The organism is Microvirga aerilata, from assembly GCF_016743775.1.
Taxonomy (GTDB): domain Bacteria; phylum Pseudomonadota; class Alphaproteobacteria; order Rhizobiales; family Beijerinckiaceae; genus Microvirga; species Microvirga aerilata.
Map to the genome: position 1 here is coordinate 1 of NZ_JAEQMY010000030.1, position 55701 is coordinate 55701.

The 55701-nt window shown below is 64.3% G+C and carries 53 protein-coding genes (1 of these 53 only partly in view); 21 read left to right on the forward strand and 32 right to left on the reverse strand.

What is annotated here, in order from left to right:
* Window positions 1-1231: DUF8370 family protein (locus JKG68_RS18175; protein WP_210346377.1), on the forward strand; the 1231-nt coding region annotated here is incomplete at its 5' end.
* A gap of 473 nt (window positions 1232-1704) precedes the next feature.
* Here JKG68_RS18175 and JKG68_RS18180 read toward each other — a convergent pair.
* From JKG68_RS18180 to JKG68_RS18190, 3 genes are all read right to left on the reverse strand, one after another.
* Complete coding sequence (locus tag JKG68_RS18180) at window positions 1705-2253, reverse strand: SRPBCC family protein (RefSeq protein ID WP_202062371.1); 549 nt, start codon at window positions 2251-2253, stop codon at window positions 1705-1707.
* On the reverse strand, window positions 2250-2615 hold the full coding sequence (locus tag JKG68_RS18185) for an ArsR/SmtB family transcription factor (protein ID WP_202062373.1): 366 nt from the start codon (window positions 2613-2615) through the stop codon (window positions 2250-2252). Before JKG68_RS18185 ends, JKG68_RS18180 begins: the two co-directional genes overlap by 4 nt.
* Window positions 2616-2681: 66 nt before the next feature.
* Window positions 2682-3611, reverse strand: a complete 930-nt coding sequence (locus JKG68_RS18190) for a DMT family transporter (protein WP_246515575.1) — start codon at window positions 3609-3611, stop codon at window positions 2682-2684.
* A gap of 264 nt (window positions 3612-3875) precedes the next feature.
* Between JKG68_RS18190 and JKG68_RS18195 the strand changes: the two genes are divergently transcribed.
* On the forward strand, window positions 3876-4640 hold the full coding sequence (locus JKG68_RS18195; RefSeq protein ID WP_202062375.1) for a ZIP family metal transporter: 765 nt from the start codon (window positions 3876-3878) through the stop codon (window positions 4638-4640).
* 30 nt (window positions 4641-4670) lie between these two features.
* Here JKG68_RS18195 and JKG68_RS18200 read toward each other — a convergent pair whose 3' ends face one another.
* The 3 genes from JKG68_RS18200 to JKG68_RS18210 all read right to left on the reverse strand — a co-directional run bounded on the left by JKG68_RS18200 (window position 4671) and on the right by JKG68_RS18210 (window position 9458).
* On the reverse strand, window positions 4671-5462 hold the full coding sequence (locus JKG68_RS18200) for a M10 family metallopeptidase C-terminal domain-containing protein (protein WP_202062377.1): 792 nt from the start codon (window positions 5460-5462) through the stop codon (window positions 4671-4673).
* Between the two features lie 182 nt (window positions 5463-5644).
* Window positions 5645-8353 carry an excinuclease ABC subunit UvrB gene (gene uvrB, locus JKG68_RS18205; RefSeq protein ID WP_202062379.1) on the reverse strand — a complete coding sequence of 903 codons (2709 nt, stop codon included), beginning with the start codon at window positions 8351-8353 and terminating at the stop codon, window positions 5645-5647.
* 49 nt (window positions 8354-8402) lie between these two features.
* A complete protein-coding gene (locus JKG68_RS18210; RefSeq protein WP_202062381.1) occupies window positions 8403-9458 on the reverse strand; it encodes a DUF808 domain-containing protein in 1056 nt (351 codons plus the stop codon).
* A 216-nt stretch (window positions 9459-9674) separates the two neighbouring features.
* Here JKG68_RS18210 and JKG68_RS18215 point away from each other — a divergent pair, with 216 nt between their 5' ends.
* Window positions 9675-11852, forward strand: coding sequence for an esterase-like activity of phytase family protein (locus tag JKG68_RS18215; RefSeq protein ID WP_202062383.1), 2178 nt, complete (start codon window positions 9675-9677; stop codon window positions 11850-11852).
* A 104-nt stretch (window positions 11853-11956) separates the two neighbouring features.
* On the opposite strand, the gene JKG68_RS18220 is transcribed toward JKG68_RS18215, so the two are convergent.
* The 5 genes from JKG68_RS18220 to JKG68_RS18240 form a co-directional block, all read right to left on the reverse strand.
* A complete protein-coding gene (locus JKG68_RS18220; protein ID WP_202062386.1) occupies window positions 11957-15643 on the reverse strand; it encodes a class I SAM-dependent DNA methyltransferase in 3687 nt (1228 codons plus the stop codon).
* Window positions 15644-15830: 187 nt separating this feature from the next.
* Complete coding sequence (locus JKG68_RS18225) at window positions 15831-16400, reverse strand: fasciclin domain-containing protein (RefSeq protein WP_202062387.1); 570 nt, start codon at window positions 16398-16400, stop codon at window positions 15831-15833.
* A 139-nt stretch (window positions 16401-16539) separates the two neighbouring features.
* Entirely contained in the window at window positions 16540-16770 is a 231-nt protein-coding gene (locus JKG68_RS18230) for a hypothetical protein (protein ID WP_202062389.1), read from the reverse strand.
* Between the two features lie 62 nt (window positions 16771-16832).
* Window positions 16833-17567, reverse strand: coding sequence for an anti-sigma factor (locus JKG68_RS18235; RefSeq protein ID WP_202062391.1), 735 nt, complete (start codon window positions 17565-17567; stop codon window positions 16833-16835).
* Window positions 17564-18130 carry a sigma-70 family RNA polymerase sigma factor gene (locus JKG68_RS18240; protein ID WP_312890860.1) on the reverse strand — a complete coding sequence of 189 codons (567 nt, stop codon included), beginning with the start codon at window positions 18128-18130 and terminating at the stop codon, window positions 17564-17566. The genes JKG68_RS18235 and JKG68_RS18240 overlap by 4 nt, the downstream gene beginning before the upstream one ends.
* A gap of 161 nt (window positions 18131-18291) precedes the next feature.
* Between JKG68_RS18240 and JKG68_RS18245 the strand changes: the two genes are divergently transcribed.
* Window positions 18292-19071: a DUF4394 domain-containing protein gene (locus tag JKG68_RS18245; protein WP_202062393.1), complete on the forward strand. Its 780-nt coding sequence runs from the start codon at window positions 18292-18294 to the stop codon at window positions 19069-19071.
* A 70-nt stretch (window positions 19072-19141) separates the two neighbouring features.
* On the opposite strand, the gene JKG68_RS18250 is transcribed toward JKG68_RS18245, so the two are convergent.
* Window positions 19142-19531 (reverse strand): DUF3775 domain-containing protein, encoded by a 390-nt coding sequence (locus JKG68_RS18250; protein ID WP_202062395.1) that lies wholly within the window; start codon window positions 19529-19531, stop codon window positions 19142-19144.
* 216 nt (window positions 19532-19747) lie between these two features.
* Here JKG68_RS18250 and JKG68_RS18255 point away from each other — a divergent pair, with 216 nt between their 5' ends.
* Together JKG68_RS18255 and JKG68_RS18260 are read left to right on the forward strand one after the other, a co-directional pair.
* Window positions 19748-20002 carry an SWEET family sugar transporter gene (locus JKG68_RS18255; protein ID WP_202062397.1) on the forward strand — a complete coding sequence of 85 codons (255 nt, stop codon included), beginning with the start codon at window positions 19748-19750 and terminating at the stop codon, window positions 20000-20002.
* A 12-nt stretch (window positions 20003-20014) separates the two neighbouring features.
* Window positions 20015-20800: a C13 family peptidase gene (locus tag JKG68_RS18260; protein ID WP_312890861.1), complete on the forward strand. Its 786-nt coding sequence runs from the start codon at window positions 20015-20017 to the stop codon at window positions 20798-20800.
* On the opposite strand, the gene JKG68_RS18265 is transcribed toward JKG68_RS18260, so the two are convergent.
* Complete coding sequence (locus JKG68_RS18265; protein ID WP_246515578.1) at window positions 20797-21342, reverse strand: DUF1499 domain-containing protein; 546 nt, start codon at window positions 21340-21342, stop codon at window positions 20797-20799. The two genes, JKG68_RS18260 and JKG68_RS18265, sit on opposite strands and share 4 nt — an antisense overlap.
* 365 nt (window positions 21343-21707) lie before the next feature.
* Between JKG68_RS18265 and JKG68_RS18270 the strand changes: the two genes are divergently transcribed.
* The 3 genes from JKG68_RS18270 to JKG68_RS18280 all read left to right on the forward strand — a co-directional run bounded on the left by JKG68_RS18270 (window position 21708) and on the right by JKG68_RS18280 (window position 23277).
* The gene (locus tag JKG68_RS18270) at window positions 21708-22049 is read left to right on the forward strand and encodes a DMT family protein (RefSeq protein WP_202062399.1); all 342 of its coding nucleotides are present in this window, start codon (window positions 21708-21710) and stop codon (window positions 22047-22049) included.
* 9 nt (window positions 22050-22058) lie between these two features.
* The gene (locus JKG68_RS18275) at window positions 22059-22379 is read left to right on the forward strand and encodes a YnfA family protein (protein WP_202062401.1); all 321 of its coding nucleotides are present in this window, start codon (window positions 22059-22061) and stop codon (window positions 22377-22379) included.
* 142 nt (window positions 22380-22521) lie between these two features.
* Window positions 22522-23277: an NYN domain-containing protein gene (locus tag JKG68_RS18280; protein ID WP_202062403.1), complete on the forward strand. Its 756-nt coding sequence runs from the start codon at window positions 22522-22524 to the stop codon at window positions 23275-23277.
* A 66-nt stretch (window positions 23278-23343) separates the two neighbouring features.
* Here the strand turns inward: JKG68_RS18280 and JKG68_RS18285 are convergent, their stop codons facing one another.
* The 3 genes from JKG68_RS18285 to JKG68_RS18295 all read right to left on the reverse strand — a co-directional run bounded on the left by JKG68_RS18285 (window position 23344) and on the right by JKG68_RS18295 (window position 26114).
* On the reverse strand, window positions 23344-24483 hold the full coding sequence (locus JKG68_RS18285) for a PQQ-dependent sugar dehydrogenase (RefSeq protein ID WP_202062405.1): 1140 nt from the start codon (window positions 24481-24483) through the stop codon (window positions 23344-23346).
* An 82-nt stretch (window positions 24484-24565) separates the two neighbouring features.
* Window positions 24566-24757 carry a hypothetical protein gene (locus JKG68_RS18290; protein WP_202062407.1) on the reverse strand — a complete coding sequence of 64 codons (192 nt, stop codon included), beginning with the start codon at window positions 24755-24757 and terminating at the stop codon, window positions 24566-24568.
* A 376-nt stretch (window positions 24758-25133) separates the two neighbouring features.
* A complete protein-coding gene (locus JKG68_RS18295) occupies window positions 25134-26114 on the reverse strand; it encodes a Bug family tripartite tricarboxylate transporter substrate binding protein (protein ID WP_202062409.1) in 981 nt (326 codons plus the stop codon).
* Between the two features lie 124 nt (window positions 26115-26238).
* On the opposite strand from JKG68_RS18295, the gene JKG68_RS18300 reads away from it, so the two are divergent.
* Both JKG68_RS18300 and JKG68_RS18305 read left to right on the forward strand, forming a co-directional pair.
* Window positions 26239-27441: a pyridoxal phosphate-dependent aminotransferase gene (locus JKG68_RS18300; protein ID WP_202062411.1), complete on the forward strand. Its 1203-nt coding sequence runs from the start codon at window positions 26239-26241 to the stop codon at window positions 27439-27441.
* A 75-nt stretch (window positions 27442-27516) separates the two neighbouring features.
* Complete coding sequence (locus JKG68_RS18305; protein WP_202062413.1) at window positions 27517-27717, forward strand: hypothetical protein; 201 nt, start codon at window positions 27517-27519, stop codon at window positions 27715-27717.
* A 97-nt stretch (window positions 27718-27814) separates the two neighbouring features.
* On the opposite strand, the gene JKG68_RS18310 is transcribed toward JKG68_RS18305, so the two are convergent.
* A complete protein-coding gene (locus JKG68_RS18310; RefSeq protein ID WP_202062415.1) occupies window positions 27815-29935 on the reverse strand; it encodes a calcium-binding protein in 2121 nt (706 codons plus the stop codon).
* Window positions 29854-30501: a hypothetical protein gene (locus tag JKG68_RS18315; protein ID WP_202062417.1), complete on the reverse strand. Its 648-nt coding sequence runs from the start codon at window positions 30499-30501 to the stop codon at window positions 29854-29856. Before JKG68_RS18315 ends, JKG68_RS18310 begins: the two co-directional genes overlap by 82 nt.
* A 208-nt stretch (window positions 30502-30709) precedes the next feature.
* Between JKG68_RS18315 and JKG68_RS18320 the strand changes: the two genes are divergently transcribed.
* Window positions 30710-32749 carry an elongation factor G gene (locus tag JKG68_RS18320; protein ID WP_202062419.1) on the forward strand — a complete coding sequence of 680 codons (2040 nt, stop codon included), beginning with the start codon at window positions 30710-30712 and terminating at the stop codon, window positions 32747-32749.
* A 144-nt stretch (window positions 32750-32893) separates the two neighbouring features.
* Window positions 32894-34624, forward strand: coding sequence for an AMP-binding protein (locus tag JKG68_RS18325; protein WP_202062421.1), 1731 nt, complete (start codon window positions 32894-32896; stop codon window positions 34622-34624).
* A gap of 281 nt (window positions 34625-34905) precedes the next feature.
* On the opposite strand, the gene JKG68_RS18330 is transcribed toward JKG68_RS18325, so the two are convergent.
* The 3 genes from JKG68_RS18330 to JKG68_RS18340 form a co-directional block, all read right to left on the reverse strand.
* A complete protein-coding gene (locus JKG68_RS18330) occupies window positions 34906-35796 on the reverse strand; it encodes a LysR family transcriptional regulator (RefSeq protein ID WP_202062423.1) in 891 nt (296 codons plus the stop codon).
* A gap of 220 nt (window positions 35797-36016) precedes the next feature.
* Complete coding sequence (trxB, locus tag JKG68_RS18335; RefSeq protein WP_202062426.1) at window positions 36017-36979, reverse strand: thioredoxin-disulfide reductase; 963 nt, start codon at window positions 36977-36979, stop codon at window positions 36017-36019.
* On the reverse strand, window positions 36979-37992 hold the full coding sequence (locus JKG68_RS18340) for a mitochondrial fission ELM1 family protein (RefSeq protein WP_202062428.1): 1014 nt from the start codon (window positions 37990-37992) through the stop codon (window positions 36979-36981). The genes trxB and JKG68_RS18340 overlap by 1 nt, the downstream gene beginning before the upstream one ends.
* A gap of 175 nt (window positions 37993-38167) precedes the next feature.
* Here JKG68_RS18340 and JKG68_RS18345 point away from each other — a divergent pair, with 175 nt between their 5' ends.
* Window positions 38168-38653 carry an Lrp/AsnC family transcriptional regulator gene (locus tag JKG68_RS18345; RefSeq protein ID WP_202062430.1) on the forward strand — a complete coding sequence of 162 codons (486 nt, stop codon included), beginning with the start codon at window positions 38168-38170 and terminating at the stop codon, window positions 38651-38653.
* 54 nt (window positions 38654-38707) lie between these two features.
* On the opposite strand, the gene JKG68_RS18350 is transcribed toward JKG68_RS18345, so the two are convergent.
* The 3 genes from JKG68_RS18350 to carB all read right to left on the reverse strand — a co-directional run bounded on the left by JKG68_RS18350 (window position 38708) and on the right by carB (window position 43875).
* Window positions 38708-39262 (reverse strand): twin-arginine translocation signal domain-containing protein, encoded by a 555-nt coding sequence (locus tag JKG68_RS18350; protein WP_202062432.1) that lies wholly within the window; start codon window positions 39260-39262, stop codon window positions 38708-38710.
* 566 nt (window positions 39263-39828) lie between these two features.
* Window positions 39829-40302, reverse strand: a complete 474-nt coding sequence (gene greA, locus JKG68_RS18355) for a transcription elongation factor GreA (protein WP_202062434.1) — start codon at window positions 40300-40302, stop codon at window positions 39829-39831.
* Between the two features lie 102 nt (window positions 40303-40404).
* Window positions 40405-43875 carry a carbamoyl-phosphate synthase large subunit gene (gene carB / locus JKG68_RS18360; RefSeq protein ID WP_202062436.1) on the reverse strand — a complete coding sequence of 1157 codons (3471 nt, stop codon included), beginning with the start codon at window positions 43873-43875 and terminating at the stop codon, window positions 40405-40407.
* Window positions 43876-44074: 199 nt separating this feature from the next.
* Here carB and JKG68_RS18365 point away from each other — a divergent pair, with 199 nt between their 5' ends.
* From JKG68_RS18365 to JKG68_RS18375, 3 genes are all read left to right on the forward strand, one after another.
* Window positions 44075-44866, forward strand: coding sequence for an SDR family NAD(P)-dependent oxidoreductase (locus JKG68_RS18365; RefSeq protein ID WP_202062438.1), 792 nt, complete (start codon window positions 44075-44077; stop codon window positions 44864-44866).
* Window positions 44867-44897: 31 nt separating this feature from the next.
* Window positions 44898-45293 carry a GtrA family protein gene (locus tag JKG68_RS18370; RefSeq protein ID WP_202062440.1) on the forward strand — a complete coding sequence of 132 codons (396 nt, stop codon included), beginning with the start codon at window positions 44898-44900 and terminating at the stop codon, window positions 45291-45293.
* Between the two features lie 184 nt (window positions 45294-45477).
* On the forward strand, window positions 45478-46716 hold the full coding sequence (locus JKG68_RS18375) for an MFS transporter (protein WP_376773170.1): 1239 nt from the start codon (window positions 45478-45480) through the stop codon (window positions 46714-46716).
* Here JKG68_RS18375 and JKG68_RS18380 read toward each other — a convergent pair.
* Both JKG68_RS18380 and JKG68_RS18385 read right to left on the reverse strand, forming a co-directional pair.
* On the reverse strand, window positions 46680-47402 hold the full coding sequence (locus JKG68_RS18380) for a class I SAM-dependent methyltransferase (RefSeq protein WP_202062444.1): 723 nt from the start codon (window positions 47400-47402) through the stop codon (window positions 46680-46682). The two genes, JKG68_RS18375 and JKG68_RS18380, sit on opposite strands and share 37 nt — an antisense overlap.
* 22 nt (window positions 47403-47424) lie before the next feature.
* Window positions 47425-47886 (reverse strand): MarR family winged helix-turn-helix transcriptional regulator, encoded by a 462-nt coding sequence (locus JKG68_RS18385; RefSeq protein WP_202062446.1) that lies wholly within the window; start codon window positions 47884-47886, stop codon window positions 47425-47427.
* 150 nt (window positions 47887-48036) lie between these two features.
* Here JKG68_RS18385 and JKG68_RS18390 point away from each other — a divergent pair, with 150 nt between their 5' ends.
* Window positions 48037-48456 (forward strand): organic hydroperoxide resistance protein, encoded by a 420-nt coding sequence (locus JKG68_RS18390; protein WP_202062448.1) that lies wholly within the window; start codon window positions 48037-48039, stop codon window positions 48454-48456.
* Window positions 48457-48520: 64 nt separating this feature from the next.
* Here JKG68_RS18390 and JKG68_RS18395 read toward each other — a convergent pair whose 3' ends face one another.
* The 3 genes from JKG68_RS18395 to carA all read right to left on the reverse strand — a co-directional run bounded on the left by JKG68_RS18395 (window position 48521) and on the right by carA (window position 50857).
* On the reverse strand, window positions 48521-49069 hold the full coding sequence (locus JKG68_RS18395) for a cupin domain-containing protein (protein WP_202062451.1): 549 nt from the start codon (window positions 49067-49069) through the stop codon (window positions 48521-48523).
* 81 nt (window positions 49070-49150) lie between these two features.
* Window positions 49151-49525, reverse strand: coding sequence for a hypothetical protein (locus JKG68_RS18400; protein ID WP_202062453.1), 375 nt, complete (start codon window positions 49523-49525; stop codon window positions 49151-49153).
* A 120-nt stretch (window positions 49526-49645) separates the two neighbouring features.
* Window positions 49646-50857 carry a glutamine-hydrolyzing carbamoyl-phosphate synthase small subunit gene (gene carA / locus JKG68_RS18405; protein ID WP_202062455.1) on the reverse strand — a complete coding sequence of 404 codons (1212 nt, stop codon included), beginning with the start codon at window positions 50855-50857 and terminating at the stop codon, window positions 49646-49648.
* Window positions 50858-50998: 141 nt separating this feature from the next.
* Between carA and JKG68_RS18410 the strand changes: the two genes are divergently transcribed.
* On the forward strand, window positions 50999-51457 hold the full coding sequence (locus JKG68_RS18410) for a GatB/YqeY domain-containing protein (RefSeq protein ID WP_202062457.1): 459 nt from the start codon (window positions 50999-51001) through the stop codon (window positions 51455-51457).
* Between the two features lie 279 nt (window positions 51458-51736).
* Here the strand turns inward: JKG68_RS18410 and JKG68_RS18415 are convergent, their stop codons facing one another.
* Entirely contained in the window at window positions 51737-52312 is a 576-nt protein-coding gene (locus JKG68_RS18415; protein ID WP_202062459.1) for a cysteine hydrolase family protein, read from the reverse strand.
* Window positions 52313-52443: 131 nt separating this feature from the next.
* Here JKG68_RS18415 and JKG68_RS18420 point away from each other — a divergent pair, with 131 nt between their 5' ends.
* Entirely contained in the window at window positions 52444-52878 is a 435-nt protein-coding gene (locus tag JKG68_RS18420; RefSeq protein WP_202062461.1) for an Lrp/AsnC family transcriptional regulator, read from the forward strand.
* Window positions 52879-53598: 720 nt separating this feature from the next.
* Here the strand turns inward: JKG68_RS18420 and pip are convergent.
* Both pip and JKG68_RS18430 read right to left on the reverse strand, forming a co-directional pair.
* A complete protein-coding gene (gene pip, locus JKG68_RS18425; protein WP_202062463.1) occupies window positions 53599-54552 on the reverse strand; it encodes a prolyl aminopeptidase in 954 nt (317 codons plus the stop codon).
* A complete protein-coding gene (locus JKG68_RS18430) occupies window positions 54545-54892 on the reverse strand; it encodes a winged helix-turn-helix transcriptional regulator (protein ID WP_202062465.1) in 348 nt (115 codons plus the stop codon). Before JKG68_RS18430 ends, pip begins: the two co-directional genes overlap by 8 nt.
* Window positions 54893-54988: 96 nt before the next feature.
* Here JKG68_RS18430 and JKG68_RS18435 point away from each other — a divergent pair, with 96 nt between their 5' ends.
* A protein-coding gene (locus JKG68_RS18435; protein ID WP_202062467.1) for an EamA family transporter crosses the window boundary here: on the forward strand, window positions 54989-55701 show its 5' portion. The gene runs 175 nt beyond the window's last position; 713 of the gene's 888 nt are visible here — the first part of the coding sequence; the start codon lies at window positions 54989-54991; its stop codon lies beyond the right edge, outside the window.

A 55701-nucleotide genomic window follows, 5' to 3' on the forward strand; every position in this document is an offset into this window, starting at 1 on the left:
GGGTTCCTTGCGGCGTGCCATGCGATGTCTCCTTCCAGATCATCGTAATGGCCCCACACGAAATTCCCGACAGTTCCGGTTTTCTGCCTTCTTCAAGCTTAAAAAGAAACAAGCAGAGTTGGATTTTATAGATATAGATACATCGCAGGATATGCGACTATTTATAGACCCTTACGCTATTGAGATGCGGGATGATGAGCTATCTGCAGAACTAGCGCATCACATCACAACGTTTTTCGAAGATGTTCTTACTTCTCTACGTAAGAAAGATCGTGTCCGCGCAAAATTTCTGACAAGTAATCTCGGAGAGCCGCAGGAAACTTTCCTCGGAATGTCAAAGGGCAAACCTCAAGGTCGCGGTATGGGGCGCTTCGATGCGGATCAGCTACTGCGAGCACTAGAGGCGAGTAAAGCATTTAAAACTGGACTGATTACAGACCTTGCAGAGGCTGAACTTTTTATAGACGGTATTGGTCCTGACAAGATTTCGGATCTCACAACTAACCTTATTCGCGCTCCGTTGATTAAATATACCCATGAACAGTGTGATCTTCACAATGTTCCACTCACCAAACACGTGCCAATTGCTCCAGTATGGGACCCTGATACCAGGGATTGGAGGTCGGAATACCAAGATTTGCCGGTCGTAGCCGGGATTCCAGTTATTCTCGTTCCGAAAGTTCTGGTTAGGCTAAAATTATCTTTGAACAGCCAGGAGTATTACAATGGAACTGTGTTGAACTTTCTAAAGTCTGAGCATCTAGCGTCAAACTCAGGTTTAGTTCGGTTATTGAAGAATAAAAGTCGGAAGGTGTTCAAGAAGGACCTCAAGCAGAAACATCCGTTCTCAAAAGAATTTCTAACTGAGGTGACTCAGAAAAACCCTCGTCTTCTGGAGTTCTACAAAGAGCTTAAAGGTGCCAGAGGGGCCCTTGAAAACGAAGATCTGGAAAGAGATTATAGTGAAACTGATTTTGCTAGTATGTTGTCCGAAAAACTCAAGGCGATAAAATCCGGCAGCAAGCATGCGACTGAGTATCACACTGCAATAGCAGGTATACTTACCTTCTTGTTTTACCCTGAATTGGTGTACCCAGTGCTTGAGGAAGGACTTCATGGCGGCAGAAAACGAATCGATCTTACATTTACTAACTGGTCGAACAATGGGTTCTTCGCAAATGCCAAAGTCTTCGCCTCAAACCCGAGCAAGATATATTATTGTAGAATGTAAAAACTACAGCGAGGATCTAGCGAACCCAGAATTTGATCAATTGACAGGACGGTTTAGTCCGGCACGAGGCCGTTTAGGTATAATTTGTTGCCGGACAAATACAAATAAGAAAGCTATATTAGAAAGAAGCAAAGATGCTGTACGAGACGATAGAGGATTTGTTTTAGTCTTGGACGACAATGATATATTAGATATGTTGGGTGCTGCAGGGTCAGGGAAGAGAAAAGATATCTTTGTTTTTCTTGAGAAAAGGTATCGAGAGATAGTCTTCTAGAAGCTATTCATCGACAATAGGTATCGTAAATTTGTGAAACAAGCTCAAAACCTACTACGTGCTCTCCCCACGTGGAGAGCCTTCTTATGCTTCGCGTTATCTACTATTCAGGCTCGCTCTGTGGCCTAGTCAGCGCATTAGCTCGTGGGCGAGGCCCCACCCAGCCGAAACCAGGCGGAGCCCCCTCGCTAAAATCCCATCACACCGGAATCCGCCCGTCATACACCGCCTTCAACCGGCCGATCCCGTCCCAGAAGGGCTCCGGCTCGTCGCCTTCCATGCGGGCGGCCAGGACGTCGAGGTGCATGTGCCAGCCGGCGCTGACGCTGAGCAGGGTCGAGCGGTCGGGGACGCGGCGGTGGACCAGGGTGAGCAGCACCTTGGTGCCGATGGGCTCGAGCGTAAAGGTGACGCCGCCGGTGGAGCCCCAGGTGATGGCGAGTTTTTTCGGCGGGTCGAGCTCGGTGATGCGGCACTCCAGCCGGTGCTCCTCGGGGGAGCCGGCCGGGCGGGTGCCGGACGGGGCGGTCAGCTCGTCGTTGCGCCAGACGAACTCGAAGGGCGCGCCCACGGCAAGCGCCATCTCGCCGGCCGCCAGCCACTGGCGGCGCAGCTCGCTTTGCGTGAGATAATCCCACACCCGCTCCACGGGGCCGGGCAGCAGGCGCCGGATCTCCAGGGTGTCGGGCTCGGTCAGCACGCCGAAGCCGTCCGGGGCGGTGGGGCTCGGGTTCGCTAGGCTGGTCATGGGGTGTCTCCTTCGGGGTTGAGGCTGTTGCGGGCATCCTCCTCGCGAAGGAGCCGTTCGAGAGCGTCCAGGCGGCCGGTCCAGAAGCGTTCGTAGTGGCTGAGCCATTCGTGGGCGCCGGCGAGCGGGCCGGGGTCGAGGCGGCACAGATGAGTGCGGCCGCGAACCTCGCGCCGGATCATCCCGGCATTCTCCAGCACCTTGATGTGCTTCGAGGCGGCAGCCAACGAGATCGCGAAGGGTTCGGCGAGCTGGCTCACCGTGCGTTCGCCCATGCTGAGGTCGCGCAGCATCCGGCGGCGGGTGGCATCGCCGAGGGCGTGGAAGACGGTGTCGAGCTGGGGTGCATGTAATTCAACCATGTGGTTGAATATAGACGCGGGCTTTCCGATAGTCAACCGATTGGTTGAATGACAGGACGGTTGGCTTCAGCCGGCCGCGTCCGCGGCCTTCCGCATCCGGCCTTCCGTGAGCGCCAGCGCCGTGGCGCTGAACATCACCACCATGCCGAGCGCCTCGGGCCAGCCGAAAGGCTCGTCGGCGAGCGCCACGCCCACCGCCACCGCCACCACGGGGCTGATGAAGGCATAAAGCCCGGCCCGGAAGGCGCCCCAGTCCCGCACCAGCCAGAGATAGATCGTGAAGCCCGCAAGCGACCCGCCGAGCACGAGGATGCCGAGGCTCAACACCACGCGCCCGTCCGCGAGGTTTGCGAGGGCGGCGGGGTCGTAGCCCTCCACCAGAAGGGACACGAGCACGAGGCCCGCCGCTCCCAGGCTCGTTTCCCAGAAGGCGAGCGAGAGGGGGTGCATGGCCTGCATGAGCGGGCGGCTCACCACGGTGCCCCAGGCGTAGCTCAAGGTCGCGGCCGCAACGGCCGTGAGGCCCAGCACCGCCTGCGTGCCCTCCTGCGGCGACGCCGTGCGCCCGGAGAAGAGCAGCACGAGGCCGCCGATGCCGAGCGCGATGGCCCCCATGCGGCGGCGCGTGATGCGCTCCTGCCCGTAGAGGGCGCCCACGAGGATGATGCAGATCGGCATGAGCGCCAGGTTCACGATGGCCGAGAGGCCGCTCGGAGCGCGGGCGACGCCCCAGAACAGCAGGCTGTAGCAGCCCGTGTTGATGAGGAGCGAGGCCACGAGCACGCGCCCCGGCTGCGCCATGCCCAGGGGCACCCTTTGGACGAGCGCGATGGCCCCATAGGCGAGGCCTGCGAGCACGAAGCGCGCGGCGGCGAGGAAGATCGGCGGCACCACCTCGGAGCCGAGCTTCGTCGGCAGCCAGGTGAGGCCCCAGATCAGCGCCATGAGGGCAAAGGCCGCGATCTGTCCCGTGCCGGCCCTGTGCCGCTGCCCCATCCCGCTTCCTCCCGCCGCCCCGATGCGCCGCCATCCTAGAGAGGCGCGGCACGGGTGGCTACTCGGGTTGGGCGGCCGCGCCGTGCAGGGCCGCGCCGTGCATGGCGGGCCGGTGCGCCGGGTGCCCTCGCGCGGCCGGGACCCGGGCAGGCTTGAGGCCCGCATGCCCACGCAAGCTGGCGATGCGAGGCGCGATCAGCCCTCCGCTGGGGCCTTGAACCTGCCGCCCTGCGCCACGTTCCCCCTCCGCGCGGAGAACCGTTCATGCCTCTCGTCATCCAGGCCGGCCTGTGGGGCCTGCTCAGCGGGTCGGCCCTCGTGGTGGGGGCGGCCATCGGGTATTTCGCCAACCTGCCGCAGCGGGTGATCGCCGCCGTGATGGCGTTCGGGGGCGGGGTGCTGATCTCCGCGCTGTCCTTCGACCTCATGGACGAGGCCTACCGCACGGGCGGCCTCGCCGCCACCTCCCTTGGGTTTCTCGCCGGCGCGGTGGTCTATACGGGCGCGAACATCGCCGTGTCGCGCCGGGGCGCGCAGCACCGCAAGCGTTCGGGGCTGGCGGACGATGCCCGGCAGCCCACGAGCCAGGAGGGGAGCGGGCTCGCCATCGCCCTCGGCGCGCTCCTCGACGGCATTCCCGAATCCATGGTGATCGGCGTGAGCCTCCTGGACGGCGAGGGCGTCGGCCTCGTGACGGTGGCGGCGGTGTTTCTCTCCAACCTGCCCGAAGGGCTCTCCAGCGCCGCCGGCATGCGCCGGGCCGGGCGCTCGAAGGCCTACATCTTCGGCATCTGGGGCGGCATCGCGGCGGCCTCCGGGGTCGCGGCGCTGGTGGGCAACAGCGCCTTCGCGGGGGCGAGCCCCGCCACGGTGGCCTTCGTCACGGCGGTCGCGGCCGGCGCGATCCTCGCCATGCTGGCCGACACCATGGTGCCCGAAGCCTTCGAGACGGCGCATGAATATGCGGGTCTCATCACCGTCGCGGGGTTCCTCGCGGCCTTCGCGCTCTCGCGGGCGGTGGGGGCTTGAGAAGATCCTGCCGGTGGACCGGCCAGGGTGTCAGAGGATGTAGAAATCCTTCGTCGCGAGAGCGAGGCCTTTGTCCACGGCCGCAAAGGCGACCTGCCCAAGGGCGCCGTTGCCGTCCGGGTCGAACGAGAGAACGCCGGTCTTCTTGTTGTAGAGGATGCGGTCCGTGCTGTCCTGGGCCGCGGTGGCCGACCGGAAGATGCCCTTCTCCAGCGCGCCCTTCAGGCCGATGTCCTTGAACACCGACCGGGAAAGATAGAACCGGTCTTCGCCTCGGGTGAAGTCGGTCACGCGATCGAGGCTCGACAGCATCGGCTCCGTGTCGAAAACGAACTTGTCGCGGCCGCTGCCGCCTGTAAGAGTATCGCGCCCGGCTTCGCCGCTCAGGGTGTCGTTCCCGGCGTTGCCGATCAGCCGGTCGGATCCGGCGTCGCCCCGGATCGTGTCGTTGCCCCTGAACCCGTCGAGCACGTCGGCCTTCAGGCTGCCCGAGATCGAGTCGCTTCCGGCCAGGAGATCTTCCCCGATCTCCCGGTTGCTCTTGGTTTTCCAGGTAAAGTAATCGGGTGCCGAGAACGATACCCCTGAGAGCGAGCAGAAGAAGTTGTCGTTCTTGTACATCGAGATGCCGGTGATCTTGCCGGCCGTGATGGGCTGCCAGGGCTCGCCCTTGATGCCTTTTCCGTGCAGCACGGCATAGTTCTTGCCGAGCGTCGTGATGGACCACGGATTGTACAGGAACGTGGTTTCGTTCACCGACACATGAAACGGCAGGTTCGAGGTGTCCAAGCGGTAGGAGTAGGATGCGCGAAGGTCAGCCAAGGCAATGTCCGATCGAGTGGCAAGGTCAGGGAAAGTGGCGGGTGTTTAGCGCAGGCCCTTTCCCTAAGGTACTCCCTAAATCAAGGGAGCTTGGCCAGACCGGTCCGTGAAGAGCCGGAAACGAAAGATGCCCGGCACCGGGCCGGGCATGATCTGGACGGTGAGCGGCGTAAAAAGGCGGCCTACCGCCCCTTTCGCCCGCCCTTGTATTTCGGCTTCTGCCCGGCAAACCCTTGCGTCGAGCGCCCGGCCGGCCTTTCGCGGAAGTTCAGGGGAACCTCGCGGTCCGTGCCGGGGCCCATCTCGTCGAGGCCGGGCTTGCGCACCCGGGTGCCCTCGTCCGAGCGGCCCTTGCCGAGAGGTCCGTAGGAGTCGGAATCCTCGTCGCCCGCCGTGGCGCCTTCGCCGGAGGGCGGGAGGCCCTTCGGGGGCAGGTTGGCGCTGCGGCCGTATTTGCGCGCGCCGCCGTACTTGCCCGCATCGCGCTCTACGTCGGATTGCCGCGCCATCGGGTCGTCGCTGATGGCAAGCTCCGTGGCCTGCAGGCGCTTGAGCTCGTCGCGCAGGCGGGCCGCCTCCTCGAACTCCAGGTTCGCGGCGGCCTCGCGCATGCGCTTTTCCATGTCGGCGATGACGGCCTTGAGGTTGTGGCCCACGGTGCGGTCGGCCATTCCCGTATCGACGGAGACGTGGTCGCGCTCGTAGACGCTGTCCAGAATGTCGGCGATGTTCCTCTTCACCGATTGCGGCGTGATGCCGTGCTCGGCGTTGTAGGCGAGCTGCTTCTCGCGGCGGCGGTTGGTCTCGGCGATTGCGCGCTCCATGGAGCCGGTGATCTTGTCGGCGTAGAGGATCGCCTTGCCTTCCACGTTACGGGCCGCGCGACCGATGGTCTGCACCAGCGATGTTTCGGAGCGCAGGAAGCCCTCCTTGTCCGCATCGAGAATGGCGACGAGCGCGCATTCGGGAATGTCGAGACCCTCGCGCAAAAGGTTGATGCCGATCAGCACGTCGAAGGCGCCGAGCCTGAGGTCCCGGATGATCTCGATGCGCTCCAGCGTGTCGATGTCCGAGTGCATGTAGCGCACGCGGATGCCGTTCTCGTGCATGTATTCGGTCAGGTCCTCGGCCATGCGCTTGGTGAGCGTGGTCACCAGCGTGCGGTAGCCGTTCGCCGCCAGCTCCTTCACCTCGTGCACGAGGTCATCGACCTGCGAACGTGCGGGCCGGATCTCCACCACCGGATCGACAAGGCCCGTGGGGCGGATCACCTGCTCGACGAACACGCCGCCGGTCTGCTCCATCTCCCACTTGGCGGGCGTTGCCGACACGTGCACCGATTGCGGCCGCATGGCGTCCCATTCCTCGAAGCGAAGCGGGCGGTTGTCGAGGCAGGAGGGGAGGCGGAAGCCGTATTCGGCGAGCGTCGCCTTGCGCCGGAAGTCGCCGCGATACATGCCGCCGATCTGCGGCACCGTCACGTGGCTCTCGTCGGTGAAGACCAGCGCGTTGTCGGGCAGGTACTCGAACAGGGTCGGTGGCGGCTCGCCGGGCTTGCGGCCCGTGAGATAGCGCGAATAGTTCTCGATGCCGTTGCACACGCCGGTGGCCTCGATCATCTCGAGGTCGAACTGGGTGCGCTGCTCGAGCCGCTGGGCTTCCAGCAGGCGGCCCATGCGGGCGAGTTCCTGCAGGCGCTGCTGCAACTCGTCCTGAATGCCTTTCACGGCCTGCTGCAGGGTCGGGCGCGGCGTCACGTAGTGCGAGTTGGCGTAGACCTTCACGAATTGCAGGTCGTTGGTCTTCTTGCCCGTGAGCGGATCGAACTCGACGATGCTCTCGATCTCGTCGCCGAAGAGGCCGATGCGCCAGGCGCGGTCCTCCAAGTGGGCCGGAAACAGCTCGATCACGTCGCCGCGCACGCGAAAGGTGCCGCGGGCGAAATCGCTCTGGATGCGCTTGTACTGCAGGGCCACGAGATCCGCGATGAGCTGGCGCTGCTCGATGCGCTCGCCCACCTTCACGGAGAAGGTCATGGCCGTATAGGTTTCGACCGAGCCGATACCGTAGATGCACGACACGGAGGCCACGATGATCACGTCGTGGCGCTCCAAGAGCGCGCGCGTCGCCGAGTGGCGCATGCGGTCGATCTGCTCGTTGATGGACGATTCCTTCTCGATGAAGGTGTCCGAGCGCGGCACATAGGCCTCGGGCTGGTAGTAGTCGTAGTAGGAGACGAAATATTCCACCGCGTTGTCGGGGAAGAACGACTTGAACTCCCCGTAGAGCTGGGCGGCGAGCGTCTTGTTCGGCGCCAGAATGAGGGCGGGGCGCTGCGTCTCCTCGATCACCTTGGCCATGGTGAAGGTTTTGCCCGAGCCCGTGACGCCCAGCAGCACCTGGTCGCGCTCCTGCCGGCGCACGCCGTCCACCAGCTCGCGGATCGCGTTCGGCTGGTCGCCGGCGGGCTGGAAGTCGGACTTGATCTTGAACGGAATGCCGCCTTCCGACTTCTCGGGCCGGGGCGGGCGGTGCGGCACCCAGAGCGTGCCGTTCTTGAATCGCGGGTCGCCCTCGGTAAGAAGGCGCGAGAGCGCATCGACAGTGGCGGAAAAGCCCGAACCGGAGGAGAGATCGCCCAGCTCCTCGGCCACGTCCGGACCGTCGTCGGGTCCCTTCAGGCCAAGCTTCTTCGCCAGCGCCGGGTCCACGTCCGTGATGTCGCCGTGGATGAAGGTTTCCTGCGCCCGCTCGGCAAAGCCCTCCGCCGCCTCACGCTCCCGGTTGACGGCGGGACTGAGGAGATCGGCCAGGTGAGGGGCCAGGGGCTTCAGCTCAGGCTTGGTGGCTTTCCCGGTGGAAAGCTTGGGCTTTTTGGGTGATTTGGCCATAGAACGAATATGGTACGAACGGCCGGGGAATGGAAGAGCGGAACCTGACTCAGGCCGTGTGCTTTTCCGCCCTCTTGCCGCCGCGCAGGGCCTTCAGCAGGGGCACGGCGCCATAGTGGATGAGCGGGATCAGCACGGCTCCCAGCACGAGCCCGAAGACGCCCGCGGCGGCAGCCGAGACCAGCCATTCCAGGGTGCCTGCAAGCGCCGGAACCGCCTGCGCGACCGCCACCGCCGCCTCGTGAATCACGTGCTCCACGCCGGCCCAGCCGTAGCCTGCCAGCCCGTGGATGATGATGCCGCCGCCGACCCAGATCATGGCGGCGGTGCCGACCACGCTGAGGAGCTTGAGCAGGATCGGCATGCCCTTCACGAGGCCGCGGCCAAAGGTCCTTGTGACCGGGGCCAGAGCCCTGTCGGCGCCCGAGGGAGGAGCACCGGGCAGTGCCCGCCGGAGCAGGCGGGAGACCGGCCGGTTGCTGGTGGCCATCGCCACGCCGGCATCGTCCGCCTTCACGATCAGGGCCACGGCGCCATAGACCAGGGCCGTGATGGCGATGCCCACCACGGCAAGCACGAGCGCCTGGGTCCAGAACGAGGCGGTCGGCACCGTAGCGAGCGTAATGGCCATGATCTCGGCCGAAAGGATGAAGTCGGTCTTGATCGCGCCGCTGACCTTCTCGTTCTCGAAGCTCTCGGCGGTCTGCGTCGCAGCAGCGACAGCGGCCTCATGCTCGTGGGCGTGATGCGGGAAGAGGGCCTCGAACACCTTCTCCGAGCCCTCGTAGCAGAGATAGGCGCCGCCGATCATGAGAAGCGGGGTGATGGCCCAGGGCGCCACGAGGCTCAGGATCAGCGCCGCCGGCAGCAGGTACAGGAGCTTGTTCTTGAGCGAGCCCCAGGCGATCCTGCCGACGATCGGCAGCTCGCGGGCCGCGGCAAAGCCCACCACGTAGCGGGGCGTCACGGCGGCATCGTCGATGACCACGCCGGCGGCCTTGGCGCCCGCCTTCATGGCCTGGGCGGTCACATCGTCGAGCGAGGCCGCAGCGACCTTGGCGAGGCCTGCGATATCGTCCAGCAATGCGATCAAGCCGATGCTCATGGGGGCTCCTGTTGGAATCGTTCAAGCGTATCTGTGGGCTCTAAGAGGCAGCCGCAAGGCTTCCCCAGCTTCGACAACGCCTGAGCTGTGGATTGGGTGCAGGACGGTCCGGCTCGGATGCGCTAGCCCCGAGGGGCCGATCCGCCGCCGTCATCCAGCCGTCATGAGACTGACGCATGACGATCCCGCTCACCTTGACAGTTTCGCGGGGATACCATGCACCGTTCCTTCATCGCCGGCTCTCTAGCCGCAGCCCTCCTGTCCGGCACTGCTCTCACGGCGTCCGCGGCGGAATACTTCGACCGTATCGCAAGCTTCCCCATCACGGCAAACCTCTCGTCCGGGGCGGACCAGAAAGGCGAGACGGTGGCCGAGATCATCTCCGCCAGCCAGGACGGCAAGCTGCTGGTCTACACGGACAGTCCGCGCAAGGCGCTGGGCTTCATCGACATCGCGGATCCGGCGCAGCCCAAGGCCGCAGGAATGCTGCCCATCGGCGGCGAGCCCACCTCCGTGAAGGTCGCGGGCCAGAAGGCCTATGTGGCCGTCAACACCTCCGAGAGCTTCACCAAGCCGAGCGGCAAGCTTGTCACGGTCGATCTCGCCAGCCGAACCATCGTTGCCGAATGCGCCTTGCCGGGCCAGCCCGACTCCGTGGCGGCGAATGCCGGAGTTCTGGCTCTCGCCATCGAGAACGAGCGCGACGAGGACGTGAACGACGGCGCGCTCCCGCAGCTGCCGGCCGGTTCGCTGATGGTTGCGCCCCTCGGCGACGGGCTGGACTGCGCCAGCCTCAAGACCGTGAGCCTCACCGGCCTGGCGGCCGTGGCCGGCGACGATCCGGAGCCGGAATATGTCGACATCTCGAACGACGGCAAGGTGGTCGTCACGCTGCAGGAGAACAACCACATCGCCATCGTGGACGGACGGACCGGCGCCGTCGAGGCGCATTTCTCCGCCGGAAGCGCGGACCTGACGGGCATCGACACGAAAAAGGACGGCAGGATCGACCTGTCCGGCGCGATGGAGAAGGTCGTGCGCGAGCCGGATGCGGTGCACTGGATCGACGGAAACCGGTTCGTCACCGCTAACGAGGGCGACTGGAAAGGCGGCTCCCGCGGCTTCACCATCTTCAACCGGGACGGCAGCGTGGCGTACGAATCCGGTGCGAGCCTGGAGCACGAAATCGTCGCTCTCGGCCACTACCCGGACAAGCGCAACAAGAAGGGTGCCGAGATCGAGGGTGTGGAGACGGGCCGCTTCGGTGGCGACAACCTGATCTTCGTCGGCTCCGAACGGGCGTCCGTGGTGGCCGTGTATCGCGACACGGGGGCTGCGCCCGAACTCGTGCAGGTGCTGCCTGCGGGCATCGGGCCCGAGGGGCTTTTGGCCCTGCCGGAGCGCAACCTGTTCGTGGCCACCAGCGAGACCGATCTTCACGGCGATGGCGGCGCTGCCCCGCATGTGACGATCTACCAGCGTGCCGAGCGCGCCGCTCCGGCCTATCCGACGATCCGCTCGGCGAAGAACGCCGACGGCCGGCCCATCGCCTGGGGCGCGCTCTCCGGCCTTGCCGCCGACAAAGCGCAGGCCGGCAGGCTTCATGCGGTCACGGACAGCGTCTATGCCGGCGCACCCCGCATCCTCACCATCGACGCGTCGAAGAAGCCCGCGACGATCACAGGCGAAACCCTGGTGACGCGCAACGGCGCCGCGGCAGAAAAGCTCGACCTCGAAGGCATCGCGGTTGCCGGCGACGGGTTCTGGCTCGCCTCCGAGGGCAACCCGGAGAAAGGCCTCAGGAACCTGCTCGTTCGCGTCGATGCCAAAGGCGCGATCCAGGAGGAGATCGCGGTGCCGGCGGATCTTGAAAAAGGTGCGAAGAACTATGGCTTCGAGGGCGTGACCGTGACGGGCTCCGGCGCCGACGAGATCGTGTGGCTCGCCGTTCAGCGCGAATGGGCCGATGACGGCAAGAACGCCGTGAAGCTCCTTGCCTACAAGCCGTCGGACAAGAGCTGGAGCGCCGTGAGCTATCCGCTCGACAGCGCGGAGGCCGGCTGGATCGGTCTCTCCGAGATCACGGCTGTGGGCGATCGCGTCATCATCATCGAGCGCGACAACCAGATCGCCGAGAAGGCGAAGATCAAGAAGCTTTATGCGGTTTCCATGGCCGACATGAAGCCCATCAAGCTCGGTGGCGAGCTGCCCCTCGTGCAGAAGACGCTCGTGCGTGATCTCCCGCCCGACCTGAAGGCCCCCAAGGGCTACGTGCTCGACAAGGTCGAGGGCTTTGCGGTCGACGCCGCGGGCGATGCCTACATCGTCACCGACAACGACGGCGTCGACGACTCCTCCGGCGAGACGCAGTTCCTGAAGCTCGGAAAGCTCTAGCCTTCGGCGCGAAAAAGGGCGGAGCCCAGGCTCCGCCCTTTCCTATCAAGATCAGCCCGGCAGCAGCACGGTGTCGACCACGTGGATGACGCCGGGCTTTCGCGTCACGCCGCGAGGCGGGCCGCAAAGCGCCCGTCGCCGAGATCCGTGATGCGGCCGTAGCGCACGAGGCTGGTCAGCGCCTGCACGACGCGGGGCTCGATCCGCTTGCCGCCGCGCTTGAAGCCCCGCGCCAGGGCGGCAGCATCCATGGGCCGGCCGGCGACGAGGAGGGCATGCTCCACGGCAAGTGAGTCCTCGAGCCGGTCCTTCGGAAAATCGGGCAGGGACCTGTCGATGGCAACCACGTTCTCAGCCAGATTCAGCTCCCCGGTCCTGGCCGCAGCCCCGCCCTTCGCAAAGCGCGGGATCTGGTAGTCGGGTCTGAGCCAGCGCACGAGGCCCGCCGCCTCCTCCTTCGCCCGCTCGGCGTTGAGCGCCACAAGCCGCTCCAGGATCTGCTCGTCGGTGAGATCGTCCGGCCAGCCATAGGCCTGGAACACGAGCCGGTCGAGCCGCTCATGCAGCTCCTTCATAATGAGGATCAGGCCCTCGTCCTTGATGCGCTCCTCGTCGGGGGTGAGGGAGAGGCCTGCCCCAGGTGTCATCCCTGGCGGCCCGTGGGGCCGGGAAGGGGATCCGTCCCCACCCATGGTGCCATCGATCCTCTTCCTGTCCGCGGCCCGTCGCTCCGGGAATGACCCAGAGGGGAGGACCACCCTGTCATCCCCGGCGCGCAAAGCGCGGGAAGGGGATCCACGATCAGGCTCCGCGCCATGGATTCCCTTCCCCTCCGCTGCGCTCCGGCCGGGAATGACATCGGAGGGTCGATAAGCCGCCTCCATCGCCTTCAGCTTCTCCAGCACGTTGTACATCTGCGTCAGGGTGAGCTTGGGGTGCTCGGCTTGACGGGCCTTGCGGAAGGCATCGAGATCCTCCGCCACGGCGCGGATTTCGGCTTTCAGGGACTCAGGGGGATTGGGGAAGGGAAAGGGGTCGAAGCAGCGGGATTTGGAGTAGCGGGGATCGTTGCCGACACCCAGCCATCCACCCGCGCGTGTTGCCCAAACGATATGTTGACGCGATGAAAGTACTCCGAGCATGAATGCATCGTCTGAAGCGATAGCAATGATCATATGGTCCGGAACACATGAGGCGTCTATAAATTGGAATATGCGATGCTTAGAAGTTTCTGTCGTACCAATATATTGACGTAAGTCGTTGAGAGCAGGACGAAACGTTCTTCTTGGCTCGCCAAATATCCACCAGCGCTCCCGAAAAGCCTTCCTGCGGTTAGTGTCCCGCTCAGGTTTTACGCTAGTCAAAAGATGGTGGTAAATACGAGGATAATCGCGCATTAGCTCATCTTGTGTGAGACCAAAAGCATCAATAACATAGCGCTCTCTATTATGGCGTACGAGTTCCCCGCCATTGAGAAAAGGTTTGACGATTCTGTGCGCACTTCGGCTGCCAAGGCACAAATATTCGGCTGCGTTCCTGTCTATCACGAAGCCTTGGCCAGCTAGCATCATGCCATTGCAAGCAACACCTTCGTTGGACATTAGCGAGTTCGCTGCTGAGACATTCGCTCCGATCGTAACATCAGCGTGTATGCTCCCTACTAGATTTGTGAACGAGATTTTTGGCTCATCGGTTTCAACACCAATCTCTGATCTGACTGTTTGCAATTTGCCGTCGTGGGAGCCGATCTCTGCTACAGTCATCGCAATGCGCACGGAAGCGGAGTCTGCACTGGCTTTCGTCCAAGGATGATCTGGAACTGCATAAACAATGCTGATCGGACTTTGAGCTTTTAGATAGCGATCTATGGTTCGCCGGTTGAATACTCCTGTGATTGAGTTGGTAGTCACTAGTCCAAACCTGCGAAGGTTGCTTTCTTTAGCAATTAGCAACTGAGCCGCTTTATCCCACCAGTACATGACAAAGTCAGTGCTCTGATCGACCCAACCGTGTGCCTTCCAAAGAGCCTCGACATAGCCATCGCCTAACGGCCCGCGCATCGCCGCACCTTTCCCAAGAAAAGGCGGATTGCCGACGATGAACTCCGCTTCCGGCCAATCCGGCCTGCGTGCGTTCGGATAGGTCTCGATGCGCCTGCCGTCCTTCTCCACCACTTGCGGCACCGGATAGCCGTCCCAGGTGAGCACGGCATCGTAGCCCTGTCGTTTGCCGAAGTTGATGTTCTGGAAAGCACGCAGGATCGGCTCGGAGGGATGGCCCGTGCGGTTGCGGTAGTGCTGCTGCAGGTATCCGATCCACACCACGAGTTCGGCGATAGCCGCAGCGCGCGGGTTGAGCTCCAGGCCGAGGAATCCGTGCGGGTCGACGGTTTCGCGGTCGAGGCCCATGCTCTCGGGCTCGCCCAGCTGCGCCAGCGTTTCCAGCACCTCGCCCTCTAGCTTCTTCATCAGCTCCAGCGACACGTAGAGGAAGTTGCCGGTGCCGCAGGCGGGGTCGAGCACGCGGGTGGCGCAGAGCTGGCGATGGAACGCGCGCACGGTAGCGATCGCCGCTTTCTCGTCGCCGGTCTCCTTGGCGTGCTCGGCCTTGCGCAGGGCGTTCTGCCAGTCCTCGCGCAAGGGCTCCATGACGGTCGCCTCCACGAGGCGCTGCACATAGGCGCGGGGCGTGTAATGGGCGCCAAGTTTTCGGCGTTCCGCCTTGTCGAGCGCCTGTTCCAACAGCGTGCCGAAGATGGCGGGATCGACCTCGGTCCAGGTGTGCTTTGCCGCCGCCAACAACTCGCCGATCTCCTCGCGCCCGAGATCGAACACGGTGGTGTCCTTGAACAGCCCGCCGTTGAAGTGGCGCACGCGCGTTTCGACCACATGGCTGAACTCGTCGCCCTTCTCCATCTGCTGCCAGAGCGCCTTCAGCCGGTGCGGAAAATGCGCCGGATCGTCCACGCTCTTCTGCAGCAGCGCCTTGAAGCTATCGGGCGGCAGAAGCTCCACATCCTCCGCGAACATGGTGAACAGGCAGCGCATGAGGAAATGCGCCACGTCCTCCGCATTGCATCCGCGCTCCTCCAGCGCCTTGCTCACCTGCGCAAGGCGCTTGGCGATGTCCCGCGTGACGCGGGCGGCCTCCTTGGACGGGTCGAGCGCGTGCGGCTCTTTCCATACACACTCCAGGAGCGTGCGCGTTTCATCCTTCCGCAGATCCTCCATGTAGATGCGAAAGCCGTTGCGGTCCGGAAAATGGCTGTAGGCGCGGCCCGTGCCGGTGAAGTCCGCATAGAGTTCGAGGCAGTGGCCCACATCGCACACGATGATGAAGGGCGGCGCGGGATGATCCGCATCGAGCAGGAACACGTAAGACTCCGCCTGCTGGCGCGCATTCTTCATCATCACGTCCCAGCCGCGCGCAATGTTGCGCCGGCCCAGATCGGCGGGCTCGTCGGCCAGCATCGGGAGCTGGCCCGGAATGGCTTTCGTCTTGCCCGGCAGGCGGGACTGCTTGGCCTCCAGGATGAAGGCGTTCTTCTTGTAGAGATCGATGCGCTTGGGCGCTGTCGCGGCATCGCTGTCCCGTGGGCGCACGGCGCGCTCGAACACGTAGTCGTTCAGCTCGCGCTCCTGGCCGGAGGGTTCAGGACGCGGCACCCCGATGACATCGCAGAGCTCCGACAGGAACATCTGGTAATTGGCGCGCTCCGCGCCGCCCTCGCGGGCTGTCCAGCGGGCGATGAACGAGGCGATAGTGGCATCCGAGTGGGTAGCAGGGTGCATGACGCAACGCAAGGTTGTTTGTTTGCGTCAACCCTATGTTGCGAAGGTGTATAAACTTATAATAGAATTTTATAGAAATATTACTTATGCGTGTAGAGATGATCGTAGCTAGGCCTCTCATGCGCCCGCTGAGTGGATATGTCTGAGAAACGGGCGGAGCTTTCGCCCCGCCCTGCAGAATAACCGATCAGCCCGGAAGCAGCACGGTGTCGACCACGTGGATGACGCCGTTCGACTGCATCACGTCGGCGATGGAGACGGTGGACTTGCCGCCCTTCTGGTCGGTGATGGTGAGCGTGTTGCCCGAGGGCATGACGGTGAGGGTTGCGCCCTGCACGGTCTTCAGGGTGGCCTTGCCGCCGCCTTCCTTCACCTTCGCCACGAGATCCTGCGCGGTCATCTTGCCGGCCACTACGTGATAGGTGAGCACGCCGGTGAGCTGGGACTTGTTCTCGGGCTTCAGCAGGGTATCGACCGTGCCGGCGGGCAGCTTGGTGAAGGCTGCGTTGGTGGGGGCGAACACGGTGAACGGCCCGTTGCCCTGCAGGGTCTCGACGAGGCCTGCGGCCTTCACGGCGGCAACCAGTGTCGTGTGATCCTTCGAGTTGACGGCATTCTCAACGATGTTCTTGGACGGATACATCGGCGCGCCGCCAACGGTCGTGGTCTTCTCCTGGGCCGTGACAGGCAGAGACATCACGAGAGCCGGTGCTGCCAGGGCGAGAGCGGCGGTCATGCAGGCAATGCGGATTTTCATGGATCTGGTCCCTGAATTGGTTTGCATGGGATCCCGGCTTATTGCCGGAGACCGAAGGCTCAACCTTCAGGGCGGGTACCCTGCATAAAAGCGTTTGGATGCAGGGCAGGGAGCACAAAAGAGATTTTTTTGAAAAGCGTCAGGCCGTGAAAGCCGTCGGGCCCCGCAGATAGGCTTCGATCCGATCGACTTCCACCTCGACGTCCTCCGCCTTCAGGGCATGAGGCGAGGCCTGCCGCGCAGCCGGGACGGGCTGGTCCTCGGCCGGCTCGTTCAGGGGAGTCATGTCGTTGAGCGCATCGTGAACGGCCTGCAGGATTTCGCTCTGTATGTCGTTGTCGGGGTTCTCGAGGGGCTTGCGCGGAGCCATGGCGACCTCCTTTGGGAGTAGTGAGCACTATTGGAGTAATCCGTGTCGCAAATAGGGCAACGTCACAGTGCCGTCGATGCCGTTCCCTTCATGACGACCGGCCCCGTGGGCTGTCCCGTCGGCGAGCCGGTGAGCGGCTCGACCGATATCGCAAAGAGTTGATCGGAGTGCGGCTGCGGCAGGTTCTGGAGGTTCAGGAGAACCGTCCTGGCCGTCTGGACCACGCCGACCGAGACGGGCGCGCCTGCCGGGTCCGGGAAGGTCCAGACCTGGATGGAATGGTTGTGCGGGATCTGCATGTCGCCGAGCGGCGTGAGCTCGGCGCGGCCGTCGGCGAATGTGCGCAGCACAGCGCCGGGCTGGTTGGCCTCGCTCATGAGCACCGCCACCAGCACCGGCTGGCGGGATGCCTTCATGGCGAAGAAGCCCAAGCCCGCCGCCAGCAGCAGCGCCGCAACGGCGCCCGCCATGCCGACCGTGCGCCAGAATGACAGGCTGTCCCAGAGCCCCTGGAGCAGGCCGGGCGATGCACCCTGCCGGGCCGGCGTCGCAGGGCGAACCTCGGCTCGCGCGGGCTGGGCCTCGAGACCGGATTCGATGCGCTGCCACAGGGCATCCCCCGCAGGCGCGTCGTCTGCCGTGTTGTCCCACTCGGAAAAGCGGCTGCGCCATTGCTCGACCAGGGCCTGGAAAGCCCCGTCCGATGCCAGCAGGCGTTCCGCCTGCCCGCGTTCCTCGCCTTCGAGCAGGCCGAGAACATGCTCGGCGGCCAGACGATCCTGATCGTCGCGGGTCATGCCATGCACTCCCGCAAGGAGATCAGGGAGCGGCGAATCCACGACTTGATCGTGCCGAGCGGCACGCCGAGGCGTCCGGCGAGCTCGCCGTGGCTGAGGCCGTGGATGTAAGCGAGGGTGATGGCCTGGCGCCGGGCCGGCTCCAGGCGCTCGAGACAGCGCTTGAGGCTGCCCGTATCCGACAGGCGCATCATCACGGCCTCGGCGTTCTCTTCTTCGCTCACGAGCCCCATGGGCTCGAAATCCTCGACGAGGTCGGTTCGGGTCTCGCCGCGCAGGATGTTGAGGGCGCGGTTGCGCAGGATGGCATAAAGCCAGGAGCGGGCATCGCCCCGGGCGGGGTCGAAGCTGTCGGCCTTTTTCCACAGCTGCAGGAAGGTGTCGTGCACGGCTTCCTCGGCGAGAGCCCGCCTGCGCAGGAGCCGCATGGCGACGCCGATCATCCGGGGCGCTTCGCTGTCATAGATGGCACGCAAGGCAAGACGATCGCCCCGCGCGCATCCGCGAAGGGCGTGGTTCAGGTCGAAGGCCGAGGGGATGACCTCCCCGGGCAATGCCTTCACGCGCGATCTCCGTCTCCAACGTGCAACAATACACCCGAAGCAGGCTCTTGGATGCAGAACCGAATAAAAACTTAAGGCTCCCCTGCATCCATAGAGGATTCCGGCGGGTAAGCGCAACAGCCGGTCACTCACGACCGGAGCTATCAGCCGGAGGACCCTTCATGAAATTCACCACATTGGCCGCAGCCCTCGTCGGATCGACCCTCTCGATGGCAGCCGCTCAGGCGCAGAGCGTCGCCGCCCTCGTCGGGGACGATACCATCGCCATCGTCGATGTGGCGGGCAAGAAGGCAGGCAAGGCCATGAAGGTGTCCGGTCTCTCCGGCGCGCTCGTCGGCATCGATGTCCGCCCGGCGGACGGGATGCTCTACGGCGTCGTGGCCGACGGCACGGTCGTCACCATCGATCCGGCCTCCGGCAAGGCCACCATGAAGTCGAAGCTCGACACGATGCTGGCGCCCGGCACCATGGCCACCGTCGATTTCAACCCGGTCGCGGACCGGCTGCGGATCATCGGGTCGGACGGCATGAATCTTCGGGCGAATGTGGACGACGGCAAGGTCACCAAGGACGGCAGCCTGAAGTTCGCCGATGCCGACATGCACAAGGGCAAGGCCCCCAAGATCGTGGCGGGCGCCTACACCAATTCCATGAAGGGCGCCAAGGAAACGACGCTCTACGACATCGACGCGAGCGGCGCGCTGGTCAAGCAGGCGCCGCCCAACGACGGCGTGCTGAACTCCGTCGGCATGATGGGCATGGAAGCCGGCAATGCGGCCTTCGACATCGTGACAAACGAGACGGCGAGCGAAGGTTGGCTGATGAGCGGCAAGACCCTCTACAAGGTCGATCTCACGACCGGGAAAGCCTCGGAAGTGGGCATGATCGCGGGCGTCGACGGAACGGTGCGCGACATCGCGGCGATGCCCAAAGCCATGTGATCGAGGGCCATGTGATCGAGGATCCTGTGGTCAAGCGGCGCGCCAGTCACCCTGGCTCGCCGTTGTCGCGTCAGACGCAGCTGCGTCCCATGGCGTTGAGGCCTTCGTCCAGCAGGTCGGCCAGGTTCGGGATGCCGATGAGCCAGTCGGCGGTGGAGATCGAGCTGGCATCCTCGCGCTCCCGGGCCAGGCGCACGGCGGCGCCCCATTCCTCGGGCTCCATGTCGCCGCGGCCGATATAGACCAGGGCGATCAGGTCGGCGCGCTCGTCGTCGTTCAGGCCCGCGATCACGTCCCGCACCTCTTCCTCGGTCGCGTCGTCCGGCGAGGCGGTCAGCGCGTCGATGCTGCCGTCGTCGGTGGGGTTCGAGCCCGAGGCCGGATCGGTGATGCCTTCCTTCACGTCGATGGCCCTGGCCCGGATAATGAGTTCGCAAACCTTGTCGAGCGCGATGTCCATAGAAACCCTCGTGAGAAGTCCGCTTGGGACGATGTCTTGTTCACTTGCTGACAGGGAAACCCGGAAGACGGCATTCGGTTCAGCCCCGGCAAAGCTTCGGCGACGGAGGCGGGCGACGGGCGCCAGGCCCGCGGCATCGAAGCGCCCCGGCAATTCCAACGGGCGAAGGGCCACGGGTGTGATAGAGATACGCCGGTCTCCAAGCGCGATTCGATCATGTCCGGCACAGAACTTCTCGGCTTCGCGGCCGCCATTCTCACCACCGTCTGCTGGCTGCCGCAGGCCTTCAAAACCATCCGCACCAAGGACACCAGGTCCCTTTCCCTGGTCACCCAGGGCGCTTTGACCCTCGGCGTCGGCCTGTGGCTCGTCTACGGCATCCTGGTCGACAGCCCGCCGATCATCTTCGCCAATGGCGCCAACTTCGTGCTGGTGGCGCTGATCCTGGCGTTGAAGGTGCGCTACGGCTAGGATTGTTTCGACGTGGGGGAATTCGCTATGCGCCGGTTGATCGCCTTTTGCCTGGTCGGGCTCTTCTTGGCCCTCGGCTCCTCCCCCGAGGCCTTCGGGCAGGCGGCCCGCAGGGCCGACCCGTTCAGGCTGGCGCCGCAGCGTCCGGGGCAGACGGACGTCTACATCCTGTCCTTCGGCCTCTGGGGCCCGCAAAGCGTGTTCGAGAGCGAGGCCAAGGGGGCGGCCCGCATTCTGGAGGCGCAGCTCGGCGCGAAGGGCCGCTCCATCGTGCGCTTCAACACCAAGCGCCGGGCCGGTGCAACGCCGCAAACCCTGCTGGCCGCCGCCGAGGCCGCGGGCCGGACCCTCGATCCGGCGGAGGACATCGTGGTGCTCGTCCTCACCTCCCATGGAGCGCCGGAGGGCATCGGCCTCGTGGCCGGGCGCGACACCCGCCTCGTCACGCCGGGGGATGTCGGAAGGCTGCTCGACCAAACCAGGGCCCAGCACCGGGTCGTGATCGTGTCCGCCTGCTATTCGGGCGTTTTCGCCCGTGAGCTTGCCGATCGGCGCACGCTCGTCATCACGGCCGCCGCTGCCGACAAGCCGTCCTTCGGCTGCCAGGACGGGGCAACCTGGACCTATTTCGGCGATGCCTTCTTCAACAAGGCCCTGCGCGGCGAGCGCCGTCTCGATGCGGCTTTCGAGAGGGCCAAAATTCTCGTGACGCAGCGGGAGCAGCGCGAGGGCTTCGATCCGTCCAATCCGCAGATCGCCGGCGGCGCGCAGGTGCTCGAGCGTCTCGGCGCCCGCTAGGACGGCTCCCTTGCCGCAAGCGCCTCGATCCCCTCGACCCAGCGGGTGAGCCGCCGCTTGTTCACCCCGAAATCCGAGCTCCCGATCTGGCTGCGGGAGTAAAGGGCCAGGGTCGAGCGGTTCCCGTCCCGCTCGATCACCTGCGCGACCACCGTATCGGGGTAGCGCATCAGCCGGGTGCGCACGAGAAACCGGTCCTGCTCCGGGCCCGTGTCGAGGAGGGTGGTGCCGGGCTCCGACAGGGCTACCTGGGACACGAGGGCGCGAAGCCGGGAAGCCGGCACGGGGAAGTCCGGCGGTTCGAGATCGGGCGATGCCCGCGGGCAGAACGCGCGCGGGCAGACCAGGGCGTCGTTCGGTGTGGTGCGGCGCTCGAGCGTGGTGAAGTCCACCGGCCCCAGATCCGGTGAGCCGAAGACGGTCTGCCATGTGCGTTCGAGGCCGATCTCCCAGCCGCGCCACAAGCCATATCCGAGCCCGACGCTCAAAAGCCCGATTGCAACAGCCCTGTTCCGCATATTCCGTTCGCTTTCATAGGTCATGACCCGGTTCGATGTTCACCGCCGTCCCCGGCGGTCCGCAGGACCGGGGTGGGGGTCCATGGCGGTCCCCGTGTGAGTGGGTTCCCTTCCCCTCCAGCGGCTCTGCCGCTTCCGGCCGGGAATGACACTGGAGGGGGCTGCTGTCATCCCCGGCGGCCGTAGGCCGGGAAGGGGATCCACGACCCGGCGCGGGCGCCCATGGCATCCCTCCGCTGATGCGTCCTCCCGCGAACGGCAACCATCCGGGCAGGGATCGTCCCGATCGCGTCATCGCCTCCATCCGACTGCTTGACACCACGCCGCAGAAGAATAGGGCAATGCGCGCCGATATCCCACCTCTCTTCCCCACCTCTCCCGGACCTTTCATGAGCCCCCACACCGCGCCCATCCTGCTGCTGATCGCCTCGAACGTCTTCATGACCTTCGCGTGGTACGGGCATCTGAAGTTCAAAGCCTCGCCCCTTTGGATCGCCGTCATGGCCAGCTGGGCCATCGCCTTCGTCGAGTACTGGTTCGCGGTGCCGGCCAACCGGATCGGCTCCGCGGTCTATTCGGCGGCCGAGCTCAAGACCATGCAGGAGGTCATCACTCTCGTGGTCTTCGCCGGCTTCTCGGTGCTCTACCTCAAGGAGCCCCTCGGCTGGAACCATCTCGTCGGCTTCGGGCTGATCGCTGCCGGCGCCGCCTTCATCTTCCAGGCGCGCTGACCGGCTGCCATGACGCTTCTGGTTTATGCCGGTGCGGCGCTGGCCGAGATCGCAGGCTGCTTTGCCTTCTGGGCCTGGCTGCGCCTCGACAAAACGCCGTGGTGGATCGTGCCCGGCATGGGCTCGCTCGCGCTGTTCGCCTCTCTGCTGACGCTCGTTCCCAGCGATGCCGCCGGGCGCGCCTATGCGGCCTACGGGGGCGTCTACATCGTCGCATCGATCCTGTGGCTCTGGATCGCGGAGGGCGCGCGGCCGGACCGGTGGGACATTGCGGGCGGCGCCGTCTGCCTTGCGGGCGCGGCCCTCATCCTGTTCGGGCCGAGAGCCTGAGAACATCTCAGGTGGCGGGCCTCATCGGCAGGACGAGCATGCCTAGAGTCCGTCAGAGGCGCTTTCCAGTCTCGGTAAGTGACATTCGCCTCTGATCAGCCTAGCTTCATTACCGATAAACTCTGACCCTTTCGGAAGCTTCATGGCATCGGATACTCATGTGGCCCGCCTTGCCGTCCTGATCGACGCTGACAATGCTTCAGCCAAGATCGCAAGAAAGCTCTTCGAGGAAATCGCGAAAATCGGGGAAGCAAGTGTGCGCCGTATATACGGCGACTTCTCAAGCCTTCGCCTGAAGCCCTGGGCCGATATTCTAGCCCAGCATGCAATCATCCCGCAGCAGCAGTTTGCCAACACCACGGGCAAAAACGCATCTGACATCGCCTTGGTGATCGATGCCATGGACCTCCTGCACACTGGGCGGTTCGATGGATTTTGCCTTGTTTCGTCAGACAGCGACTTCACCCGTCTCGCGTCGCGCATCCGAGAGCAGGGAACGGATGTGTATGGCTTTGGCGAGCAGAAGACCCCGGAGAGTTTCCGACAGGCATGCCGCCGTTTCATCTATACTGAGAACCTGCTTCTGCCAGAAGTTCCTTCCCTGGGGACTAAGGCTGCGGAGCCGCTGCAGCCGCCCAGTGCTGCAATCCCGCTTCTTCGGACGGCTCTGTCACAAGTGGAGAGCGAGGAGGGCTGGGTGAAGCTCGGAACTCTGGGCCAGCGACTGCTCAGTATTGCTACAGACTTTGACCCGCGTACTTATGGATACCCAAAGCTTAGTGAGTTGGTGCGGAAGACGGGGGCTTTCGATCTTATCCAACCCGATGCGGGTGGATTGCGAGTGCGCTTGAAACCTCAAGAACCCCACGGATCAAAGAAGAAGTCATCCAAGCGATAGTCCGCTCGGACGGCGTTTATCTCGTTATGTTCAAGAGCATTGGGTTAGAGGCTCGGAAGAACCAGATCAGGTCGCGGGCTTCATGCGCAGGATGCGGCCGTTGCGGGAGTCGGTGAGCAGGTAGACGAAGCCGTCCGGCCCCTGGCGCACGTCGCGGATGCGCTCGCCGAGCTGCTGCAGCATGCGCTCTTCGCCGGTCACCCGGTTGCCGTTGGTCTCGAGCCGCGAGACGAGCTTGCCGGCGAGCGCGCCGACCAGGATGCTGCCGCGCCAGGCCGGGAACTTGTCGCCCGTGTAGAAGGCCATGCCGGAGGGCGCGATGGAGGGGTCCCAGTAATAGACCGGCTGCTCCAGGCCCGCCTTCCTGGTGCCTTCGCCGATCTTCGCGCCGGAATAATCGACCCCGTAGGAGATGATGGGCCAGCCGTAGTTCTTGCCCTTCTGCGGGATGTTGACCTCGTCGCCGCCGCGGGCGCCGTGCTCCACGGTCCAGAGTTCGCCGGTCGCCGGATTGAGGGCGGCCGATTGCAGGTTGCGGTGACCGAGCGACCAGATCTCCGGGCGGGCATCCTCGCGGTTGAGGAACGGGTTGCCGGGGGCGGCGGAGCCGTCTGGCTTGATGTGGATGATCTTGCCGATGTGGTTGGCCGGGTTCTGGGCCTGGTTGCGCAGGTCGAAGCGGTCGCCCGTCGTCACGAAGAGATTGCCGTCGCGGTCGAAGACGAGGCGGGAGCCCCAATGGTTGGGGCCCGTATAGGCCGGTTCCTGCCGGAAGATGACCTGAAGGGCTTCCAGCGCCGTTCCGTTATCGCTGAGGCGCCCGCGCGCCACGCTGGTGCCGGCGCGGCCTTCGCCCCGGTCCTCGGCAAAGCTCAGGTAGACGAGCCGGTTCTGCGCAAAGCGCGGATCGAGGGCAACGTCCAGAAGCCCGCCCTGGCCGCGGGCCGCGATCCGGGGCAGGCCGCCGATCGGTGCGGAGAGGTTGCCCTCCGGGTCCACGATGCGCAGGCGGCCGGGTCGTTCCGTCACGAGCAGGCGGTTGTCGGGAAGAAAGGCGAGGCCCCAGGGGTTCTGAAGATCGCGGGCGACCGTCTCGACGATCACCTCCACCTTGTCGGTGCGAAAACGCTGCGTGTCCTGGGCCAGGGCGGAGGGGACGGCGCCGAGAGCAAGGGCGCAGGCCAGGGCAATACGGGGGCTCAGCATGGTCAGGTCTCTCCGTCGATCCGATGCCGGAGAGCTAACCCTTGGCGGCAGGGCGTCAACCTTGCCGTCGTTCACTCACGCGTTATCGCTGGGAATAGATGGGGAAAGTCTTTGTGTCCTGGGCCGACAGGGTCTGGGTGGTGGCCATGACGGAGAGGGTGGCCAAGCCCAGCAGCATGACCAGGGCCAGGGAGCAGCGGCTTTCCTGACGCGGATCGAGGCGCTGGACACGGGACGAAACGTGGCAGGCATGTCTGGTGCGGAGAGTTTTCATCGGATCTTCCCCCAGCAGCTTTCAACCGGCTGCGAAAGAAAAACCTCTTTGATTCAAGAAAGTTCCACCCTGCGGCGAAAGTGCTGCTTATGGACTTCTGGCTAAGTATCCGTATTAACTAATCATTAACGATTGTGGCAGGTAACGGCTAAGGTTTAGGGCTGACGACCACGGCTTCCACGGACCGTTCCGAGGGCTCATGGCAGGCCGCCGCGATGTTCTGCCCGTCCGGATCGAGCGCGAAGGCGGGGATCCATCGCCAAGGTGTCCATCGTGCAAGACGGGGCGGACGCCGCTTTGTTTGTCCTGCACCGTCGGCGGTTGTGGATCCCGGGCTCCGCTTGTGCGGAGCCCGGGACGACAAGAGGCGAACTGCTTACTCGGCCTTGATGTTCGAGGCCTTGATGATCTCGGCCCAGGTCTGGATTTCCTTGGCAAGGTACGGCCGGAACGCCTCGGGATCGCGCACGTTCAGGGTGAAGCCGATCTTGGTGATGCGCTCCTTCACGTCGGGCTTGTTCAGGATCGCGATGATGGTGCCCGACAGCTTGTCGAGGATGGGCTTGGGCGTGTTCACGGGCGCGAAGAACGCGGCCCAGGATTCCGCATCCGCATTGGTGATGCCCTGCTCGCGCAGGGTCGGCACGTCCGGGGCCTGCGGGTTGCGCTGCGGGCTCGCGATGCCGATGGCGCGCATCTGGCCGGCCTGGAACTGGGAGAGCACGCTCGGCAGGGTCGAGTTCGACACGTCGAGGCGCCCGCCCATGAGCTCCGTCACCAGGGGAGCCGCCCCCCGGAAGGGCACGTGGGTCATCTTGATGCCTGTGCGGGTCATGAACAGCTCGGTGGCGAGATGCGAGCCGGAGCCGACGCCCGTGGAGCCGTAGTTCAGCTTGCCCGGATCCTTCTTGGCGAGCTCCACCAGCTCGGGGATCGTCTTCACGGGCAGGTCGTTCTTGACCACGAACACATGTTCGAAGGCGCCGGCCCCGGCGAGCGGCGCGAAGTCCTTCACGGCGTCGTAGCCCGGCTCTTTGAGCAGGAACATGTTGTTGCCGTGGGTCTGGTTGTTGCCGAACACGATGGTGTAGCCGTCGGGCTCCGCCTTCGCGACCGTGCGGGTGCCCACCGCGCCCGAGGCGCCGGCCAGGTTCTCGACCAGCACGTTCTGCCCGAGGCTCTTGCCCATCTCCTCCGCCACGATGCGGGCGATCACGTCGGTGGGCCCGCCCGCCGGATACGGGACCACCATCTTGATGACGCGGTCGGGATAGGTCTGGGCGGCGGCGGCTGTGGCCAGAAGGGTGGCGCCGGCGAGAACGCCGAGCGCGAGGCGGCGGGTGAGGGAATTGGTCATCGGAACAGGCGTCTCCTCAAAAACCCAGTGCGGATGGGCTGTTTTGCTTGCTTGGACAGCGTCGCCGCTTTAGGGTCCGCCGCCGTCACAGGTCCCTTCTTAACGCCCCGCTCGGAGGATTCCCATGGGCTTTTTGTCTGACGCCCTTTCCCGCATCAAGCCGTCTGCAACCATCGTCATCACGCAGAAAGCGCGGGATCTGAAAGCCCAAGGGCGGGACGTGATCAGCCTTTCCGTCGGCGAGCCGGATTTCGACACCCCCGACAACATCAAGGAAGCCGCCATCGCGGCGATCCGCCGGGGCGAGACCAAGTACACGCCGGTTTCCGGCATCGTGCCGCTGCGCGAGGCGATCTCCCGCAAGTTCAAGCGCGAGAACGGCCTCGACTACAAGCCCTCGCAGACCATCGTGTCCACCGGCGGCAAGCACGTGATCTACAACGCGCTGCTCGCCACCCTGAACCCGGGCGACGAGGTCATCATTCCCGCACCCTACTGGGTGTCGTACCCTGAGATGGTGGTGTTGTGCGGCGGCAAGCCCGTGTTCGTCGATTGCACCATGGAGCACAATTTCAAGCTCCAGCCGGAGCCGCTCGAGCGCGCGATTACGCCGAAAACCAAGTGGATCATCCTCAACTCGCCGTCGAACCCGACGGGCGCCGCCTATTCACGCGCGGAGATGAAGGCCATCACCGACGTGCTGATGCGCCATCCGCATGTGTGGGTGCTTACCGACGACATGTACGAGCACCTGACCTACGGCGATTTCGAGTTCGTCACGCCGGCCCAGGTCGAGCCGAACCTCTACGAGCGCACGCTCACCATGAACGGCGTCTCGAAGGCCTATGCCATGACCGGCTGGCGCATCGGTTACGCCGGTGGGCCCGAGCATCTCATCAAGGCCATGGACTTCGTGCAGGGCCAGCAGACCTCCGGCACGAGCGCGATCTCGCAGTGGGCGGCGGTCGAGGCGCTTGACGGTCCGCAGGATCACCTGCCGCGCTTCAGGAAGGCGTTCGAGGAGCGCCGCGATCTCGTGGTCTCCATGCTCAACCAGTCGAAGTACCTGCAATGCCCGATGCCGGAAGGCGCGTTCTACGTTTATCCGTCCTGCGCCGAGGCCATCGGCAAGACCGCGCCCTCGGGCAAGGTGCTGGAGACGGACGAGGACTTCGTGTCCGAGCTGCTGGAAGCGGAAGGCGTCGCGGCCGTGCACGGCTCGTCCTTCGGCCTCGGCCCCAACCTGCGCATCTCCTACGCCACGTCCAACGCGGCGCTGGAGGATGCCTGCACCCGCATCCAGCGCTTCTGCGGGTCTTTACGCTGATGACCCTGCCGCGGACCTTCCATCCCGATCCCGCGGCAGAGCCCTACCGGGCCGAATCCCGCCTCCACGCACCGCGTGAAGTTCGACGCCCGCGTCAGCTTCACCAACGGCGGCCACGTGGAGGCGAAGGACTTCCTCCTCGACATCCAGGGCAGCAGCGTAAGCCCTGAGCGCCTGGCCGAGATGATCGTCTCGGCCATGAACCTCCTGCGCGCCGGACCCGTCACCATCACGGCCATGCGCGTGGTGCGAAGGGGCGAGCACCAGGACGGGTGAGTCTTTCCCTCTCCCCCGTCCAGATCGGGTGTTCCCGATCTGGACATTCCTTGTGCCCAAGTTGGATATATCCGACTTGGGTGCGGGAGAGGGCCTCCTACAGCATGAACCAGCTTTTGCTGAGATCCATGCTGCCCTTGAGCTTGATCACGGCTTCCGCTGCCATGTCGTTGTCGGTGTTGAGATAGACGTAAGTGTAGCCTTTCGTCTTCTCGAAGCGCACCTCGCCGGCCTTGCTGAAGGTCTTCTCGTCGCCGATGAACGAGAACTTCTGGTCGCCCCGCTTCTTCGCGTCGGCATCCACCCCCTTCAGGTCGATCTTGTCGCCGGAGCGGCCCTTGAAGTCGGTGATGGTGTCGGCGCGGCTCTTGGACGAGCCCGTCTCCCGGTCGTCGAAGACGAACACGTCCCGGCCCGTGCCGCCGGTGAGAGAATCCTTGCCGGTGCCGCCGGAGAGCTTGTCGTTGCCGAGGTCGCCCAGCAGCTTGTCGCTGCCGCCTGCGCCCGAAAGCTCGTCGGCACCACCAAGCCCCGCCAGCATGTTGGCGGAATCGTTGCCGAGAAGCGTGTTGGCGGAGCTGTTCCCCGTCAGGCTGATGGCCCCGGCATTCTCATCAGCCTTGGCCCCGTCGACGGCAGAGCCTTCGTCGAGGACGAAGCTTACCATTGCCTGGATGATGTCGGTGCCTGCGCTGCCAACGATCTCTCCCTGTTCGGCATTGACGTAGACGTTGATTCCCGCACCGCCATCGAGGATGTCGGTGCCGGCGCCTCCATCGAGCGTGTCGTTGCCGTCTCCACCGATCAGGTGATCGTTCCCGTTGCCACCGACCAGGAGGTCATGTCCGTCACCGCCCGTCAGCGTGTTGTCGCTGCCGTCGCCGACAAGGCTGTCCCCATAGGCCGATCCGACGAGGCTCTGAATCGAGACATAGGAGTCGCCGGAAGCCTCACCTGCATTGATGCCGGAATCCTGAAGGCTTGCAACGACCCGGCCACTTGCCTCGGCGTAGCTTGCGACGTTGATGCCGTCGCCGCCATCGAGATGGTCTGCACCTTCCCCGCCGAAAAGAGTGTCATTGCCTTTGCCGCCCAACAGGGTGTCGGTGCCGCCGGCTCCGACGAGCCTGTCATGCCCCGCGCCGCCCTGGAATTCGTGCGCCTGCCCGTCACCGAACATTTCGTCGTCATGGCTGGACCCGATGAAGATCTCGACGTTCTGGTAGGTATCTCCAAATGCGTCCCCTTGGCTGAAATCCACGTGGGTCAGCCAGATGGCCACATGACCGAGGGACGATGCGTAGGTCACCGTATCCCTGCCGCCGAGACCGTCGATCAAGCCATGGACCTTTGTGCCGTCGAGCAGGTTGTCCCCGCCATCGCCGATGAGAGTATGAGGGATCGGATCGGGCTCGCCGCCACCGTTGCCGTTACCCCCGTTGCCATTGCCGCCCGTGCCATTGCCGTCGTCGCCGCCGGCCGGCAGCCCTGCATCGAAAATCTGTGCGCGAATGCTCAAATCGCCATCGGTCCAGCTGACGACGATGCGGCCGTCCTTGAGGGCCGTAAGGGCCGGATTGGTCTGATTGCCGTCCGGATTACCGGTTGCAACGAAGTCATCGCTCGTCCGAGCGCCCATTGCTCCGAATGTTGCAAGACGGACGTTGTGGTTCCGGCCTTCATCCCGTGACAGAAAGGCGACCGCAAAGCCGCCATTGGATAGCGCTTCCACGACCGGTGCGCTTTGATACCCTTCTGTCGTCGTATTGACGAGGATCTGGCCCGTGAGAGGGATTCCCGTGCCTGAGAAGACTCTTGCCATGATGCAGCTGCCCGACCCGTCTACGGCAGCGTTCTCATCCGTCCATACGAAGACAACATTGCCGTTCGACAAGGTCGTGGTGGCAACCTGGTGCTGATCGCCGATGGTCGACTCGTTCACCCTGACCACCTGCCAAATGTAGCCGTCGGGGAATCCTTCCCTGTAGAACTCCGCGTAGATTGCCGTGCCGGACCCATCGGCTCTGCGCTCGGCATCCGGCACGAACGTCGATACATGAACATAGCCGCCGCCCTTGAGCCCCGTTACGTCGCCCTGTGAGCTCTTGAATCCCGCAAAGTCATAGTCGGCGGAGGTCAGCCGGTTGAAGTAGCCGGCTTTCGTGTATTGGTACCCGACAGAGCGGGAAGCCTGGGAGCCGGGGCAAAGTCGCTCCAAGCAATGGCGAACTCGCCGTTGGCCAAGGCTGTCACCGTGGGGGTGCGATCGACATGTTCTCCCAGGATTCCGTTTGCCGAGAAGCCTCCGCCGATCTGGTTGCCGTCAGGGCTATAGAGCTGCGCAAAGATGTCCGTTTCAGGTGCCTGGTACTCGCTGGTCGGGGTGCTGGTGCTCTCCCATGCAACCAGGATCCTGCCGTCGGTCAGAACGGTTACGTCAGGGCTCAAGGTCCTTTTCTCCGAAGAGGCGCTGATGGTGAATTCGCCTCCGCGCTTGGTCCCATCGGCGTTGTAGATCTGAGCCTGGATCACCTGGCCTTCCACGCCGGCACGTTGCCAGACCGCAATGAAGCCGCCATCCTTCATGGCGGCAATCTTCGCATTTTCCTGGCGGAAGTGGACGTCACCTGCGATTTTGATCTGGTTGCCTGACGGCGTTGGCTGCGGCATGGAACAAAGGCCTCGGAAGCTACTGAAGAACATTTCATATAAACGATATCTTGTTTCATAAGTGCTCCGGCCTGTGGGCACAACGGCACAACGATCATCGTTCCGTTCGGGCATATACTCCTGCAGGTTGTATGAAATAAGCGACGAAGCAGGCGCGACGTGCAGGGCCTGCCTGAAACTCAGCGACTCCCCAATCGCTCATCGTCTCGTTTTCTGCTGCTTCTTAAACCCCCTTGCCATTCCGCAGCGACAGGCAGAGCATCGGGGTCACGCGTCCGTGAAGAGCGCGCCACAAAGGGGGCAGGGGAAGGAGACTTTTTCCATGGCACCCAACGGCAGACCAGCTTCGGGCCCGCGATGCATCGCGATCGTCGGCCCGTTTCAGAGCGGCAAGACCACGCTTTTAGAGGCCATCCTCGAGCGGACCGGAGCGGTCCCGCGGGCAGGCCGCGTGGCAACTAAGGACAGCGTGGGCGATGCGAGCCAGGAGGCCCGGGCCCATGCCATGAGCATCGAGCCCAATGTGGCCACCGTGAATTTCCTGGGCGAGAGCCTGACCTTCGTGGATTGTCCCGGCTCCACGGAATTCCTGCACGAGATGCGCAGCATCACGCCGGTCTGCGACGCAGCCATCGTTGTGTGCGAGGCGGACGAGCGCAAGATCCCGGCGCTCGAGATCATCCTGCGGGAGCTGGAGGAGGCCGACATTCCGCGCTTCCTGTTCATCAACAAGATCGATGGGGCCACGCAGCGCATCCGCGAGACCCTGGCGCTCCTGCAGGAGGCCTCGCGCACGCCGCTGCTCCTGCGCCAGATCCCGCTCTGGAAGGACGGCATCGCGGTGGGCTTCATCGATCTCGCGCTCGAGCGCGCCTTCGTCTACCGCGAGCATGCGCCGAGCGAGGTCGTGGACCTGCCCGAGGGCGAACTGCCGCGGGAGAAGGAGGCGCGCTACGCCATGCTGGAGCGGCTGGCCGATTACGACGACGCGCTCATGGAGGAGCTGATCTCCGAGATCGAGCCGCCGCGCGACCAGATCTTCGACGACCTGTCGAAGGAGCTGAAGGAGCGGCACGTGGTGCCGGCGCTCATCGGCTCGGCCGAGCGCGGCAACGGCATCACGCGGCTTCTCAAGGCGCTGCGCCACGAGGCGCCCACTTTGACTGAGACCCGGGCGCGCCTCGGCATCGCCGGGGAGGGCGCGCCCCTGGCCCAGACGGTGAAGACCCTGCATCTGGGACAGGGCGGCAAGCTCTCCCTGGCCCGCGTCATGCGCGGCACCTTCCGCGAGGGCGACACGGTGGTGGGCTCGCGCGGCACCGAGGCGCGGATCGGCAGCCTGCTCACCCTGCTGGGCACCGCCACGACCCGGAAAGGGGAGGCCGTCGCCGGCGACACGGTCGGCTTCGGGCGCCTGGAGGGCATCGCCACGGGCGACAGCTTCGCGACCGGCAAGGCGAGGCCGGAGGCCATCCTGTCCGTGGCGCCGCCGGAGCCCGTCTATGCGATGGCCCTCAAGGTCCGGGACCGCAAGGACGACGTGCGCCTCTCCAGCGCCCTTGCCAAGATCACCGAGGAGGACCCGTCCCTCCTGATCGAAACCCGCCCCGAGATGGGCGAGATCCGGCTTCACGGACAGGGCGAGATGCACCTGCGGGTCGCTGTCGAGAAGCTCGCCTCGCGCTTCCAGGTCGGCGTCGAGACGGCCAGGCCCAAGGTGGCCTATTGCGAGACGATCAAGCTGCCGGCCGCCGCCCGCGGCCGTCACCGCAAGCAGACCGGCGGCCATGGCCAGTTCGGCGACGTGATGATCGAGATCAAGCCGCTGCCGCGCGGAGAGGGCTTCGCCTTCCAGGATCATATCACCGGCGGCGTGGTGCCGCGCCAGTACATTCCATCCGTGGAGACAGGCGTCCGGGATGCGCTCAAATGCGGACCTCTCGGGTTTCCCGTGGTCGATCTGGCCGTATCGCTGACGGACGGCTCCTACCACACGGTGGACTCCTCTGATGCCGCCTTCCAGGCGGCGGCCAAGCTCGCGCTCGCGGAGGCCCTGCCGAAGGCCAAGCCCGTGCTGCTGGAGCCGGTGCTGTCGGTGGAGATCACCATTCCGTCCGAGGCGCTCTCCAAGGCGACCGCCCTCGTGACCGCAAGGCGGGGGCAGATCCTGGGATACGACGAGCGGCCCGGCTGGAACGGCTGGCAGGTGCTCAGCGCCTCCATCCCCGAATCCGAGATCGGCGATCTCATCGTGGAGCTGCGCTCGGCCACCGCCGGGGTCGGAACCTTCTCGACCCGGTTCGACCACATGGCGGAATTGAGCGGGCGCCCCGCCGACCTGGTTCTGCAGAAGGCTCATTGAGGACCCCCGGACCTGAACGATCGTTCGACGATCGTTCAGGTCTAAACTATCCCATCGACAAACGTGATCTTCCGCGCCAAGTTAAGCTCTGTCGGAGACGCCATCTCCCATGAAGCCAAACCTGCCATGAAGCGGGAGGAAACAATGAACGCCACCCCCTCAACCTCCGTGCTCGCAGGCACGATGGACGATCCCGCGAGCCGGCCCTGGCTCAAGTCCTATCCCCCAAGCGTTCCGGCCGACATCGACGAGGCTCAGATCGGCACGCTCAACGACATCTTCCGCAAAGCGCTGGCGGATTACCCGAACCGGCCGGCTGTGGAGAGCTTCGGCGCGCGCATGACCTATGCCAGGTTGGGGCGCGAAGCCGAGGCGGTCGCCTCCTGGCTGCAAGGGCAGGGGCTGAACAAGGGCGACCGCGTCGCGATCATGCTGCCCAACGTGATGGCCTTTCCGGCGATCCTGTTCGGGGTGCTTCTGGCGGGCGGCACGGTGGTCAACGTCAACCCGCTCTACACGCCCCGGGAGCTGACCTACCAGCTCAAGGATTCCGGAGCCCGGTTCCTGTTCGTGCTCGAGAACTTTGCCGCGACGGTCGAGGAGTCTCTGCCCGAAATCGAGCTCGACCAGGTGGTCCTGGTGACGCCGGGCGACCTGCTCGGGCTCAAGGGAGCGATCGTCAATCTCGTCTCCCGCCATGTGAAGAAGGCGGTCAAACCTTTCCGCCTGCCCCGGGCCGTTCCGTTCAAGGCGGCCCTTGCCGAGGGCGCGAAGCGCAGGCCGCAGGCGGTTGCCGTAGCGCCAGACGATATCGCATTCCTGCAGTATACGGGCGGAACCACGGGCGTTGCCAAAGGCGCCGTCCTGCTTCACCGCAACGTGGTCGCCAACGTGCTGCAATGCGAGGCCTGGATGCTGCCGTTCTTCGGCGAGCGCCAGGACCACGTGATGGTGACGGCCCTGCCGCTCTATCACATCTTCGCCCTGACGGTCTGCGGGCTGTTGATGACGAGGATCGGCGGGTGCCAGCTGCTGATCGCCAATCCGCGCGACATCCCGGGCTTCGTCAAGACGCTGCAGAAGAGCCGCATCACGCTCATGTCCGGCCTCAACACGCTCTACAATGCCCTGGCGCATGCTCCGGGCATCGAGAAGGTGGACTTCTCCCAGATGGTCTTTGCCGTGTCGGGCGGCATGGCCACCCAGGAGGCCGTGGCGAAGAAATGGAAGGACGTGACGGGGCAGCCCATCGTCGAGGGCTATGGCTTGTCCGAAACGTCGCCCGTGGTCTGTGCCAACCGCCTCGACATCGAGGACTTCACCGGCACGATCGGCTATCCCCTGCCGTCCACCGACGTGACCGTGCGCTCCAGCGACGGCGCGATCTTGCCCTATGGTGAGCGCGGGGAACTCTGCGTGAAGGGTCCGCAGGTCATGGCCGGGTACTGGCAGAGGCCGGACGAGACCGCGAAGGTGATGACGCAGGACGGCTGGTTCCGCACCGGCGACGTGGCGGTGATCCTCCCCGGCGGGGAGGTGAAGATCGTGGACCGGATGAAAGACATGGTTCTGGTGTCCGGGTTCAACGTCTATCCGAACGAAGTGGAAGACGTGATCGCCAAGCATCCACTCGTGATGGAAGCTGCTGTCATCGGCCTTCCGGATGAACATTCCGGAGAGGCGGTGGTGGCCTATGTGGTCCGGAAGGATCCTGCCCTTACGGCAGATGACCTGCGCCAGTTCTGCCGCGAGAACCTGACCGGCTACAAGGTGCCGCGCCGGATCGAGTTCCGGGAGTCCCTGCCGAAGACCAATGTGGGCAAGGTTCTGCGGCGTGCGCTCAAGGAAGAGGTTGAGCAGGCTCAAGCCCGCTGAGACCAGTACAAAGGTCCTGAAAAGAAAAAAGCCGGGCCAAAGGCCCGGCATAAGTAGAGGTTCGACAAGAAGTCAAAACCTTCCAGAGGGAACGGCCGACACGACATCGCCGGGAGGAAGAAAGCGATGCCGCGTTGAAATCAGCCGCTGCTCATATCGACCGCATCACGCCCCTTTGCAATGCAGCATGCCTCATAAAAGGGCTGCGTTGGGCGCATGGCTCTTGTCACTCAGACGACAAAATTCCGCCAGCCATCGAGCTTGGCCGAGCCTAGAAGGTCTCAATAGGTCCAGCGCTGGGCCTTTGAGATCAGAAAGTCCCGGAAAGCCTGCACGCGCGCGACGGAGCGCATCTCCTCGGCATAAACCAAGTAGCTGTCGAGGGAGGGCATTTCCACGTCCCGCAGGATCTGGACGAGATCCGGGTTGCCCACCACGGCATAGTCCGGCAGCACGGCGATGCCGGCGCCTGTTTCCACGGCGAGCTTCAAGGCCGTGATGTTATTCACCACGTAATGGTATTGGCGCGGCTCGCGCGCCTCGCGTCCCGCCGTCGACAGCCAGTGCATGGCCATCAGATAGGAGGGCTGATCGCCGCCGAAGGAAACGATGCGGTGCTCGTCCAGGTCTTCCAGGCTCTTGGGCTCGTTGAACCGCTTCAGGTAATCGGTCGAGGCATAGACGTGGAAATGCACCGTGAAGAGACGGCGCTGGATCAGGTCCGGCTGGGCCGGGCGGCGCAGGCGGATCGCCACGTCGGCTTCCCGCATGGCAAGATCGAGCTCTTCGTTGGTGAGAATCAGCTCCACGCGCACATCCGGATAGAGATCCAGGAACTCTCCGATGCGCTGGGCCAGCCAGATGGAGCCGAGGCCGACCGTCGTCGTCACCTTCAGCTCGCCGGAGGGCCTCTCGCTGGTTTCCACCAGACGCGCCTTGGTGGTTTCCAGCCGCATGCGCATGTCTCGGGCCGCCCGGAACAGCAGGTCGCCCTGCTCGGTCAGGATCAGGCCGCGCGCATGGCGATGGAAGAGAGGAGCCTTCAGCTCGCGCTCGAGGGCGCTGATCTGGCGGCTGACGGCGGACTGGCTCAGTCCCAGATCGTCACCGGCGCGCGTGAAGCTGCCCGCTTCGGCGACCGTATAGAAAATCCGGATTTTGTCCCAGTCCACGGCGTTCCCCTCATGCCCTGCGCATCGTGCGGAAAAGTGGCTCCGGTTTTCCGCTCGAACGATGCGCCAGCCAAGAGAAGCATCGGATTGGATCCCAAAAGTGGACTCCACTTTTGGGTCCGATGCTCATGCTCCTGACGCGGGGCACCTTATCTCTGATGAGCCGGCAGCCCGATGCAACAGGAAATCGGCCTGAGGGCTAACGGATTGTTAACAAACCTTATTCGGCGGCCTCTTGGGCGGACTCCAGGGCCGCCAGATAGCGCTCCGCGTCCAGGGCAGCCATGCACCCCATGCCTGCCGAGGTCACAGCCTGCCGGTAGACGTCGTCGGTCACGTCGCCGGCGGCGAAAACGCCCGGGATGTTGGTCTCGGTCGAGGCGCCCTTCGTCTGGATGTAGCCGCCGGATTTCATATCGATCTGGCCTGTGAAAAGCTCGGTCGACGGCTTGTGGCCGATGGCGATGAAGACGCCGTCCGTCTTGAGGTCCGAGGTCTCGCCCGAGACGAGGTTCTTGAGGCGCACATGGGTGACGGAGGACGGGTTCTCGCTGCCGCAGATTTCCTCGACGGCGGAGTTCCAGACCACCTCCACCTTGGGATGCTTGAACAGCCTGTCCTGCAGGATGCGCTCGGCGCGCAAGCTGTCCCGGCGGTGCACCAGGGTAACCTTGGAGGCGAGATTGGCAAGATACAGTGCCTCCTCGACGGCGGTGTTGCCGCCGCCCACCACCACGACCTCCTTGCCCCGATAGAAGAAGCCGTCGCAGGTGGCGCAGGCCGAGACGCCGAAGCCTTGGAACTGTCCTTCGGAGGGCAGGCCCAGCCACCGGGCCTGGGCGCCTGTCGCGATGATCAGCGCGTCACAGGTGTAGGTCTCGCCGGAATCGCCCTCAAGCCGAAAGGGACGCTGCTTCAGGTCCACCTTGGTGATGTGGTCCGAGATCATGTGGGTGCCCACATGCTCCGCCTGCAGGCGCATCTGCTCCATGAGCCAGGGACCCTGGATCACGTCGGCGAAGCCCGGATAGTTCTCCACGTCCGTGGTGATCATGAGCTGCCCGCCGGGTTGGAAGCCCGAGATCATCACAGGCTCGAGGAGGGCGCGCGCTGCGTAGATCGCCGCCGTATATCCTGCTGGCCCCGAGCCGATGATGATGAGCTTGGCGTGAGAATGGGCCATCAGGTAGTCTCCAGTAAAAACGCGGTATCCGGCAACCCGAGTGCGCGGCGGTGACGGCCCAGACCCTGGGCAATAGCCGCTGCAACCTTGGGGGTTGAATTTAATGGTTCATAGGGCTGTCCTACAAGACGCCCCTCGAAAGGATGCACAATTCCATGGGCTTTTAGCCCCTTCATGTAAACATCAAGTTTAGGATGCCCGCCGGAGGGCTCGAACACCAGGATCGGCCTGCCCGTCACGGCGGCCTCGCCGATCATGTTGGTGGAGTCCGCCGTGGCGACGATGAAATCCGCAAGGCTCAAGAGAGCCACATATGGGTTGGGCCCGGTTCCATCCCAAAAGAAGCCATCATGCCTCGCAGTCAGGGCGACCAATGCCTCCCGGAGAGCCGGAGGCGTGCGACGGGATGCTGTCACCATCAATCCTGCTCCGGTCTCTGCCGCGGCGGTCAGATGCCCGACCAAGCGGGCAATGTCCGCTTGCGTGAACCGATGGTGCCGGCTGTCGCCCCCTGCCAGCACGGCGACACGGGGACGGGGGAGGTGCGCCAGGCGAGCGTCGGGATGGGTACGGGCGTCTTCGAGCTGCCGGGCTGAAATCCGGTGCGGCGGCGTCAGGGTGGTCATCACGTTCGGTCCCCGCAGGCGGTCGTATTCCGGAGACCAGATGAAGTCGGCAGTCTTCGGCCCCGTGCGGGGGTCCTTGAGGAAGACCGTGTAGGTTCGTCCGCCGGAAGCCCGCTTCACATGGCGCAGATAGGCTACCGCCCGGCGTCCCGACCCAATGAGAAGGTCCGGGAAAGGTGGAGTGAGGGGGCTGCCGGGAGCGCCTGGCCGCTCCCGGGGGTCGATGGGACCCCAGGGCATCGCCCAAGTGAAGGGTGGCTTCGGCCTGACCCGCCGGATCTCGGGGGTGAGGCCAAGAGCCTCGGCCACGCTGAGGGCCTGCAGCTCGTCCCCGGCCTTGCCATCGGTCAGCACCCAGGTGATAAGGCCAGCATCCTTGCGCAACATTCGATCAACGAGCCTGTGGAGTTCATGAGGTTTGTTGCGACTAAAATCGCCCGTCCTTCTTGTGCAGACCCTCTACACGGTCTACTCAGCCAAGACGAGTTTTTTACTTGATGCGGCATGATCCGGGCGGCCAGACGGTCCCCACCTCCTTTGATCGTGCCCTAGCGGAGTTACCGTGCGCGGACGCCTCGATTCCATCGACTGGGCTATCTTGAAAGAACTGCAGGCCGACGGCAGCATCACCAATGTGGAGCTGGCCCGTCGTGTGGGTCTGTCGGCACCCCCGTGCCTGCGCCGCGTGCGGGCGCTGGAGAGCGCCGGCATCATCAAGGCCTATCGGGCCATTCTCGACCCGAAGGGCTTAGGCTTCGAGATCGTCTGCTTCGCCATGGTGCAGCTCGACGTCCAGGGCAAAAAGGAGCTCAGGGAGTTCGAGCAGCACGTCAAGGGCTGGTCCATGGTCCGGGAGTGCTGGACCCTGTCGGGCGACATCGATTTCATCCTGAAATGCGTGGCGCCGAACCTGGGCGCCTTCCAGGGTCTCGTGTCGGAACTCACATCCCTGCCGAACGTGCGCAACGTCCGCACCGCGCTGACCCTCGACCTGATCAAGGACGAGCCCCTGGTCCCCATCGAGGACGTGGCGGAGGCCGAGGGCTAGGTTACGTGCTACCCCGGATCGACTTTGCCGTCCGGGATGACGCTTGTGAAAAGGTCAGATCTGCCGCCTGAGCCAGCGCACATAATGCTGCGCCACTGCGACCGCGCGGCCCTGTTCGTTGGGGGTGACGCTGCTTGCATGGGCATCGAGCACAGCCAGCATCGGGTGGCGCGCTAGAACCTCACCCCGCCGGCCCACGGCCAGGGCTTCACCTTCCACCGAGTCGTGGCCACCACCGCCATTGCCCCGTCGCAATGAGCCCCCGCCGCCAGGGAACGGCGTGAGGAAAACACCGGTCAGGCGCACAACCAGGCGAGGACCGCGCGGGTCCGCCCGGTCTGCAAAGGAGCGCCGCAACTCGTCGAGGGTAGCTGCGCCCACGAGATCGGCGAATGGCCCCAGGCCCTTGGCCTTGAGAACACTCACATCCACTGCGAACGACGAGAAAGCCTGCGGGAAGCTTTGGGCATGAGCGGGCAGGCCTGCGCCGGCAAGGCCGGCACAGGCGAGGCCGAGGAGGAAAGAGCGGCGGGATTGATGCAACCCGGCTTCGGACCGTCCCGGCATCCAGGAAGGCTGCCCGGTAGGATGAAGTTCGATCTTGGGCATGTTGTCTCTCATCGCTTCCCCTCCTAGGGCACTCCGTCCGGATCCTAGCAATCCTCCTCGCCCTATACGCTGGAAGTGGATCTCGGTCTCGGAGTTCCAAGCAGCGGCAACCCTACCGTCAAGAAGGTGATTGACTCGAATGTGCAACTATGTTGCGAATTCTGTGTGGGAAAGACGGACCCAGTCACGTCTTCGAAACATAAAATGAGGCATTCCATGAAAACGGCAATTCAAATCCTTGACGACGCTCAACTCAAGGATGTCGGGGGCGGTCAGTCGAGGATCATCTGCACCGTGTCGGAAGAGTTTATTACCTGCACGGGCAACGGGGTAACCGTTAGAACCCCTCGGACTGACAATAGGCGCGGCGGCGGAGGAACAGGCGGCGGAACCGGTGGGGGCGGCAATACCAATCGGGACCGCGGGGACATAGGCGGCGGCCGTTCAGGTCGCCGGTGGTAAGAACTTCAAACTGTCAGTGACGAACAAAGACGGCAGCGTAGGGATACGCTGCCGTTCGTACTTGGCACGGAGGCAATTGAGCAGGTGAGTTCCCGCTCAGCAATCTACCTGAACTGGACGCCGACAACCTCGTAGGATTTGCCGCCGCCGGGAGTCGAGACCTCCACGGTATCGCCGATGGTCTTGCCCATCAGGGCGCGGGCGATGGGGGACGCGACGGAGACGCGGCCCGAGCGCACGTCGGCTTCGGGCTCGCCCACGATCTGGTAGGTTTTCTCCTCCTCGGTGTCCTCATCCACGAGCTTCACGATGGCGCCGAACTTGATCCGGTCGCCCGAGAGCTTCGTGATGTCGATGACCTCGGCGCGGGAGATCAGGCTTTCCAGCTCAAGGATGCGGCCCTCGTTGAGGGACTGTGCTTCCTTTGCGGCATGATACTCGGCGTTTTCCGACAGGTCGCCAAGCGCGCGCGCTTCCGCGATCGCCTGGATGATCCGGGGGCGTTCAACCTGTTGCCTTTGCTTGAGCTCTTCCTCGAGCGCCGCAAAACCCTTGATCGTCAGAGGGACCTTGTCCATCGTTTGTCTCGTCCAAAAGAGGTACGAGGCCGCTGTTTCCAGCGCCCTCGCATGTCAACGAAAACTCCATCGAAGCTTCGCAGTTCCATTCCGGCCGAAGCCTCAGGCAAAATAGTCCTGAAGCGGCCGGACTTCGAGATCGCCGCTGAGGTAGGCTTGAATGCCCTCGGCCGCAGCGATCGCTCCTGCAAGAGTGGTGTAGTAAGGTATCTTATGCAAGAGGGCAGCTTGTCGTAGGGAGCGGGAATCCGACAGGGCGCCCGCGCCCTCGGTGGTGTTGAAGACCAGCTGGATGTCGCCGTTCTTGATGGCGTCCACCACATGAGGGCGGCCTTCGAGCACCTTGTTGAGCCGCGTCGCCTTGACGCCGTTCTCCTCAAGATATTTCTGGGTGCCGCCCGTCGCCACGATCCGGAAGCCGATCTCCTCGAGCATCCGAACCGTCGGCAGGATGCGGGGCTTGTCCGAGTCGCGCACCGAGACGAAGAGGGTCCCGGTCTTGGGGACCTGGCTGCCGGCGCCGAGCTGGCTCTTGGCAAACGCCACGCCGAAGCTCCTGTCGAGGCCGATCACCTCGCCCGTGGAGCGCATCTCCGGCCCGAGCAGCACGTCCACGCCCGGGAAGCGGGCGAAGGGGAAGACGGCTTCCTTGACGCCGATATGCGGCAGCTCCTTCGGGGTGAGGCCGAACTGCGCCAGATCCTCGCCGGCCATGACCCGGGCTGCGATCTTGGCGATGGGCTCGCCGATGACCTTGGCCACGAAAGGCACGGTGCGCGAAGCGCGGGGGTTCACCTCCAGCACGTAGATCGTGCCGTCCTTGATGGCGTACTGCACGTTCATCAGGCCGCCCACGTCGAGGGCCAGGGCCAGGGCCTTCGTCTGGCGCTCCAGCTCGGCGATGATCTCCGGCGACAGGGAGCGGGGCGGGAGCGAGCAGGCGGAATCGCCCGAGTGGATGCCTGCCTCCTCGATGTGCTCCATGATGCCGGCGATGAAGCTGTCCCGGCCGTCGCAGAGGCAGTCCACGTCCACCTCGATGGCGTCCGAGAGATAGCGGTCGAAGAGGAGCGGGTTCTTGCCCAGCACCGTGTTGATCTGGCCCGTCTTGTCGTTCGGGTAGCGGGCCTTCACGTCGGACGGGATCAGGCTCGGCAGGGTGCCGAGCAGGTAATCCTCGAACTGGGTCTCGTCGCGGATGATCGCCATGGCCCGTCCGCCGAGAACGTAGGATGGGCGCACCACGAAGGGCAGGCCCAGATCGGCGGCGATGAGGCGGGCCTGCTCCACCGAATAGGCGATGCCGTTCTTCGGCTGCTTGAGGTGCAGCTTGTCGAGGAGGCGCTTGAACCGGTCCCGGTCCTCGGCGAGATCGATGGCGTCCGGCGAGGTGCCCAGGATCCGCACGCCCGCCTCTTCCAGTGCATGGGCGAGCTTGAGCGGCGTCTGGCCGCCGAACTGGACGATGACGCCGTGCAGGGTGCCTTTGGACCGCTCCGTATCGATGATCTCCAGCACGTCTTCCTGCGTCAACGGCTCGAAATAGAGCCGGTCGGAGGTATCGTAGTCGGTGGAGACCGTCTCCGGGTTGCAGTTGATCATGATGGTCTCATAGCCTGCGTCCTTGAGGGCGAAGCAGGCGTGACAGCAGCAGTAATCGAACTCGATGCCTTGGCCGATGCGGTTCGGGCCGCCGCCGAGAATGATGACCTTCTTGGCGTCGGACGGGTTCGCCTCGTCCGCCGGCTGGCCGGCGAAGGGGGTCGTATAGGTCGAGTACATGTAGGCGGTGGGCGATGCGAATTCCGCCGCGCAGGTGTCGATGCGCTTGAAGACCGGGCGCACGGACAGCGACCGGCGCATGTCGCGCACCTCGGCCTCGGACTTGCCTGCGAGCACGGCAAGGCGCGCGTCCGAGAAGCCCAGCGCTTTGAGCTGGCGGAAGGCGCCGGGCGTCCGGGGCAGGCCGTGGGCCTTCACCTTCGTTTCCATGTCGACGATGCTCTGGAGCTGCTCCAGGAACCAGCGGTCGATCTTGCAGGACTCGTAGACCTCGTCATGGCTGATGCCGAGGCGCAGCGCCTGCGCGACCTTGAGGATCCGGTCCGGGGTCGGCGTGCCGAGGGCAGCCTTGATGGCGTTGCGGTCGTCGCCCTTGCCCATGCCTTCGATCTCGATCTCGTCGAGGCCGGTGAGGCCTGTCTCCAGCGAGCGGAGCGCCTTCTGCAGCGACTCCGGGAAGGAGCGGCCGATGGCCATGGCCTCGCCCACGGACTTCATGGCCGTGGTGAGGGTCGTCGAGGCACCCGGAAACTTCTCGAAGGCGAAGCGCGGGATCTTGGTGACCACGTAGTCGATGGTCGGCTCGAAGGAGGCCGGCGTCGCGCCGCCGGTGATGTCGTTGGCGATCTCGTCGAGCGTATAGCCGACGGCGAGCTTCGCTGCGACCTTGGCGATGGGGAAGCCTGTGGCCTTGGAGGCGAGCGCCGAGGAGCGCGACACACGCGGGTTCATCTCGATCACGATCATGCGCCCGTTTTCCGGGTTGATCGCGAACTGCACGTTCGAGCCTCCGGTCTCGACGCCGATCTCGCGCAGAACCGCCAGGGAGGCGTCGCGCATGATCTGGTATTCCTTGTCGGTGAGCGTGAGGGCCGGCGCCACCGTGATGGAATCGCCCGTGTGCACGCCCATCGGGTCAAAATTCTCGATGGAGCAGATGATGATGCAGTTGTCCGCCTTGTCGCGGACGACCTCCATCTCGTACTCCTTCCAGCCGAGCACGCTCTCCTCGATCAGCACCTCGTTGGTGGGGGAGGCGTCGAGGCCGCCTTCCACGATGCTGAGGAATTCCTCGCGGTTGTAGGCGATGCCGCCGCCGGTGCCGCCCATGGTGAAGGACGGGCGGATGATGGCGGGCAGGCCCACTTCGGCCAGTGCCAGCAGGGCTTCGCCCAGGGCGTGCTCCTGGTACCGCTTGCGGCGGTCGTTCTCGCCCGCATCCCACTTGAGCTTGTAGGCAGCGATGATGCGCTTCTTGTCGCCGGGATGCTCATCGAGGGCTTCCAGGCGGGCCAATTCGGCAAGGTAAGCGTCGCGGTCTGCCTTCTTGAGGGCCGAGGCGTTTGCAAGCCGCGACTTCGGCGTGTCGAGGCCGATCTTGGTCATGGCCTCCCGGAAGAGTTGGCGGTCCTCGGCCTTGTCGATGGCTTCCGCGGTCGCGCCGATCATCTCCACGTTGAACCGGTCGAGCACGCCCATTTTTTTAAGGGACAGGGCGCAATTCAGCGCCGTCTGGCCGCCCATGGTGGGCAGGATCGCGTCGGGACGCTCCTTCTCGATGATCTTGGCCACGATTTCGGGCGTGATCGGCTCCACATAGGTGGCGTGCGCGAGATCCGGATCCGTCATGATCGTGGCGGGGTTCGAGTTCACCAGGATGATGCGGTAGCCTTCCTCCTTCAGGGCCTTCACGGCCTGGGTGCCCGAATAATCGAACTCCACGGCCTGGCCGATGATGATCGGCCCGGCGCCGATGATGAGGATGGAGGAGATGTCTGTCCGCTTTGGCATTGGGCCACCCAGGCGTGTCCAGCCGCGCGGCCGTAAAGCTACGGCGCTTCAAGCGCAGCCGGGGTGTGTCAGATTGAAGGTTGAGAGAGGCTCTTACACGGACCTTGAGCAAATTCAAAGGCCTGAGCCATGATTTAGACAGGCTATCCCTATGCAGTACGATCTTCCAAGGACCACACATGGATGGAGTTGGGACAAGATGGCCATGACCGACGAGCCGCGCTGGACAGTGATCACAGGCGCATCCAGCGGGATCGGCGCGGAACTCGCCCGGGTTTTCGCAGCCCGAGGATCCCCTCTCGTCCTCACCGCACGGCGTCATGAAAGACTTGAGGCCCTGAGCGCCGAGATCGGGCAGGCCTATGGGGTTCCCGTCGAGGTCATGGCTCTCGACCTCGCGGACAGGGACGCACCCCAGGATCTCCACGAGATGCTCCAGGAGCGGGGAATCGCGGTCCATACCCTGGTGAACAACGCAGGCTTCGGGCTGAGGGGCTACTTTGCCTCTCTGCCTCATGAGCGTCAGGTTGCCATGATCGACCTCAATGTCACGGCGCTGGCTTCCCTCTGCCGCCTGATGCTGCCGGGCATGATCGAGCGCGGGCGGGGTGGGATCATCAATGTGGCGTCGACCGCAGCCTTCCAGGCCGGCCCTTACATGGCTGTCTATTACGCGACAAAGGCCTTCGTTCTGTCCCTCTCGGAGGCGCTGCACGACGAAGCCAAACCCCACGGCGTCACGGTGACGGCGCTCTGCCCCGGACCGACCGAGAGCGAGTTCTCCGAGACGGCAGGATTGAAGGATTCGCGGCTTTTCCGCTCAGGCGCCATGCTCCCGGCCGACGTCGCCCGCATCGGGGTCCAGGGCTACGAAGCGGGCCAGGCCATCGTCATTCCAGGCCTCACGAACAGGGCAGGCGCCTTCGGCGCGAAGTTCATGCCCCGTTTCGTGTCCCGCAGGATCGCCGGACTTCTTCAAGGGATGAGGTGACGCGCGCGGCGTAAATGGCTATCGAAGGGGCGTGACCGCACCTCGTCCCTTCCACCCCTTGGCCCGCCAGTTCACCGCGTTCTTCAGCGTGGGTGTCGCGGCGGCCATAGCCCATTACGGGCTCCTCATCGCCCTTGTGGAGAGCGGCGGCGTTCATCCCGTACCCGCGACCCTGGCCGGCTATGTGGCGGGAGGGCTGGTGTCCTATGTTCTCAACCGCAAACACACCTATGAGAGCGACCGGCCGCACCGGGAGGCGACTTGGCGTTTCGCCGCCGTGGCATTCGTCGGGTTCCTCGTAACCTGGTTCCTGATGCATGCCTTCACGGTCTGGCTCGATGGTCCCTATCTTCCCTCGCAGATCATCACCACAGGAGTCGTGATGCTGTGGAGCTTCATGGCGCACAAGATTTGGACGTTTGCCTAAGCTTTCAGCGTGTTTCACGGCTATCCGTGCGGTTCCAGGATTTCAGTGCAGGCCAGGGCTGCGTTCCGGCGGGTCGCCGAAATCTTTTTGCGGTGCAATATGAATGCAGCAGCAGCGCGGGTCCCATGCTGCTTGCCTCCCTCTCCCTTCGTTCACGAAAGATGCTGAGACCCTCATGTCCGACATGGCCATTGCCGACGAAGCCTGTCTCGCGAGGAGGGACGAGGCGCCCGCCGCTCCGCGTTCGCGCTTGGCCGTCGCGCTGATCGAACTGGCGCTCGCCGTCGGCAGCTTCGGGATCGGAACGGGAGAGTTCGCGATCATGGGCTTGCTGCCGAACCTTGCCCAGGAGTTCAACATCACGACGCCTGAAGCCGGGTATGCGATCAGCGCCTATGCGCTCGGGGTCGTGGTCGGCGCTCCGATCATCGCCGTGATGGCGGCAAAGCTCGCGCGCCAGACGCTTCTGCTGCTCCTGATGGCGGTCTTTGCGGTTGGCAATGCGGTCAGCGCCCTTGCGCCGAGCTTCGAGTCCTTCGTGGTCCTGCGGTTCCTGACCGGTCTGCCGCACGGGGCTTATTTCGGGGTGGCCGCCCTGGTGGCGGCGTCCCTGGTTCCGCCCAGCAAGCGCACCCAGGCCGTAGCGCGCGTGATGCTGGGCCTGACCGTCGCAACGCTTCTCGGCACCCCGGTGGCCACCTGGTTCGGGCAAGCCTTCAGCTGGCGCATCGCCTTCGGCGCCGTGGGCTTCATGGGGGCGCTTACGGTGGCGTTGATCTGGCTGTTTCTGCCGAAGGACAAGGTTCAGGAGGGCGCAAGCCCCATGCGGGAGCTGGGAGCCTTCCGGCGCAAGCAGGTCTGGTTTACCCTCGGCATCGGCGCCGTAGGCTTCGGCGGCCTGTTCTCCGTCTTCTCGTACATCGCCTCCACGGCGACTCAGGTTGCCGGCATGCCGGAAAGCGCCGTTCCGGTGATGATGGCCCTGTTCGGCTCGGGCATGATCGTCGGCAATCTCGTAGGCGGCTGGCTTGCCGACAAGAACCTGATGGCCACCATCGGCGGCACTCTCGCCGGCAGCGTTGTGGTGATGACGCTGCTCTGGCTGACGGCCGAAAACCCCTACATGCTCACGGCCTGCGTCTTCCTGGTCGGCTGCAGCGTCGCCATCGGTCCGGCCCTGCAGACCCGGCTCATGGACGTGGCGGCCGATGCCCAGACTCTAGCGGCGGCCCTGAACCACTCGGCCTTCAACGTCGCCAATGCGCTCGGCGCCTGGCTCGGCGGACTGGCCATTGCGGCCGGCTACGGCTTTGCCTCGACCGGATGGGTCGGAGCCGTGCTGGCCGTTGCAGGTCTTGCGGTGTTCGGCCTGTCGCTGGCGAGCGATCAGCGCTCGGTTGCGTCCTCGGCGTCGAGGTCCTGAACGGGGCGCCCGACGAATGTCATGCGCGCCGGATTGTGTCCTAGATTGCGCTCGGCGCGCTCGGGGCTGAACCCGGCATCGCTCAGGAGGTCGACGATTTCCTCCTCGCTGTACTGGGCAAGGCCGACCTCTTCTCGGATCCTGCGGTAATCCGAGAAGGCGGTGCGGGCGAGACCGGCAACGGCCGATCGCAGGAACCCGCCCCTCCAGGCGAAGGACAAAAGCGCCTTGGCGTCGGTAAGCGGACTGATGTCGGGCGGGATGATGTCGCCGAGGATCAGCCTGCCGCTATCCTTCAGCTTGTCCCGCGACAGCTTCAGCAGGCTCCGGAACTCGTCGAGGGAGAGATACTGCACCAGCGAGTTCACCACGATGAGATCGAGGGAGGCCTCCGGAAGTTCGGAGACGTCATCCGTCGAGACAACCGTAATGCGCGGATTGCTTCCGAATCGCTCCTTCAAGCGGTCGCGCACGAGGGGGGCGGCATCGCTCAGGTAGAGCCGGGCACATTTGGCCGCCACCTTGTCGGCAAAAAGGGCTTCGCCGCAGCCATAGTCGAGGACGATGGCATCCGGCGAGGAGATGAGCCCGATGATGTCGTTGGCGACCAGTCGGTAATGCAGGAGCTTGTGCCGCTCGCCCGTATAGATCGGGGTGTCTTGGTTCCAGTAGTCGCGCCAGTTCATCAAAGGACCATTCCGGCTGTTCTCAGGATTTCGCCAGGGACGAGGCCGAGTCATGAAGCTTGCCGCGCAGTTTCGCAACCTGCTCGGTGAGGCTGCGGGCTTCGTCGAAGGACAGGCCCAGCATGCAGCCGACATCCTGAGGAATATTCCTGGCCTTCTCCTTGAGGGCGCGGCCCGCATCCGTCAGCAGGATCCTGACCTGCCGCTCATCCTCCCGGTCGCGCTGGCGGCGAATGAGGCCTGCGGCTTCCAGACGCTTCAGCAGGGGAGTTAAGGTGCCTGAATCCAGGAACAGCTGCTCGCCGATGCTCTTCACGGGGAGATTGTCCCTCTCCCAGAGAATCAGCAGAACCACGTATTGCGGATAGGTCAGGCCCAACGGGTCCAGGAACTGGCGGTAGGCCCGGCTGAAGGCATGGGACACGGAATAGAAGGCGAAGCAAAGCTGATTGCTGAGGGCCAGGGGCTCTGTCGTCCTTGTCATCTCGGTCTCCGTTTCGGACATTCTATGGAAAAAATAGGTTGCGCACAATCTAAATTGATTGTACGAGTCCATTTCAGTTGGGCCCGATATGATTGTGTCCCAACGATATTGCGATCTGGCTTTCATGCGCAACAATCCAAGGAGCTTCCGATGACCCCTCTCTACACAGCTCATGCCTCGGCCCAGGGCGGACGCGAAGGCGTGGCTGCGTCCTCCGATGGAAAGCTCGAGGTTCGCCTCTCCACGCCGAAGGAGCTTGGCGGCGCGGGCGGGGAGGGCACCAATCCGGAGCAACTCTTCGCAGCCGGCTATTCGGCCTGTTTCCTGGGAGCGCTGAAGTTCGTGGCCTCGCAGAGCAAGATAGCCCTGCCGGCAGACGCTGCGGTCGAGGCCAAGGTCGGCATCGGCAAGCGCGATGACGGCGCAGGCTTCGGCCTCGTCGTCGAGCTGAAGACGAGCCTGCCGGGCTTGTCGCAGGAGCAGGCGACGGATCTGGTCCACCGGGCCGACGTGGTCTGCCCGTACTCTCACGCCATCCGCGGCAACGTGCAGGTTACGCTGTCGGTCTAAGGCATACTGATAAGCCGTAGGGGCAAAGGCCTCCTGCCTTCGCGGGCAGGAGGCCTTCTTACGTTCAGGTCCAGAGCTTCGTAAGCGGCCCGTTGGCTCCGTCGACCGGATCGGACGGCGGGAGCGGCACCTGCGCGATGCGCTGCTGAGACGCGTTGAGAGCCTTGGGATCGTCACGGACCGTGTCGTAGTCGGCTCCGCCCGGATAGGCGCCCACCACCGCGAAATCGTCGCTCGCGTTGATGAGCGCATGGGCGACCCCGGCCGGGATCACGATCACGTCGCCCATCGTGACGGCAACGAGATCGCCGTCCTCGCCGCCGAAGCGAATCTGCCCGGAGCCCGAAGCGACGCCGAGCACCTCATGGGTGTTGGGGTGATAATGATGGTAGTCGTGGATGCCGCCGAGCCACGCATTGGACCAGCCATTCTTGGCAAAGGTCGTCTTGAAAGCCTTGGTCGGATCGTCGGCGGACGGCGGGATCGCTCCGCGGCGGACGATCAGCGGCAGGGAAGAGTTCGGCACCATACCGTTGTTCTGGAAGACGTAAGTCTCCGTGCCGAGCGGCGCGTTATAGCCCCGCGGATCGCCATATCCTTTAGCCTGAGCCATGCGTATCTCCCTTCAAATCGGGGAGGGAACGCGCGGTTCAGGCGAAAGATCGAGCGGAGCCGTTCGAAACCTGAAAAGCCCTTACATGCCGATGAGCATGGCCGCGACGGCCCGGTCGATCGACAGATAGAACATGGCGAAGGCCACGATAGCCGCGATGGCGAACTCGACAGCCTGGTTCTTCAGCAGCCGGAACTGGGCAAACAGGTTCTGGCCGAAGATCGAGATCAACCACGCGGTCGTGAGCACCACCGGGAAAATGAAGAGATACGACCAGGTGCTCTCGACCGGGCCCACCGTGGCGGGGTCGATCAGCGGGCGGATGTTGCGCACCCATGGAGCGTAGACGGCGGCGTAGAGCGAGGTCACCCAGGAGAGGGCCACCGCAATGCCGAGGTGGAACGTGAACAGGTTGTGCAGCCGGCTGAACTCGCCGGAATCGTGATCGAAATTCATCGGAGAAACCCCCAAACCAAGGCCCGGAAACATTCATGTTTTATTGTTAATGACCGGTTAACGTGATTTGGGAGGCTGGCGCAACCGACCCGTTTGTCGCGGCGCCAGCCTTTACGGGCGTCAGGCTTGTGTCTTCTTCTGGTCCATCAGCTGCACGAAGCGGTCGAACAGGTAATGGCTGTCCTGCGGGCCGGGCGAGGCTTCCGGGTGGTACTGCACCGAAAAGGCCGGGCGATCGGTGAGCGAGATGCCGCAATTGGAGCCGTCGAACAGGGAAACGTGGGTTTCCATGGCGTTCGTCGGCAGGGTTTCCGGATCCACCGCAAAGCCATGGTTCATGGAGGTGATCTCGACCTTGCCGGTGGTCTTGTCCTTCACCGGATGGTTGGCCCCATGGTGGCCCTGGTGCATCTTCTTGGTCTTGGCGCCCACCGCCAGGCTCAGCATCTGGTGGCCGAGGCAGATGCCGAAGGTCGGGATCTTCTCGTCCAGCACCTTGCGGATCACCGGAACCGCATATTCGCCGGTAGCCGCCGGGTCGCCGGGGCCGTTGGACAGGAACACGCCGTCCGGCTTCAAGGCCAGAACGTCCTCGGCGGTGGCCGTGGCGGGCACCACCGTGACCTTGCAGCCGGCCCGCGCCAGGAGGCGCAGGATGTTGCGCTTCACGCCGTAGTCGATGGCAACCACGTGATGCTTGGGCGCGTCCGCCTGATGGCCGTAGCCCTCGCCCTTGGTCCAGGTGGTCTCGTCCCAGTCGAAGCGCTGGCCGCTGGTGACGAGGGGCACGAGATCGAGGCCGTCCATGGACGGGAGGGCAGCGGCCTTGGCCTTGAGAGCTTCGATGTCGAACCGGCCCTCCGGGTCGTGGGCGATGACCGCGTTCGGCATGCCCCTGTCGCGGATCAGCGCGGTGAGCGCCCGGGTGTCGATGCCGGAGAGGCCCACGATGCTGCGGGCCTTCAGCCAGGCGTCGAGGTCGCGGGAGGCGCGCCAGTTGGACGGCTCGGTGATGGTGGCGGCGAGCACCACGCCGCGGACGCCCGAGGACGAGGCGGCGTTCACGCTCTCGACGTCTTCCTCGTTGGTGCCCACATTGCCGATATGCGGGAAGGTGAAGGTGATGATCTGCCCGGCATAGGATGGGTCCGTCAGGATCTCCTGGTAGCCCGTCATAGCGGTGTTGAAGCAGACCTCGCCGGTGGCCTCGCCCACGGCGCCGATGCCGAAGCCTTCGAGAGCCGTGCCGTCCTGGAGCACGAGAACGGCTGTGGCGCGCGGCTCTGTCCAGCCACCCGAGAGGGACCCGGCGGTGTCTTTGTCTTGCAGCATCGTATTGATCTCTTGTAAGTCCGGGGCCAACCGGCCGTGCTTGAGCAGGCCATTAGGGCTGCCCTTGAACTACCCCCGTGACTTAAGGGGCCGTTCGCGTCCCGTCAACGCTCAAGCGTCTTAAAACAGAAGGAGATACCCATGCTGCGCGAACGTTTCACCACCGAGATGAAGGAGGCCATGAAGGCCGGCGACAAGAGCAGGCTCGGCGCGATCCGCCTGATCCAGGCCGCCCTGAAGGACAAGGACATCGAGGCTCGCGGCGCCGGCAAGGAGCCCCTGTCCGACGAGGAAATCCTGGCCCTCCTGCAGAAGATGGTGAAGCAGCGCCAGGAATCGATCCTCATGTACGAGCAGGGCGGCCGCACCGAACTCGCCCAGCAGGAGAAGGACGAGGTCGCGGTGATCACCTCTTACCTGCCGCAGCAGATGGACGAGGCCGAGACGAAGGCCGCCATCGAGGCCGCCATCGCCGAGACGGGCGCCGCCTCCATGAAGGACATGGGCAAGGTCGTGGGCGTCCTGCGCGGCAAGTATGCGGGCCGCATGGATTTCGCCAAGGCGAGCGGCCTCGTGAAGGACATGCTGCCGAAGGGCTAACGACGCCTCTCATCCCGGACGGTGAAGCCGGTCCGGGATCGTCTGACGAGTGTAGCGCTGGTTTCCCTCCCCCTTGCGGGGAGGGGGGTGCCGCGCAGCGGCCGGGTGGGGGGTGAGCGATAGCCTGTGAGGCACTGGCGCCCACGCCCCCACCTCCAACTCCTCCCCACAAGGGGGAGGAGGGTTCGCTGACATGCGGCAGACCAAAGACAAGTCTCGGGCAAGGCCGAGGCTTGTGGGCAGGAGGGCTCCAGGGCCAGTCTGGGCGAGGCTCTCTCTCTATGCCGCGGCCGCTGGGGCCGTCAGGCTTTCGACGATCCCTTGCGTCTTGACCACCTCGGCGAACTCGAACCGCAGGGTCGCCACATGGACGTCGTGGTTCGTCCGGGCCGGGATGATTCCGCCCGTGCCGTCGGGCAGGTCGAAGCAGTCGCAGGCGTCCTCGACGAGGACCATCCTGTAGCCGAGATTGGCCCCAACCCGGATCGTGGTCGACACGCACATGTCGGTCGAGATGCCGAACACCACGACCGTGCGGATGCCGAGCCGCCTCAGGCGCAGGTCCAGGTCGGTTCCGATGAAGGCGGCGTTGACGCCCTTCGAGATCACGGGTTCCCCGCCCCGGGGCTCGAAGCCCGGCCGGAAGGCATTGCCGGGCTGGCCGGGCGCGAGCGTCGAGCCGGGAGCGACCGAATCATGCCTCACATGGATGACCGGAAGGCCCTGGGAACGCCAGGCGGCGAGAACGGCCTGGCCGTTCCGGTCGACGGCGCTGTTCCAGCGGCGGGGCCACGGGGAGGCGTCGAAGGCTTGCTGCATATCGACCGGCAGAAGAACGGCGTCGGTATAGGTCATGAGGTATCTCCTTGCTCCCAAGTCTTCTTGCCCCCAAGTCTTCGCGCGTTCCGGTGCCGGTTTCACTAGACAAGATGACCGGCCGACCGGCTAAGTGTCGGTCAAGCGGCTTGCAGGACGGCAGTTGGGGCATGGTGCTGGACGATAAAGACAAGATCCTGATCGCAGCCTTGCGCAAGAATGCGCGTGAAAGCATGGTGGGCCTGGCCCGCAGCGTCGGGCTGTCGCGCAGCGCAACCCAGGAGCGGATGCGCCGCCTGGAGCGGGACGGCGTGATCAGGTCCTACACGGTGGAACTCGCCTCCGCGCACGACCCTGCCGTGCGCGCCATGATCGCCATCACGTTCGACGCGGGCTTCCGCTGCAAGCAGGTTGTTCCCCACCTCGCCAGGATCCCGGAAATCACGTCCTGCCAGTCCCTGACGGGATCCATCGACCTCATGGCGATGGTGGCCTGCGACTCGAACGCGACCCTCAACCGGGTTCGCGAGTCCGTCGCCGCCGTGCCGGGGGTGGCCACCGCCACGACCCACATCGTTCTCGCAACGGAATGGGCACGGGATTAGGCAGGCCTGGCTGTCTCGCGGCAGCAGCGACTTGTCAAAGATCCAGCGCCTTCGGGCCCGCAGCCTTGGGCTGCGGGCCGTCCGGTCACACGAGGGTGGCGCGTAGGGCAGCCCGGCTCGCTGTGGTATGTGGAAGGAAGAGCCGAACTGCCTCTTCGCGCACGGTTCTTTTCAGGCGGACTGGTGCGACCGGTGCGGCGCTGGCCCAAGGCGGCCATGCTGGAGGCCTTGGGCCCAACCCGCTTCCGGCCCCTCACCAGGGCCTCCTGCCCCATGAGCCTGCGTCACGCTCATGCACAGGACCGTGCCTGCTCCCACACTGCGACGCCTCGCGAGCGCGCCCCTCGTCAGGACCAGGCTGTGCAACGATATAGCTAAGGTTGCCGCAGATGTCAAGAACAAAAGTGGAACATTGCACCGGCTCAGCCGTGTCGTGCCTGCGTAAGGCGACATCCAGAGCCAGGATGGTCGCAGGAGATGGCGGCGCGCCCTGCTCTTGTTCTGCGTCGTCAGCGGCTATGGATCCCCTTCCCTCGCTGCGCTCGCCGGGGATGACAGCGGCGTGCTGCCCCCGCTGCTCTGCCCCGTTGCTCCGCCCTCAGTGTCATTCCCGGCCGGAGCGTCAGCGGAGGGGAAGGGAATCCATAACACCGCGCATGTAGGAGGAATCCCCTCCAGGCCTTCTGCCGCCGGGGATGACACGGAGGGTGGCATCCAGGCTCAGGCGAAGCGATCGGTCGCGGCAACGATGCTCTGGGTCATGCCTGGATCGCGCGCATCGTGACCGGCCTCGCTGACGACGACGAGCTCGCTGCCCGGCCAATGCTGCTTGAGCTGCCAGGGGGTGACGAGCGGGCCGCCGATATCGAGCCTGCCGTGGATGAGAATGCCGGGGATGCCCGCCAGGAGCCCTGCGTCGCGCACCAGGGCTCCGTCCTCCAGCCAGGCCTTGTGGCGCCAGTAATGGGTCACCAGGCGCGCGAAACTTAGACGGAAGGCCGGGTCCTCGTATCGCGGGTGCGGCTTATGGGCGGGATGCACGGCGACCACCGCCATCTCCCAGTCGCACCAGTCCCGCGCGGCCCTGTGGTGGACGGCGGGATCCGGGTGCATGAGGAGGCGATGGTAGGCCTCCACGAGACTTCCGTCCCGGTCGGCCTCCGGGACACCATCCCGAAAACGGACCCATGCTTCGGGAAAGAATGCCCCGGCCCCTCGGGTGATCCACTCGATTTCGGACGCGGTGGTGGTGGCGATGCTGAACAGCACCATTGCGCTCACGCGCTCGGGATGCCGCTCGGCATAGGCCAGCGCCAGGGTCGAGCCCCACGACCCGCCCAGCACCAGCCACCGCTCGATCCCGAGATGCCGCCGCAGCCGCTCGATGTCGGCGAGCAGGTGCGAGGTGGTGTTGGTCGAAAGATCGTGGGCCGGGTGGCTGGCATGGGGCGTGCTGCGCCCGCTTCCGCGCTGATCGAACAGAACGATGCGGTATGCGCGCGGGTCGAAATATCGCCGCGCGTTCGCGGTGCAGCCGGAGCCGGGGCCGCCGTGAAGGACGAGAGCGGGCTTGCCGGCAGGGTTGCCGCAGGCCTCCCAGTACACGCGATGCCCATCCCCAGCATCGATCATGCCGGACGCATAGGGTTCCAGGGGCGGGTAGAGATCAGACATTGGGCTCTGGACCGATCATGCGCGCCCATTCCTTCGACCACGCTCCGAGGGGAACGAGCAGTTCGTATAGCTCGATGCCCTTGGGCTTTGCACGATATCCTTCACCGGAATGCTCGACGAGGCCGGCCTGCCGCAATTCCTTCAGCCGCGTGTTCAGAACCGTGGGTGAGATGGATCCGCATCGTTCCTGAAGCTCGCGGAAGGTGCAGGGGCCATCCTTGCACAGGGTCCACAGGATACCCATCGCCCATCTGCGACCGAGGAGGTCGAACAGGGCCATGATGGGAGCGCCGGATTGGGAGCCCCGGACGGGTTTTCCGGGAATGGGGAGCTTGGTCATGTCCGATCCGCTGCTACAATAATGGTAGCATTCGAGCCTGGCATCGTCTAAGGAGATGCTACTGATTAAGTAGCGTGTGCCGGGAAAGATCTCAAGATGTCGGTTTTGGCGATAACAGCGGCTCTTGGAGCCTCGTTCAGCTGGGCGGCGGGCGCCATGATCGCCCATGCGCCTGCAAGACGGCTGGGGGCTTTCGAGTTCACGCGAACGCAACTGATCAGCTCATCCGCCCTCCTGCTGTTGATTGCCAGTATCGCCGGCTCCTGGCCCTCGGTCGCCTGGGACCACTGGCCAGGATTCGCGACGAGCAGTCTGGTGGGAGTCCTCCTGGGCAACCTCGCCATGGTCGCCTGCTTGCAGCGGGGCGGACCCAGGCGGACGCAGCTGCTTGCCGCCATGAGCGCGCCGATTGCGATGGTGCTGGGCTATCTCTTCCTTGGAGAGACCATATCGCCGCAAAAGCTTGCCGGCGCCGCCCTGGCCCTGGGTGGGGCAGGCTTGGCGATCATGTACGGTCTCGGAGCCGGGGGGCTCGAGCCTGCGGTCGGATCCTTGCCGCGGATCGTCATTCTTGGGCTTGCGTCGGCGACGTGCCAAGCCATTGGCCTGATCGCACTCAAGCCCGCCCTGCTGGCCGGTACCGAACCGTTCGCGGCATCCGCTCTGCGGACGACCGGCGGGGCATTCGCCATGGCGCTGATTGCGTTGTGGCCCTTGGCTGCCTTCCAGTCGGCCACGAAACCGACGGGAAGGCTCATTCTATGGGCCATACTCCCCGGCTTCCTGGGCTATGTCGTTGCTGTGAGCCT

Coding starts and splice junctions, on each gene's coding strand:
- JKG68_RS18180 (WP_202062371.1), bottom strand. CDS start 2,253: ATGACCAGCCTAGCGAACCCGAGCCCCACCGCCCCGGACGGCTTCGGC.
- JKG68_RS18185 (WP_202062373.1), bottom strand. CDS start 2,615: ATGGTTGAATTACATGCACCCCAGCTCGACACCGTCTTCCACGCCCTC.
- JKG68_RS18190 (WP_246515575.1), bottom strand. CDS start 3,611: ATGGGGCAGCGGCACAGGGCCGGCACGGGACAGATCGCGGCCTTTGCC.
- JKG68_RS18195 (WP_202062375.1), top strand. CDS start 3,876: ATGCCTCTCGTCATCCAGGCCGGCCTGTGGGGCCTGCTCAGCGGGTCG.
- uvrB (WP_202062379.1), bottom strand. CDS start 8,353: ATGGCCAAATCACCCAAAAAGCCCAAGCTTTCCACCGGGAAAGCCACC.
- JKG68_RS18210 (WP_202062381.1), bottom strand. CDS start 9,458: ATGAGCATCGGCTTGATCGCATTGCTGGACGATATCGCAGGCCTCGCC.
- JKG68_RS18215 (WP_202062383.1), top strand. CDS start 9,675: ATGCACCGTTCCTTCATCGCCGGCTCTCTAGCCGCAGCCCTCCTGTCC.
- JKG68_RS18220 (WP_202062386.1), bottom strand. CDS start 15,643: ATGCACCCTGCTACCCACTCGGATGCCACTATCGCCTCGTTCATCGCC.
- JKG68_RS18225 (WP_202062387.1), bottom strand. CDS start 16,400: ATGAAAATCCGCATTGCCTGCATGACCGCCGCTCTCGCCCTGGCAGCA.
- JKG68_RS18230 (WP_202062389.1), bottom strand. CDS start 16,770: ATGGCTCCGCGCAAGCCCCTCGAGAACCCCGACAACGACATACAGAGC.
- JKG68_RS18235 (WP_202062391.1), bottom strand. CDS start 17,567: ATGACCCGCGACGATCAGGATCGTCTGGCCGCCGAGCATGTTCTCGGC.
- JKG68_RS18245 (WP_202062393.1), top strand. CDS start 18,292: ATGAAATTCACCACATTGGCCGCAGCCCTCGTCGGATCGACCCTCTCG.
- JKG68_RS18250 (WP_202062395.1), bottom strand. CDS start 19,531: ATGGACATCGCGCTCGACAAGGTTTGCGAACTCATTATCCGGGCCAGG.
- JKG68_RS18255 (WP_202062397.1), top strand. CDS start 19,748: ATGTCCGGCACAGAACTTCTCGGCTTCGCGGCCGCCATTCTCACCACC.
- JKG68_RS18265 (WP_246515578.1), bottom strand. CDS start 21,342: ATGACCTATGAAAGCGAACGGAATATGCGGAACAGGGCTGTTGCAATC.
- JKG68_RS18270 (WP_202062399.1), top strand. CDS start 21,708: ATGAGCCCCCACACCGCGCCCATCCTGCTGCTGATCGCCTCGAACGTC.
- JKG68_RS18275 (WP_202062401.1), top strand. CDS start 22,059: ATGACGCTTCTGGTTTATGCCGGTGCGGCGCTGGCCGAGATCGCAGGC.
- JKG68_RS18280 (WP_202062403.1), top strand. CDS start 22,522: ATGGCATCGGATACTCATGTGGCCCGCCTTGCCGTCCTGATCGACGCT.
- JKG68_RS18285 (WP_202062405.1), bottom strand. CDS start 24,483: ATGCTGAGCCCCCGTATTGCCCTGGCCTGCGCCCTTGCTCTCGGCGCC.
- JKG68_RS18290 (WP_202062407.1), bottom strand. CDS start 24,757: ATGAAAACTCTCCGCACCAGACATGCCTGCCACGTTTCGTCCCGTGTC.
- JKG68_RS18295 (WP_202062409.1), bottom strand. CDS start 26,114: ATGACCAATTCCCTCACCCGCCGCCTCGCGCTCGGCGTTCTCGCCGGC.
- JKG68_RS18300 (WP_202062411.1), top strand. CDS start 26,239: ATGGGCTTTTTGTCTGACGCCCTTTCCCGCATCAAGCCGTCTGCAACC.
- JKG68_RS18315 (WP_202062417.1), bottom strand. CDS start 30,501: ATGCCCGAACGGAACGATGATCGTTGTGCCGTTGTGCCCACAGGCCGG.
- JKG68_RS18320 (WP_202062419.1), top strand. CDS start 30,710: ATGGCACCCAACGGCAGACCAGCTTCGGGCCCGCGATGCATCGCGATC.
- JKG68_RS18325 (WP_202062421.1), top strand. CDS start 32,894: ATGAACGCCACCCCCTCAACCTCCGTGCTCGCAGGCACGATGGACGAT.
- trxB (WP_202062426.1), bottom strand. CDS start 36,979: ATGGCCCATTCTCACGCCAAGCTCATCATCATCGGCTCGGGGCCAGCA.
- JKG68_RS18340 (WP_202062428.1), bottom strand. CDS start 37,992: ATGTTGCGCAAGGATGCTGGCCTTATCACCTGGGTGCTGACCGATGGC.
- JKG68_RS18350 (WP_202062432.1), bottom strand. CDS start 39,262: ATGCCCAAGATCGAACTTCATCCTACCGGGCAGCCTTCCTGGATGCCG.
- greA (WP_202062434.1), bottom strand. CDS start 40,302: ATGGACAAGGTCCCTCTGACGATCAAGGGTTTTGCGGCGCTCGAGGAA.
- carB (WP_202062436.1), bottom strand. CDS start 43,875: ATGCCAAAGCGGACAGACATCTCCTCCATCCTCATCATCGGCGCCGGG.
- JKG68_RS18365 (WP_202062438.1), top strand. CDS start 44,075: ATGGCCATGACCGACGAGCCGCGCTGGACAGTGATCACAGGCGCATCC.
- JKG68_RS18375 (WP_376773170.1), top strand. CDS start 45,478: ATGGCCATTGCCGACGAAGCCTGTCTCGCGAGGAGGGACGAGGCGCCC.
- JKG68_RS18380 (WP_202062444.1), bottom strand. CDS start 47,402: ATGAACTGGCGCGACTACTGGAACCAAGACACCCCGATCTATACGGGC.
- JKG68_RS18385 (WP_202062446.1), bottom strand. CDS start 47,886: ATGACAAGGACGACAGAGCCCCTGGCCCTCAGCAATCAGCTTTGCTTC.
- JKG68_RS18390 (WP_202062448.1), top strand. CDS start 48,037: ATGACCCCTCTCTACACAGCTCATGCCTCGGCCCAGGGCGGACGCGAA.
- JKG68_RS18395 (WP_202062451.1), bottom strand. CDS start 49,069: ATGGCTCAGGCTAAAGGATATGGCGATCCGCGGGGCTATAACGCGCCG.
- JKG68_RS18400 (WP_202062453.1), bottom strand. CDS start 49,525: ATGAATTTCGATCACGATTCCGGCGAGTTCAGCCGGCTGCACAACCTG.
- carA (WP_202062455.1), bottom strand. CDS start 50,857: ATGCTGCAAGACAAAGACACCGCCGGGTCCCTCTCGGGTGGCTGGACA.
- JKG68_RS18410 (WP_202062457.1), top strand. CDS start 50,999: ATGCTGCGCGAACGTTTCACCACCGAGATGAAGGAGGCCATGAAGGCC.
- JKG68_RS18415 (WP_202062459.1), bottom strand. CDS start 52,312: ATGACCTATACCGACGCCGTTCTTCTGCCGGTCGATATGCAGCAAGCC.
- JKG68_RS18420 (WP_202062461.1), top strand. CDS start 52,444: ATGGTGCTGGACGATAAAGACAAGATCCTGATCGCAGCCTTGCGCAAG.
- pip (WP_202062463.1), bottom strand. CDS start 54,552: ATGTCTGATCTCTACCCGCCCCTGGAACCCTATGCGTCCGGCATGATC.
- JKG68_RS18430 (WP_202062465.1), bottom strand. CDS start 54,892: ATGACCAAGCTCCCCATTCCCGGAAAACCCGTCCGGGGCTCCCAATCC.